Raw genomic sequence first — 47,728 nt, 5'->3', positions numbered from 1 at the left:
ATTTAAAAAAGCTGCCGCCTGCAAAATACAGACAGCAGCTTCAACAAGTTGCCTAGGCTCTTTTTCAAAATGTCCTTTACAAAGGGTACACTTTATTATTACTAGTGGCTTTTAGATTTATTTAATTAATGCTTTTTTTACGTCTTCTATTTGACCAACATGACGCTGCTCATGATAGCCTACTAATGAAATCCATTGATTTAAGGTTAAGACACCAAAGCGACGATGGGCAAATGTTTTTTGATTTAAATCTTCCTCACTTGTTTCCTGTGAAATTTTTTCTAACGAAGCCCTTGAAGTAGCCAATTTCTGCTTTAACTCATCTAAGGTTTGAAAGTTATTAGCTGGCATTAAAAACTCTGGAGCATTAATCTTCTTAGTACGATCTGCAACTACATGAAGAGGGAATGTGCCAGGCGCCTCGAATTCATCCAATGTAAGCGAATGGCTGATTAAACGTACTGCATTTTCTTCCATTAAATATAAATGCTCTAAAACTTGTGCGATACTCCAAGACCCTTCTTCTATCACTTGATTTAATTGGTCATCTGTTAAATCACTAACACTTTCTAGAATCTCTGCTCGAACTTTATGTAGATTTTCCATTACCATTCCCCCAAAAAAGTCATTAGTATTTCATATTCCCTCTCACATCAACTTAGAACTTCCCCCAAAAATTAAAAAAGTGAGATACAAACCGGTATCTCACTTTAAATTAGGGGTATATTCACGAGCTATAGGGATGTGGATGGGTATGCTAATTTATTAGTAGCATTGGAAGAACCAGATACTATTCCGGTTGATGACATCATAAACCCAACCTCTAGTTCCTCTCCAACGGAAACCGATAATTTGATTTCCAAAGGCAAGCATTGGGAAGAACCAGAAACTATTACCATTTCTCAGCCATATAAATGTGTTTCTGAAAAAGCATCTTCTAATATTACCTATTCCGCCACTGCGAGTGAATTCTTGTTGTTGAATTGACGTCATTTGTGGTGTAAAGCTTGGCGGCGGTGTCGTTGGTGCTTGAAGTTGGCCTGGGCCACCTCCTGGAAAGCCTGGAGCTCCGGGGAATCCTCCTGGAGCACCGCCAGGGAATCCTGGAAGTCCTGGGATTCCTGGAAGCCCTGGAAGTCCTCCTGGAAAGCCGAATCTTTGTCCATCACCTCCTGGCCCTCTACCACGTGAATTATCAAAATCAAAAGGGTTCAATATACTACTCCTCCTTTCTATCTAATCTAATATCAATTTATGTAGAAAAAAAGAGCCCGTATAGGTTGTCCATCCCTACTATAAAAGTTTCTATGAAAAAAAGATTAAAAAGTATTTCTGCTAAGTCTCCTCCTAGATACTTGAAAAACCATAATAATTTTATTAATTCTTCACCATAAATTTTAAGAATCTATAAGAAAAACCAATAATGATGAATAATATTTAATTTTGAGAATATGTTTTAACGAATCGCTTTTTCTTATACAGCCAGAAAACTGGCCTAACAACCTAGAAGGAGCTGAATGCTATTCTTCAATTTGTTATTCCAAAGGAAAAATACAGTTTATGTCTTGTGAACCCGGGCAAAAAAGACGTTCAAGATGTTTATATGAAGTATTCTGGTTATGCGGTTGAGGGGTCAACGTATTACGAATTTGAACCAATTCACCTGCAAACAGAAGTACTTTATGGGGAAAGCTATGCCATTTTAGAGGAAGACAACACCTGGGAAGTAGATACCACATTCCAATATGAAGTTCTTTATGTTTCAGACGAAGGCATTATTTTAAAAAAGTTTCATCGAAAAAAGCTAGACAATGTGCAAACGCTAGAATCCCATCCTTTATTTCAATCAGCGATTTGGATGATCGAGGAAACCGCAAGCGAATACATTAATGAGGAAGATATAATTCAAATTGTTACAAATGATGTTTATGCTTCGACAGTGCCAACTAATAGTAGTACTTACCGATATCTAAAAGAACGAAGTGAGTTATTTGAACAATTTTTTGAGGATTTATATAGTGAAATGGATAATTATTATAACGGTGCGAAGCAAAACTCACCCGAGAAGTGGGATTTCGCCAACTATCTTCAAACAGATTACGGTGTTGAATTTGAACAATCTGAAGGAGCCGACATCGTATTATCCAACTGCTTAGGCTTAATGCGTAAATTAAACTTGACCTATCAAGAGATGGCAGAATATTTTTGTAAATATATATTGTAAGAAAAGATTGGCCTAATCCTTATCTGGGCCAATTTTATTTTTGTTTTTGTGGGTTTCTATGATCATCATCTACATTTCTTGCTCCCCCACAATTTCAATTATCCTTTATCCCCATAATATTTTAAATAATAGTTCGGTTAAACTATTTCGGGTTTAAAATTATTTAATTCGAAAGATGGATGAAACATACTAAATTTCACTGTTATAAACATTTTTTTCTTTAAAAATCAATAATATTGTTACATTTCTCCTCATACCTTTTAACATAGTGAATCTGCTGTCGTAGATGAAGGAGGTCATGGTCCATTTTATACATTTTTCTGATACTAACCGCAATCTGTCTAGTCGTCGCATTAAGAAAAAAACGCTTTGGAATTCTTGTAGTGCCTTTCGTAGCAATTGTGCTATTCATCATCGTGGAAATCATACTTGTACCAGTTCCATTTATCGATACTATTAAATTTATCTTTAGTCTACAGTAATTACGACACTACCTATTCTTCTTATGAACAATTCTACATTTCCCTAACGACTAAAACCTAGCTCTTAATTATCAATATCAATTTTCATTTTTTCTTTGTCTATCGAGAATAGCAGACAAAGTAAAAATAGAATTCTAACAAAAAGGAAGTGGGAAACTTAAGTTTGGTGTTTCATAAAACATCCTTACAAAAACGTTTTAGGAAATTGAAAAACAGGGGTGATCTAGTGAGAAAAATTGAGAAAAGCAAGGCTGACGCGTACTTCCGTGAGAAAAATACCTATATGGTTATCTACTTTATAATTTGGGCTATTGTTTCTTATGGTGTCGTGCTTATCGCTGAACCTTTAAGTGATGTTTATTTTAATGGGTTCCCATTACATTATTTTATGGGAGCACAAGGAGCTTTAGCGGTCTTTATTATATTACTATTTGTTAATGCAATTGTAGGGGATAAAATCGACAAAAAATATGGGATTGACCATAACAAAAATGAATTGATTGGTCGAGGAACGACTTCCAATCATTAAAAACTAACAGCACAATAAAGGGGGATGGTTTTTGGATACACAATTTATTGTTTCATTGGCGATGATTTTAGCGACTTTCGCTTTATATATTGGAATTGCCGTTTTAAACAGGGCAAAAGGAACATCTGAGTTTTATGTAGCCGGTCGAGGCGTACCACCATTATTTAATGGGATGGCAATTGGTGCGGACTGGATGAGTGCAGCTTCGTTCATCGGTATGGCCGGAACAATCATGATGCTAGGCTATGACGGGTTAGCTTATATTATGGGCTGGACTGGTGGTTATCTACTGTTAACGTTCTTGCTTGCACCACAGCTTAGAAAATCTGGTAGCTATACTGTTCCTGAATTTATCGGCGACCGTTATAAGAGTAAAGCTGCACTCATTATTGCAGCGATTTGTACGATGATTATTAGTTTCACTTATTCCATTGGTCAGTTGTCAGGTTCTGGAGTGGTAATTGGTCGTCTTTTTGAAATTGATGCGAGACTAGGAACAATGATTGGTGTCGTTATTATTGCAATTTATGCGGCATTCGGCGGAATGAAAGGGATTACATGGACACAGGTTGCACAATATCTTGTATTAATTATCGCTTATCTTGTTCCTGTAATTTTCATGTCACTGCAAATTACAGGTAACCCTCTTCCTTGGTTATCTTATGGAGAGGTTGTTAGTAAGTTAGGAGAACTTGATCGGGAGCTTGGACTATCTGAATACTTTGCTCCGTTTGAAAAAGGAAGTAAATGGCAATTCCTTGCACTTATGTTTACTTTAATGGCTGGTACTGCCGGTCTTCCTCACGTAATTGCTCGTTTTTATACCGTTTCTACAATGAAAGCTGCTCGTTGGTCAGGTGCTTGGGCATTATTATTCATCGGGTTATTATACTTCTCTGCTCCAGCTTATGCAGCATTCTCTCGTTTCATCTTAATGACTCAGGTAGCTGGAAGTAAAATTGCAGAACTCCCTGCCTGGACGAAAACTTGGGTAGATACTGGGCTATTAAAGGTAGCTGATTCAAGTGCTGATGGGATTCTGCAATGGAATGAATTAATCATTGCGAACGATATTGTTGTAATGGCAACTCCTGAAATTGCGAATTTAGGTATTTTTGTTATCGGTTTAGTCGCTGCCGGTGCTATGGCTGCAGCCCTTTCAACTGCAGGTGGATTATTAATCGCGATTTCTTCTGCCTTTGCTCACGACATTTACTATCGCATCATTAAGCCAACTGCTACAGACAAACAACGATTAAATGTTGGGCGTATCACAATTGTAGTGGCTACACTTTTAGCTGGTTTAGTAGCATTAAATCCTCCTGGAGCTATTACGCAAATTGTAGCGTGGGCCTTTGCAATTGCAACGGGTACATTCTTCCCTGCCCTAGTCCTCGGTGTTTGGTGGAAGCGTTCCAACTCAAAAGGCTTAATCTCTGGGTTGCTTGTTGGTTTAGGTGTAACCTTGGCTTATATCTTTGCTGCAAAATATGGTGGCTTTACAATCTTGGGCATTATCGATACAGGTGCTGGTGTGTTCGGTGCGATTGCTGCATTTGCCACAAACATCATTGTATCCCTTTCAACTAAACCACCTTCACAAGAAATCCAAGATGCCGTTATCAACCTTCGCTACCCAGAACAAATGACTTACAAAGACGGCGAAGTCTATATGGAAGATTAAAAAAAACGTACCAGGTACCCAAACAATTCTGAATTGTTTGGGTACCTGGTACTTTAATGATTTTTTTTATGAACTAAGAAATAGTATAAAACAAGAGCAATTAGGATTACTGGAACCATTGCTAAAAAAAGTATGCGGTAGGTTGTGTGAGGTTCAATCAGTCCTAATACAAATGGACCTACCCCTAATCCGATATCGAGTAATATAAAGTAGGTTGAAGTGGCAAGACCATATCGATGAGGTTCAGTTGACTTAACGGCCAAGGCTTGGGCAATGGAGTTCATATTGCCATACCCAATTCCGATTAACCCTGCTGCGACTAAAAAGAGAAACGAATTTGTGGCTTGACTAAATAACAGCATGCCGACTGCAAAAATACCTAACGCCGGATAGACTACTATATTTGCTCCTTTTCGATCCATTAAAGGGCCAGTGATTGGTCGAGTACATAGAATAGTAATCGCGTAGACAAGGAAAAAGTAGCTACCCGCTTTTACTAAATCAATACTCTCTGAGTAGAATGATAGAAACGACATCACACCAGAGTAAGCAAAGCCAATAAATAACACAATTATTGATATAGGCAATGCTTTTGGCTCAATATAGTTGCTAAGCTTAAACCCTTTTTCACTTGTTGCTTCCTTCTGTATAATTGGTGCTTTAATATTATTCAAATTCACAGTGAAATACATTAATACACAAACAACTACTAAAATAGCATTAAAAATAAATATAGAAGTAAAACTTTCTGTATTTTGTGTAAGGAGTATACCAATAAACGGACCAATTGCTGTTGCCAGCACTGCACTCATACTAAAATAACCAATACCCTCGCCACGTCTTGATGGCGGAATAATTTGTGCGATCAGTGTCCCTGTTGTCGTTCCAATAATCCCTACAGCTACACCGTGCAATAAACGAATTAATATTAATACTGGCAAATTCACAGCGATAAAATAAGCAAATGTTGTAATAAGGAATGCAATTAGCCCGATTTGAAAGGTTCTTTTACTTCCGATAGAGGTAATAACTCTGCCTGTTATTAATCGACCTACTAATGAACCAACAATAAAGATACTCGAAACTAGTCCAGCAGTACTTGTTGATGCATCAAATTCATCAACCGCATATCCTGCAATAACTACAATTAGTAAATAAAATATTAAAGTGACCAGAAAATTAGTCAATGAAATCATGATGAAATTTCTGGTCCATAATCGTTCTTTTTCAATCACGGTCTTTTCAATCACGTTCTTTACTCCCCTATCCTATCTCAATAGATTTTCTAATATTTGATTTAAGACATCGCGAGTAGTTTTCAAATCTTCCTCGTTAATGCCTTCGGTAAGCCCATTTAAAAATGTAGCTAACTCCTGTTGAATCGATATATAAACTTCTTTTCCTTTTTGCGAAAGGCGTACGTACTTTTCTCTTTTGTCCTCACCTTGAGTTACTTCGACAAACCCGAGTTCAATTAGCTTTTTTATCGTTGGTGTAATACTCGGTTTTTCAACTCGCATCTCTTTTGCGATTTCTGCCGAAGTACATGAATTCAAATCATTGACTAACCTTAAAACACTCCACTGAGTCGTATATAAATTATATTTTGCTAATCGAAGGTTTACTGCATTTACATATGGACGATAAAGCTCTCGATAGCTGTCAAAAAGTGTTGGCTCTAAACCACTCATTTTCATCCCTCCGAATTTAGATAGTTAGCCTAACTAACTATTATACTTTACACCTCACAAGAAGGCCTGTCCATATATTTAATACATAAACTTCTAGCAAAAAGTCATCTTAAGGAGATGAAACTTAATTCACTTTTTTTCGTATAATAATTATCACCAAAAATAAAACAAGATCATTTAAATAAATGAACTTTAAGAAAGGAAAGATTGTATGTTAGATAAGATTTTAAAGGGAATATTAGGTGGAGGACATGGGAAGCGCCGTCACTCCTCAAGTAGCAGAAAACATTATTCTAGAAAACACAATTACTACGGTCACAAGCATTATAAAAAAGGCTACAAACGTAGCTCCGGCTTTTTCGGTTCAAGAAGTTCACGCAGCTTTTTCAGTAGCTAATGATGCTTCGATATTTTTCCGAAAAAAAATACAATCACCTCGTAAAAGATTATGTAACAGCTAAAACCATTTATAACTTTATCGAAGAAATTGGTGTTGGGGCTTATGGGGTTGCCTATTTACTTGAGGATATGAATACTCATAAAAAATATGTGTTAAAACGCTTGAAAACAAAGCATCGTCATAAGAAAAAAATACGCCAAAAATTCGATCAAGAAATTTCAATTCTTAACGAAATAGAACTTCCAAATGTACCAAAGCTGGTTTCAAAAGGGGAAATTAGTGGAATCCCATTTTATATAATGGATTATATTGAGGGAAAGACCTTTGAACAGTCTATTTTTCAGGATGGGCAAATTTTCTCGCTCAAGCAATCCATGCAAATTACTAAGGAATTGCTTCAAATTTTGATAGAGTTTCATAAAAAAGGCATTGTTCATCGAGATTTACGCATTCCAAATATTTTACTAAAGGATAATACTCTTCATATTATCGATTTTGGATTAGCTGCATATATGAAACCTGAACTTCAATTAGATAAGATAAATAATCCGAAGCGAGCAGAAAATCATATTAGTGATCTATATTACATTGGGCATTTCCTGCTTTTTTTACTCTATTCCACCTACACACCTACCAAGAAGAAAGAACGAAGTTGGCAGGAGGAATTACTGTTACCACAAGAGGTTATTGAATATATAGAGCGACTTCTAATAATTCGACCTGCATTTTCTAGTGCTGCAGATGCATTACAAAGTCTACCTTTAAGAGAACATATTGAAAACACCAATATATACTAGTTTATGTTGTTTATTTACAAGATAAGGTATCAGTAACATAATTCTTGTCCATGCTTATAACAAATCTAGATGGAGGAATAAGACACCAATGTTACAATTTGAATCCGAACTTGATGGGAAACAAGCACAATTTGGTTATTTGCGTAATAAGTTAAAGAATTACGGTTTTTGCCTGGGCGGTTACTGGGATTACGATCGAGGCTTTTTCGATGCTATCTTGTCTAAACAGGATGGAGAAACAATCTATTTAAGGTTACCTTTTGTTGTTATTAGTGGTGTCCTTGATTCTGATAACGCTTATATTCAATTTAAAACCCCCTTTGTCATTAAACATATTGTAAATTACGGATTAGATTATGATGAAAGCTCTCTCTTAGATGCTACAGGGTTTAGTCAGTTCCAAACTCCCGTAGATAAAGATGGCAAAATTGAAAATAAACACAAATGGGTTCATGCTGGTGAGCAGGTCGTAGGAAAGGTGCTCCAATATATTAACTAAATAGAACGAGAAGCAATGTAGAACCTTTGGAATTTGGTTCTACATTGCTTCTTTTACGATTTATTGAAAAATTGAGCAACTTGGTCATAAATAAATTCTGTATTTGGAATCGGTTGGTTCGTAATTCTTAATGTAGTCATTCGATTTATGAGCCTAGATAGGTTATCCTCTAAGCTTCGATTTAAGTTGAATATTACCCCATAGGAGTACACGTCCTGAAGCTCATCTTCAATCCACCTTAATTTCCCAAAAACCTCAATCACCTCGTTAAGCACTTTAAACTCAAATTTAAATTTCATATTAGAGTTCACGGGTAGCTTTAAATTCGATAGAACCTTAATGCCACCCAAGCTTAAATTTTCAATTAATACCGGTGTTGAGCCTACCTGAACCACCTGATCATTTACTTCAGCAATGGTCATTTTACCATGGATATATAAAGGCAATTCAAATCGATAAAATTTACGATTTTCTCGCAAGCTGCTTTTCTTTTTCGTTCTTTGTACTGCCTTTAAATATCCTACCTGAATAATTTTTTCGAACTTTTCTTGGGGTACAGGCTCTGAAAACAGGAAGCCCTGTATCATATCGCACTCGTTGTGCTTTAAAAAATCCAGCTGTTCCTTATCTTCAACCCCTTCTGCAACCACTTTCATCTCGAGTCTTTTACCTAAAAATAAAATTGAAGCAATTACCCCTTTATCGACTTCACTTTCGCTCTTAATATTATTTATAAAGGTTTTGTCGATTTTAATGGTATCGGGCTTTATCTTCCTTAAATAGTCCAGAGAGGAATAACCGGTTCCAAAATCATCAACCGCTACTTTTACTCCTAATGCCTTTAATTCCTTTAGGATGGTTAAAACTGTTTGATCGGTTTTTAAAAGAGAGCTTTCGGTAATCTCTAATTCTAAGTATTGTGGCTTTACATCATACTTTTCTAATTGTGCCTTTACAAATTCGACTAATCCCTTTTTCATAAATCGAATTGGTGATACATTGATGGAAATCGGATAGAGACGGTAGCCCTTCCTCTTCCATTCATGAAGGATGGCACACACCTTTTCAATTTCCCAATCGATGATTTGATTTACCATATGATTTTCTTCCGCTAATGGGATGAATTCTCCTGGGGATATATCTCCCCACTCAGGGTGCTGCCAACGAATAAGCACCTCTGCCCCTACAACAAACCCTTTACTCGGCTCAACCTGAGGCTGAAAATATAAAGTAAACTCATCATTCAATAAAGCTAGTCGCATATCTCGGTCAAGAACATACTTTTTATAGGACGGGATATCTCTCGAGTGAGAAAACAAATGATAGGTATTTTTCCCCTGCCGTTTTGCTTGATATAAAGCAGTGTGTGCGTTTTCTAGTAAGGTTAACCTCCTCTCGCCCTCCTCAGGGAAGAAGGTAATACCGATACTCGTTGTAATATGCAAAACATAATCCTGGATTGTAATGGATTTTTCAAAAGTACCCAGAATTTTTTCTGCTAATTGATAAATTTCTTTTTCATCCCGATATTTCTTAACAATCATTATAAAATCATTGCTGTTTAAACGTGCAAGATAGCCTTCTTCCGGCGTTAGGTCAGATAAACGGAGCGCAATCTTTTTTAATGCCTCATCGCCAATTTGATAGCCTAACGAATTGTTAATAACATGGAATCGGTCGATATCAAAATAAAGTAACGCAAAATCTGCCCCTTCCCTACAGTCTTGGTCAAGCTTTTCAAATAAACTTTTTTGATTTGGCAGCTTTGTCAATGAGTCATAGTTTGCTAGAAAATTAAGTTTTTCTTCGATATCTACTTCATGTGTCACATCTGTAATCATGCCAAAAACCTGACTGACAATACCGTTTTCATTTACTCTAGGGACAATTTGTTCTAGAAGCCACTTTTTCTGCTCTTTTCCATCTGTAATCGGATACAGCATTTGCACCGTTTTCCCTTTGGCAACGAGCTCAAAATTAGTAGCCACTTCTTTTTTATGCATTGGGTGGACCATTCGATATCTTAAGGAGGGCGTTTCGTAAATTGTTTTTAAAGGCAGATTTAGAATCTCCTCAAACCCTTTTGAAGCATAGAGTAAATCACCATGAGGCTCCTCACGCATCCATATTCCTGTTGTTAAATGGTCGAATATATATTGGAAACTATTAATCTCACTTTCTATACCCTTTTCATCTAGTTGTATAGAGTCGAAATTAATCGTATTAGCTATTTTGTTTAGTTCGGCTATTTCAGTATTTTCTTCATTATTAAAAAGGCGTTTTAAAATATTCAATTTCGGTTCCTTATACCTTAAAATTCCCACTTCCTCCTACATTTATCAATAAATTGGAAATGTTTAGCTATTACCATTTTAGTATAAAAGTCACCGTTAAAGTATAGGTAATTTCTACCTATGTTATTGTTTGAAAATATAGCTCACCCCTCTCTAAGAGCTTGTACATAAAAAAAACAACCAAACTTTATGTTGGTTGCTTTTGTTTACTTTCACTTATTTATTTCAGTCAAAAAGCGGAAGGCTCTACTCATTGTAGTAGGAACGACCGATGCATGATTTTCCTCGGGTGCTATATACAATTGCTTTGTTTCACAGGTTGGGAGCTTATCATAAAACCGTATTGCATCTGTTACCATAAAGCCTTCCTGCTCCCCAGCAATGATAAATACTGAACAATTCTCCTTAACATCTTCATTTTCAAGATATTGGAATAATTCTTCGTCATTCCACCAAAGAGATGGACTTACTGCCAGGTAAGCTTGAAAGCACTTATTCTTAGTTAAGTAGCTCCAAAGCACAAAATATCCCGACAAGGAATGACCATATAAGGTTTGCTTATTTTTATTGATAGGATAGCGGGCTTCAATTACAGGCTTCAGCTCTTCCTCGATGAAGCGGCTGAAATTTTCTGCCCCGCCCAATTCATTTATCTCGACCCATTTACCTTTTGTATGCTCTGGGAAATGGTAGTCACTTGCTGGTGCTGTAAAGTCAAGAAACCTTCTAAGACTTTCTCCATTTTCCTGATGACCAATTCCTACAACAATGGCTCCCTCTATTTTTGTTTTTGGAGAGTTTCTAACTTGTAAATTAATCGTTTGTTTAGCAAAATCAAAGTAGCTTCGCCCATCAAGCACATAAATGATTGGGAACCCTTCTTTTGGTGTTTCCATATTTGGAACATATACCGAAATATCATATTGATAGTTTGTGTTTTTCGAATCTATTGTAAAATTACTCATTTAAACCTCCTGCAATTTTGGTGCCTTTTGCTTTTGCACATCGTAGCTAAAGCAGATCGGAGCATTTGTCTCCTCATCATGTAAAATCTTTGCGTTGATTTGAAATACCTCTTGTAATACTTCTGCATTAATAATTTGCTGTGGAGTTCCACACTTAATGATTTGCCCTTCTCTCATAGCAATCAAACCATCGGAAAAACGGGCTGCATGGTTGATATCATGCAATACCATGACAACCGTACAGCCATGTCTCTCATTCAGCTCCTTAACAATCATTAAAACCTCGAGCTGATGGGCCATGTCTAAGTAAGTTGTAGGCTCATCTAATAGTAGAATTCTAGTTTCCTGAGCTAAAGCCATTGCAAGCCAGACGCGTTGTCTTTGTCCGCCGGAAAGCTGAGCTAATTCCTTATTCCGATAGTCTAACGTGTTAGTTACCTCCATAGCCCATTCAATCACTTCAACATCCTTATTTGTAAGCCGATTTACATTTTTTCGGTGAGGGTATCTTCCATAAGAAATTAGCTCCTCAACCTTTAACTGGGCAGGTGCTGTTGGAGATTGAGATAATATGGCCAATTGTTTTGCAATTTCCTTGGTTGATAGACCCTCCATATTCTTCTCCTGCAAATAGACCTCACCATAATCCTTTTTCAAAATACGTCCAAGTGTTTTTAGCAGTGTAGATTTCCCACAGCCATTTGGACCTATAATTGTTGTAATCTGCCCTTCAGGTATGACTATATTTAGGCCATTTAATATTAAATTGTCTTGATATCCCGAGGACAGGTTTTCAATTCGAAATGCTGGATTCATGCTTTTCCTCCTACTCCTTTGCCTTTACTAGCAAATATAAAAAGTACGGGATGCCGATAATGGAAACGATAATACCAACAGCCAGCTCAGTCGGTGCAAAAACCGTTTTCCCTATAAAATCAGCAATTATTAAAAGTGAGGCACCTATAAGAGCGCTAACAGGTAGCACATATTGATGTCGAATACCAACTAGTTGTTTTGCGATATGTGGTGCCATTAAGCCAATAAAACCAATACTTCCTGAAACCGATACACAGGCACTTACTAAGGCTACACTTGCAAGTAGCAATTTGATTTTCTCTTTTTCAACAGCGATTCCCAGGCTAGTAATACTACTTTCTTCTAACTGGAAATAATCCAGTAAATAAGCTTTTTTATATAAATAAAATCCTAAAAGAATTATCCAGGGCAGCATCGAAAGAATAAAAATCCAGTTGGCATTATAAATCGAGCCAGCCAGCCAAACAGCAGCAGATTCATAATCCTTTTCATTCATTTTCAAGGATAAGTACATAGAAAGTGCACCAAAGCCACTATTAATAGCTATCCCGGTAAGAATTAATCGCTGCATATCTAGAAAACTATTTTTTATGGCAAACATGAAAATGAGTGCAGCAGCAATCGTCCCTCCTATGAATCCAAAAATCGGCATCATTAGGATGGAAAGCCAGCTACTAATATCTGCACTAACTATCTGTACCTGAAAGTAGTACATAAAAATAACGATTGCTGCACCAGCTCCTGCATTAATACCGAGTATGCCAGGATCAGCCAGCCCATTTCTTGTAATTCCTTGCAGGATAACCCCTGCCATCCCTAATCCAATACCAACTAATCCAGCAATAATAATACGTGGTAAACGAAATTCAAAGATTACTAGGTCGAAATCTCGATTGGGGTCTATTCTGAATAGCGTTTTCAAAACCTCTAGGATAGACATATTAAAAACACCATTTGTTATATGTAAATAGCTCGCACCTATTATTAGAAAAAGCAAAGTAATCATTATAAAAGGAAAGTTTTGGGTTGGTTTTTTAACCACGATTTTCACCCCCAAACCTTCTAATTAAATATAAGAAGAATGGTACCCCTATCAATGCTGTAACGACGCCGATGGGAGTTTCATATGGAAAGTTAATATATCGGCTCACCACATCACAAAGAGCCAAGAAAAATGCACCTAGTACTGCTGAACAGGGAATGATGTATCGATAATCCTCCCCCACTATAAATCTAGTAATATGAGGAATCACTAGACCGACAAAAGCAATTTTCCCTACAAGAGCAACTGCCGTTCCTGTTAAGCAGACGACTGCAAGCATACTAATTAAGCGCATCGCCTTTGTTTTTTGTCCTAGCCCAACAGCAATATCCTCACCCAATGATGAAATTGTAATCGCTCGAGCAGAAGCAATCGCAATAATAATTCCCAGGAAACCAAATGGGATAGCGAGTAATAGCATTTCTAGATCCACCATCTGCACTTTCGTGTTATACCAGCTACTTACGGTTTGTGATACCTCAAAGTACATTGCCACAGCCGTAGCGACGCTGCTAAGGAATGTACCAATAACCGTCCCGATAATAGCTAATCTCACTGGAGACAGCCCATTCCTGATTATTGAACCGAATCCAAAAACCAGTGCTGCACCAATACACGACCCTAGCATTGACAGTAAAATCATTTGGTAGTTTGTCAGTCCCGGGATGAATACTATAGCCAATGTAATAACAAAAGCAGAGCCATCATTTACGCCCATTAAGGAGGGAGAGGCTAAATAATTACGTGTAATCCCCTGCATGACCGCCCCAGCTACAGCAAGAAATGCACCTACTAAAATAACGGCTAGAGCCCGAGGTATTCGGCTAGTCCGAATAATTTGATGATCTATATTATTAACATCAAAATGAAAAATTGAATTCCACACAGTAAACGTACTAATATCTTTTGTTCCATATAAGATTGAGATTAAAGCGATAGCACAAATAAAGAACGGTGAACTTATTAAAATAGCGAATGGTCGATGAAAACTACTTTTCAAAATACCCACCTTTTCTGATTTTAAAACTGGTAGCTAGGTAGTTTATTTTTTCTAGCTACCAATGATTTAAATTTATTGGAATAAGTTTTCGTAAGCTGCATCTAAGAATTTTACTTTTGACCAGGCTGTACCACCCTGAGCTAAAGGATCAATCGAATTAACATATACTTGACTTGCTTTTGTAGCGGCTAGATTAGCGAAAATTGGATTGCTTTGTAATTCTTCCAAGCTTTTTGGAGCCTCTGCATTCTCACTTGTTTCAAATTGAAGGAAGATAGCATCCGGGTTTACCTCAGCTAAGGTTTCTAGCGTAATTTCAGCCTGTGCTTCTGTTTTCGCAATAATTTCAGGTACAGGAGCACCTAAATCTTCATATAACACAGGATTTAAATACACATCTTGTGGATAGATATACATTAAGCCACCACGAATACGGATGATTAAAATCTCTTTATCTGCTAATTGCTTTGTTGCTAAGCTTTGTGCATCTGCAACCTTTGTTTCGTAATCAGCAATTATTTTTTCTGCTTCCGCTTCTTTTCCGCCAAGCTGTGCAAGAACCGTTAAGTTTTCTTTCCAGTTTGTTGAAATATGAGAATACGGAATCATCGTTTGAATTTTATTCATTTTCTCAACTACATCTTCGCCCCACTTCGATGTACCAACAATCACGTCTGGCTGCAAAGCTAATATGCTCTCAGGATTTGGCTCTCTCTTATCACCAATCAGCTCAGCCCCAGCTAAATCATCTGCTATGTAAGTAGGAATTTCCCCACCAATTTGTAATACCCCAGCAGGTTTAATGCCCAATATAGCGGCGTCCTCCATAGCTTCTAAACTAGCGGCTACAATACTGTTTACTTGTGTAGGAACTTTGTAATCTTTGCCTAAGTATGAAATTGTTTGTGTTGCTGATTTCGTCGTTTCCCCTGCTGAAACAGTTGTTGTTTCCTGTTGAGACACCTCTGTATCTTCATTGGTAGCTTGTTCGTTACCCGCGGTACATCCTGCTAATGCTAATGTTAAAATTGCTACTGCACCAAATCCCCATCCTCTTTTCATTTCAAAACACTCCTATAGTTAATATTTGTAAAAGTCGACTTTTATAATGATAATGATAATCGTTTTCAATTAGATGTCAAGAGAAGATTTGAATTATATGAAAATTAGGGGGATTGGGGGCGGTTTGAAGAGGCATTCTTATATGAGGAATTAGTACGGTTGAATGATAATAATCTTCTTGCTTTTGTTCTACGCTACTGGCTTATGTGACTGTCATTTTTCTTGGGGATTGCTCTGGATTTTGCCTTCATTTGGTGCATGAAGGATGCTTTTCGTGGGGATCGCTTCGGCTTTGGCGTTCATCGAGTTCGTGAAGGTCATTTTCCTTATCCATTACTATCGTTTTGTCTTTCATCAACCTCATGAAGGTTACTTTTCTTATCCATCGCTATCGTTTTGTCTTTCATCAACCTCATGAAGGTCGCTTTCCTTATCCATCGCTATCGTTTTGTCTTTCATCAACCTCATGAAGGTCATTTGCCTTATCCATCACTATCGTTTTGTCTTTCATCAACCTCATGAAGGTCATTTGCCTTATCCATCACTATCGTTTTGTCTTTCATCAACCTCATGAAGGTCGCTTTCCTTATCCATCACTATCGTTTTGGCTTTCATCAACCTCATGAAGGTCGCTTTCCTTATTCATCACTATCGTTTCGACCTTCATCTACCGCATGAAGATCACTTTCCTCATGCATCACTCCACTTTCGACCTTCATATATTCAAAAATCATCAAAACACAAGAAGATACAAAAAAGCCCTAAAAGCTTCACATTCAAGCTTTTAGGGCATTCTAAATTATCAACTATATTGATGCTGATGTAATCTTGCAAAGATACCGTTATCTGCAACTAAATCATTATACGAGCCATCTTCTTCTATACCATTTGGCGTTACGACCATGACACGATCCGCATCCTTAATGGTAGCTAAACGATGGGCGATAACAAGGGTTGTACGGTTTTCTGCTAATTCTGCTAAAGATTCTTGGATAATCTTTTCTGTTTCTGTATCGAGTGCAGAAGTAGCTTCGTCTAAAATTAGAATTGGCGGGTTTTTTAAGAACATACGAGCAATCGCAAGTCTTTGCTTTTGTCCGCCCGATAGCTTTAAGCCACGCTCCCCAATTTCTGTTTCTAAACCATGCGTTAAATTATTAACAAATTCCTCTAAATGGGCTTTTCTTAAGGCTTCAACAATCTCTTCCTCTGTAGCCCCAAGCTTACCATAAGCGATGTTTTCACGAATTGTTCCTGTAAATAAGAACACATCCTGCTGCACAATACCGATTTGGTCACGTAACGAACGCTTTGACATATCGCGGATATCCATTCCGTCGATTGAGATCGACCCACTTGTGACATCATAAAAACGTGGTATCAATGAACAAATCGTTGTTTTCCCTGCACCGGAAGGACCAACAAAGGCTGTCATTTCCCCAGCTCTTAAATCAAATGAAATATCATTTAAAATAACCTTGTCTCCTTCATAGCTAAAGGTTACGTTCTCAAATTTAATGTCCCCATGTAAATACTCAACATCGGTTGCACCCGGTTTGTCTTGCACTTCTGGTTGTTCATTTAGCATCTCTTGGAATCGTTTAAATCCGGCCATTCCTTTTGGATACAGCTCAAGTAATGCACTTATTTTATCGATCGGCTTGATTAACACATTTGTGTAAAGTACAAAGCTTACTAACTCTCCGTGGGTTAGCTTTCCATTCAGACTTAACCATGCCCCAACAACTAGTACGACTAGAGTTAGTAATCTTGTCATCATGTAAATTCCTGAATGCGTCCCAGCCATAACTTTATAACCTAATAATTTCGCCGTTTTAAATAAACCATTTTGCTCGCGGAAACGGTCCATTTCAAATTTTTCATTTGTAAATGATTGCACAACACGTATTCCAGAAACACTGTCTTCAATACGGCCATTTACATCCGCTATTTTGCCATACATCTCTTTCCAGGCTTCGTTCATTTTTTTATTACTGTATGTAACAATCCAAATTAAGAACGGTACAGCGACAAGAGCAACGAAAGCTAATGTTGGATTGACGTTGAACATAATCAAAAATGCCCCGATGAACGTCATAATCGCGATGAAAAAGTCTTCCGGTCCGTGATGGGCAAATTCTCCAATATCAAACAAGTCATTTGTTATTCGACTCATTAAATGCCCTGTTTTGTTATTATCGAAGAAACGGAAGGATTGCTTTTGGAAATGGTTGAATAAATCCTGGCGCATATCGGTTTCAATATTGATTCCCAGTTTATGTCCTAGATAGTTGACGATAAAATTCAAAATCGTACTAAGCACATATACCAATAGCAATAAAATACTTACATTTACGATTATTCCCCACTCATTCGTTGGAAGCAATGTATCGATAAACCATTGAACTGCCATTGGAAATGCTAATTCTAAAATGGCTACTATAATTGCACTTGAAAAATCGACTATAAATAATCGTTTATGCGGCTTATAATAGGCAAAAAACTTTGAAAGCATGGAAGTCTCCCCTCATTTCGGTTTACGAAGTATAATTTCTAATTTTAACCTATCTATAGGTAAAATGTTAGAAAAAAATTATGTTAATCTAAGAATTTTTACAAGCTGTTCATTTAAATAGTCTGCCTCCTGCTCAAAGTCATTATTATACCACTCAATAATTAATCCTAAAATAGCATTTGCCGCATATGTTGCCTGGAAATTTGAGTCAATACTGTCCTCTAATTTATAATCCTTATCTAAATTTCCTCTTAAAAGTCTCTTAACCTCTTCAAGTAATAAATAATAATACGTTAGAGGTACATTTTTAGATAATATAATACGATAATATTCTTTATACTTCTCAACATGATGAAATATTCGAATTGTCGTTGGATTTAATTCTTTAGGATTTAACTTTATGACATGTCGATAAGGCTCCTGATAGGAGTTTGCTAAATCCTCCACAATCTCTTTAAAATATTCTTCGAATAGATCACCAATCTGTGTGTAATGCAGATAAAAAGTGCCCCTATTTACTTTTGCAATCCGACAAATTTCAGAAATTGAAATGGCTTCTAACGGTTTATTTTTTAATAAAGTTAGTAATGCTATATGCAGTGCTTCCTTCGTTTTTACAATTCTCAAGTCGAGTTGAGTCATTTTTTTCACCCCTTATTGAACAAAAGAGACATGTTGTGTTCATTACTAAACATTATACTCTTTTTTGCTGATTGAAAGCGTTTACTTGATTCGTTTATAATTTTATTGTACAACTGTTCAATAATTTAACGGGAGGTTTTTTATTATGAGATTACAGGACAAAGTGGCAATCGTTACAGGCGCAGCTTCTGGTATGGGGAAAGCTATCGCTGAGCTTTATGCAAAAGAAGGCGCAAAAGTAGTTGTTTCTGACTACAATTTCGAAGGAGCACAAGCAGTAGCAGAAGGTATTAAGGCTGCTGGTGGAGAAGCTATCGCTAACCGTACAAATGTCGCTGAATTAGGTGATTTAGAAAACCTATTCGCTGAAACAAAAGCAGCATTCGGTAAATTAGACATTTTAGTAAACAATGCTGGAATCATGGACGGCATGGAGCCTGTCGGTGAGATTTCAGATGAAAAATGGGATCGTGTATTTGCAGTAAACACTACTGGTGTTATGCGTGCAATGCGTATCGCAACAAATATCTTTTTAGAACAAGGTCACGGTGTAATCGTAAATAACATCTCTGCAGGTGGTTTGCGTGGGGCTCGTGCAGGTGCAGCCTACACTGCTTCAAAACATGCCGTAACTGGCTTAACAAAAAATACTGCCTATATGTATGCAAACTCAGGCATCCGTTGCAATGGGATTGCACCTGGTGGAGTAGAAACAAATATAGGTGCTTCAATGACAGGCATTTCTCAGTTCGGTATGGGACGTCAACAAACTGGTAGTGGTACAATGCCACGTGTTGGTAAGCCTGAGGAAATCGCACAGCTTGCCTTATTCCTTGGCTCTGATGAATCAAGCTTTGTAAACGGTCAAGTAATTGCTGCTGATGCTGGTTGGACTGCATACTAATATATTGAATTAGATTTTTTGAGGGGACCATTGAATAATGGTCCTTTTCATATCACTTGAAGGTTGAAATACATTTCGGGCATGAAGCAGTTTATTCGAGTGTTGAGCTGCAGGTGATGCAAGGTTTCCTTTCAAAGATACAGTTCCCGTACCGGCTCTTTAGCCTAAAAGCTCTGGGTTTCCTAGCACTTGAATTGCTAATTCAGTGAAATAGTTTGCTGCTACGTCTAATGCATCTTCGTTCAATTTAAAGGCTGGATGGTGCCAAGCTTTTGGACCGTCAACACCCACCCACACAAAATAACCTGGGATTTGGGTTTGATAGAAAGCAAAATCCTCGCCGGCAGGAATTTGTTCAGCCTCAACTGCTTTGTAGCCAATATTTTCTGCTGCCTCAGCTGCAATTTTCGTAAATCGTTCGTCGTTATTTACAACTGGGAGATAAGAAAACCATCTAAATTCAGCACTTGCTCCGTAACTTTCTGCAATTCCTTCCGCAAGAGCTTGCATACGTTTACCGATCACTTCTCGGGTTTCTTCCTGGAATGTTCGAACTGTCCCTTCTAGTTCTGCTTTCTCCGGAATGACATTCCATGTGTTGCCTGATTGAAGCTTTGTCACCGAAACAACAGCATTATGGAATGGACTTAAATTTCTGCTAACAACACTTTGGAACGCACTAACAATTTGACTAGCAATGACAATTGGATCAATCGTGTCATTAGGAATACCTGCATGTCCACCAACCCCAATAATATCTAATTCAAAACGATCAACACTCGCCATTAAAGAACCGGAACGTATACCTATCGTTCCTACTGGAAGCTCGGGTTTATTGTGCATCCCGAAAATCGCTGATACCCCTTCTAAAACACCTTGTTTAGCAACATATACCGCGCCTTCGGCAACTTCTTCTGCCGGTTGGAAGATTATACGAACTGTCCCTTTTAGCTCCGAACGGCGATACTGTAATAATATTGTTGCTCCAATCATCGACGAAGTATGGAAGTCATGACCACATGCATGCATAACCCCATCTGTTTTAGAAGAAAACTCAACTCCAGATTGCTCCACGATAGGAAGTGCATCTATATCAGCACGTAATGCTATCGTTGGTCCATCTTGTTCACCCTTTACTTCACATACTAGGCCAGTTTCCAAAGAGTAATCTAAAACCGTAATACCTGCTTCCTCTAACCAATGACGAATACGCTTTGTTGTTTCATATTCTTCAAAGGCTAGCTCGGGGTTTTCGTGAAGTTCCCTACGATATGCAACAAGCCTTGATTGTAAATTTTCAACTAAGTTTGTTCCCATACTAAGTACCTTCTTTCTAGATGTATTTATTCAACAGATTCCAAATAACGATAAAGTGTTGACTTACTGATACCGGTTTCATTTTTAATATCAAGTAATGTGTAATTTCCTGAATCGTACATCGCGATAGCTTTTTTTATATTTTCATTTGACTTTTTAGGTCGTCCGATAGATTTCCCTTGTTCTTTTGCATTTACAAGACCAAGAGTTGTTGATTGTTTAACAATATCGGTTTGGAAAGCAAGCAAATGGTCTAGCATTTCAGTTAACGTAAAATCCAAGGCTCCCTTACTTTCTATCTCTTCATTAATAAACTGAATGGTCACACCATCTTTATCACATAATTTTAGTAGCTCTATGAGGTGTCTTGTTGTATCAGCAATAGCAACCATTCGTTCAACAAGTATGATATCGCCTTTTTGTAGAGCCATTAACATTTTTTCAAGCTCTACTCTTTTTTTGGGAGAGCCGTGTAATTCCTTATATATCTTTTCACAGTTGGAAAGCTTTTTTAGCTGTTCGTTGCAATCTTCATCATTATATAAAGGACGTATATACCCGTAAATCATTTATTTCACTCCTTTTCAATTCCCAAAAAGGTTCCTTTTTAGGAATAAAAGTGTTATGATAGCCAAAGAAATTTTAAAGTAAAGGAGATTTCCATGCAAAGTTTAAAACAACAATGGTTCGGTAATATCCGTGGTGATATATTATCTGGACTTGTAGTAGCACTTGCACTTATTCCAGAAGCAATTGCCTTTTCTATTATCGCTGGCGTTGACCCTATGGTTGGTCTATATGCATCCTTCACGATGGCTGTCATTATCGCCTTTGCTGGTGGACGCCCCGGGATGATTTCCGCCGCCACTGGAGCAATGGCTTTAGTAATGGTTCCATTAATAAGAGATTATGGAGTAGAGTACTTATTTGCAGCAACCCTTTTAACAGGGGTTATTCAAATAATTTTTGGTGTACTAAAAGTAGCTAAATTAATGAAATTCATTCCAAACGCCGTCATGATTGGCTTTGTCAATTCATTAGCAATCTTAATCTTCATGGCGCAGGTACCACATTTTATCGGTATCTCAACAATGACCTATGTCTTTGTTGGCGTAACTTTATTACTTGTCTATACATTACCACGTTTCATCAAGGTGATTCCAGCACCGCTTATTGCGATTGTTGCATTAACAGTAGTGGCAATTTTTAGTGGTATTAATTTAAGAACGATTGGAGATCTTGGAACAATCACTCAATCACTACCAACATTTATTATTCCTGATGTTCCCTTCAATCTTGAAACATTTAAAATCATATTTCCATTCTCCATTTCACTTGCCATAGTCGGCTTAGTGGAATCGTTATTAACAGCTCAAATTGTTGATGATATGACAGGAACTGAAAGTAATAAAAATCAGGAAGCACGTGGACAAGGAATCGCCAACATTGTTACTGGATTTTTTGGAGGAATGGCTGGTTGTGCAATGATCGGTCAATCTGTTATTAATGTGAAATCTGGTGGGCGTGGTCGATTGTCTACTTTAATCGCCGGCTTATTCCTAATGTTTTTAATACTAGTGCTTGGTGATTTAGTCGTTAAAATCCCAATGCCTGTTTTGGTTGGTATCATGATTATGGTTTGTATTGGCACTTTTGATTGGAGCTCATTTAAATACCTTGTCAAGGCGCCTCGAACAGATGCCCTTGTCATGCTTACGACAGTTGTAATAGTCGTTTGGACACACGACCTTTCGAAGGGTGTTATTGCCGGGGTCATTCTAAGTGCCGTATTTTTTGTAGTTAAAATATCTTCAGTCAAAATCATGCAGGAAGATAATCGTTATTTTGTAAATGGACAGCTATTCTTTGCTTCTACTGACTCCTTTGTTGACTACTTTAAATATAATGAAATTAAAAGTAATAACATTCAAATTGATTTCTCAAATAGTCGCATTTGGGATGACTCTGGTGTTGGTGCACTTGTTAAGGTGGAAGAACTTTTAAAGGAAAAAGGGATTCAGGTTGAAGTGGTCGAATTAGATGCTTCCAGTAAGAAAATTATTTCGCAATTAGAAAGCCTATCTTCATCTCATTAGGGGGGGATTATAATGTACAAACATATTTTACTTGCTGCTGACGGTTCAGAAAATGCTGTTCGCGCTGCTAAAGAAGCCATCAAGATTGCTTCTTGTAAAGAGGATTCATTTATTGAAGTAGTTTATGTAATAGACTTCGACAAATCAAAATCAGGAGTATTACATTCAAGCTCAAGTGAAGCTTTAAATTTAGAAAGGCGTCAAAAGATTTCTAAAGTAGAACAGACACTTAAAGAATCCAATGTATCTTATAAAGTAACTTTTTTACACGGGGAACCGGGTCCTGAAATCGTCAAATACGCCAATGAACAGCAGGTCGAATTAGTTGTCATTGGTAGCCGCGGCTTAAACGGTTTACAGGAAATGGTTTTAGGCAGCGTTAGCCATAAAGTCATGAAACGTGTTAACTGCCCTGCATTAGTTGTAAAATAAACATTAAAAGTCTCTTCAAGAACATTAAAATACCCCGTAAAAGCTAGAAACCAATCTATCCTTTACGGGGTTATTTATGTTTATTTAAAAAGCTGCTTCACCATTGTTCCGTTGTTATTATAAACCCTTACCTCTGCATATGCTCCGTTTATAAACGTAAGCTGGGGTGGCATATGTCCACAATCTATATCATATGCAATGGGCACATTTAGTTCTTCAGCAAGCTCCATATAGACATCCAATATATGATAGTCATTTACGGTTTCATTTGCCGCGCTTCTTCCAAATAAAATCCCACTACAATTTTCAAACCAACCAGCTAGCTTCATCTGAACAAGCGATCTTCGCAAGTCGGGCACACTCAATTCACAGTTTTCAAAGTACCAGATAATCGGATCATTATTTATGTACTTTTGTTGGAATTGCCCGACATCCCCAAATGGAGTGCCAATTAAATGACGGATAACATCAATACACCCTCCAAGTAAGCGCCCTTTTATGAGAATCGGGGTATTTTTAATGGTCTTCCATTTTGTTGGCTCAGTTAAGTGATACACCCAATCGGTTACATAATCATGCTGCCATCTTAGCTGATACATTTCAGAGGGATACTGGGTAATTTCCTCGCCCTTTTTTGTAAACAACACCTTTTCCCACATGGCTGTTGTAGGATCCGATGCTTGTCCACGCATATCGATTAAATTTGGCCCGTGTGCTGTAGCGATTCCTGTTTTTAAAGTGATAGCCAGCAAAAGCGAACTTATATCGGAATAGCCGAGTATCCATTTAGGCTTAATATTATCAAAGTCGATATGCTCTAAAATTTCGATTAACAGCTCTCCGCCCCAAGGTGGATATATCAATTGGACAGTGTCATCTCGCAACATTTGATTCAGTTCCTCTGCTCTTACTGTTGCTTGCGCCGACTTCATTTTATATTGAGTCCAGCATGTTTGTCCTATTAAAAATTCGTAGCCTTTTCCTTTCATACGATAAACTGCCTCTTCTAATAAGGAATGCTGCTCCAAATGTAATCCAGATGAAGGTGCCGTAACACCAATTTTTACTGGCTCATTTAATAATGGATAACGAATCATCAAAATAGCCCCATTTCGTCTATAAATACTTATGTTTTTAATAACATATTATACACTCGAGTTATTTAGGATTAATTTTCAAAAAAATAAAGCCGATTTCTGAATAGAAATCGGCATTGTTCATTTAATTATTCTTCATTTTCATCGAGGTCAGTACCTGTACCAGTTCCACCAGTACCTGTTCCGCCTGTTGTTCCAGTACCACCAGTTCCACCTGTTGTACCAGCACCGTCAGTTGTAGTACCACCTGTTCCACCCGTTGTACCATTTGTTGTACCACCAGTAGAATTATTAGTACCACCAGTACCATCAGTTGTACCATTGTTGGTACCCATTCCATCTTCTGTATCTAATATCTCATCGTCACCGACAGTATTATTGTTAGTACCTGTACCGTTTGTGTCATCATTTAAATTAGTATCCACGTCATTTACATCTTCATTAATAACGTCATCATTTTGAGCCTCATCAGTCAAACCACATCCAACTAAAGCTCCTGCAAAAAGAAACATAAACGGAATTGCTAATAATTTTTTCAACACATTTTCCCTCCTTAAAGTGATGGTCTTAGAATGTGTTGTTTTAAGGAGGATATACTTATTTTTTTTATAAATCTTCCCCATAAATCCCTACAGTTTGGCGCACAATAATAAACTCTCTTCCATCCCAATGTAGCAAGTTTTCAACAAAGCCTAATCCATCTGCATGGTAGCGTCCAGCAATTTGTTGCATAGTAAGCAAATCATATTTGCCATTTCGCGCTAAATCAACAGGATAAATCGCACTGATTGGATCTACCCAGCCTTCTATTGGCTCTTTTAGCGTGCCATCTGCATTGTAAATTTCATTTAAATAATCTGAGCCCTTATATTGCAGATCTAAAGTATATTTTTTCTTTGGATCTCCACTATATACGCCGACTTTATAGTTATTTTCATATTGCACCTTAAATGTGTGCCGGTCATTAAATTGAACAGAGTCAAAAATTTTCATCAATCTTCCTTGGATAAAGGAATAGACGTAGGCAAAAATAACGCCTCCACTACCACCCGAATCCATGGCAACAAGGATATCCTTCACTCCATTCCCAGTCAAATCGCCTAACCAAATCGTTGGCTCATAACCTGCATTTTCTGATAGTGGAAAGGCTTGGAATTGATTAGTTCGACCATCTTTAAGCACCATCTGGATATTCGTGATATACGGACTATCCGATTGCTTTGTACCAGTTAAGTAAATCCAATCAGGATGCCCATCTCCTGTTACATCCCCCATTGCGCTAGCAACGACTGTCTGACCAGTAGCTGACACTCTAGGAACCCTTCTCCAATAAAATTGATTATTCATCATCATTCTCCTTGCTATAGATTCTTCTATTTATTAAATGAGCTAAGGCAAGGAAAAGTGTAGCTTTATCGATAAAAATAAAAACCACACAAATACCTACTGAAAAACAGTATTTGTGCGGGTATAGGTTATCGTTTGTTAATCCATGAAAAAATAATGGCAATTATAATTGCAAAGCCAAGATAGCCCATTAGTGAATATACCTGGCCGACTAGTGTAGTAAAGCCTACAAAGCTACACATAAAGCCAATTGCACCTACCATAATGACAATCGGTTTGTAGTTTGGATCCTTTCGCGGGACAAAACGAACTACAAACGAATAAAAAAGACCAACTGCTGTGTTATAAATCATACCTAATAATGCAACCGCCATTAATAATCCGAGCGCTGGGTGCATATTAGCTGCAATTTCTAGAATCGGCATGTCCTTCCCAGCTACCACATCCATTTTAGCTAACATGGCCACATTAATAAGAATGATTAAAATCCCCAGCATTACCCCGCCAATTATTCCCCCAAATCCGGCTACTCTGCGACTAGTTGCCGTACTGCCAACAACTGTCATCATAGCAACACTTGTAGCAAGATTATAGGATACGTAAAGTAGTGCGCCCATTAGCCAATTGGGAGCAGCTACTCGTTGATGCTGTGCTAATATATTTTGCTCTGCTAAAGTTAAGTCCATAGTAAAAATCGAGTAGATCGCTATAATCAGCATTATTCCCAACAAATAAGGTGTAGCTACAGCGATTACATTAATGATATTTTTTACATTTAGCATTAATGTTAAAACCGTAATGATTACCATAAACAGACTACCGATAATCGGATCAATACCAAGTATTTGATACAAAGTAGCTCCTGCTCCTGCAAACATTGCTACTGTTACGGCAAATAAAAAGAAGGTAATTAATATATCTAGAATTGATCCAAATGATCGACCTGCTATGTGATAAACAACTGCTTTATGTGATGTAGTATGTAGTTCATAGCCTAATTGCGCTATATTCATTCCTAAAAATGCAAAGCCTATCATAGCAACGATAGCACCAACAATCCCATAAATTCCAAAGCCAGTGAAAAATTGCATGATTTCCTGTCCAGATGCAAAGCCACCACCAACAACTAATCCAACAAATGCGCCACCAATTTGAAAACTCTTTTTCACCAATTCCCTCTTTTCTAAAATTGGACAATCATATATCTAAGCTTTTTTGATATGATTTCTCTCTCTTTATACATACGTCTAAGGGAGCAATTAAATGATTTTCAAATTTCGACGAAAAAATCGCATGGAAGAGTAATTTGCCATACCCATCCCTGCGATTTTTGTTTTTTACTTATAGGTTTTACTAGCTACAGTATATTTTGTAATAGCTTCTAAATTCGGTTTAAAACCAATTCCTACCTCCTGTGGGACGGTAATATAACCATCCTCTACAACAACTTCTGGTGTGATAATATCCTGTTCAAAGTAATGGCTTGAACCTGCTGTGTCACCTGGCATAACAAAGTTTGAAAGTGATGTTAACGCTATATTGTGGGCACGACCAATCCCTGACTCGAGCATACCGCCGCACCAAACTGGAATCCCTTTTTCTTCACAGTAATCATGGATTTTTTTCGCCTCTGAAATCCCACCAACACGACCAATTTTAATATTGATAACACCACAGCTTCCAAGTTCAACGGCTTTTCGAGCATCTTCAAATGAATGAATACTTTCATCCAAACAAATCGGTGTTTTGATTTGCTTCTGTAGCACAGCATGGTCAATAATATCATCCGATGCAAGGGGCTGTTCAATCATCATTAGGTTAAATTCGTCCAGCTGTTTAAAGACGTCCACGTCCTCTAAAGTGTAAGCTGAATTGGCATCTGCCATCATCGGCATATCCGGGAATCTTTCACGAAGAGCACGCATTACTTCAATATCCCAGCCCGGCTTAATTTTTAGCTTAATGCGTTTATAGCCATCCTTAACTGCCTTATCTACAACTTCTATTTGTTTCTCTATCGTCTCTTGAATCCCTAAACTAATCCCCACTTCGATTTTTTCCTTTTTACCACCTAGTGCCTGTGCTAAGGATTGATTCGTTTGCTGTATATAAATATCCCAAATAGCCCCTTCAATTGCAGACTTCGCCATATAATTTTTTCGAATTCCCTTGAATAGCTGCTCAAGCTCATCAGGATGCTCGATTTTATTATTTAAAATTAATGGAATTAAAAAGTCCTCTAAGATATGCCAATTGGTTTTTAACGTTTCCTCGTTATACCAAGGGGCATCAAAAGCAACCGATTCTCCAAAGCCGATTGTTCCCTGCTCATCAGTGACCTCTAATAATAAAAATTCTTTATCGAGAAAGGTACCAAAGCTTGTAGAGAAGGGGGTTTTGAGCTCCATTTTCAAATGACGGATTGTTATTTCTTTTATCTTCATAGTTTTCCTCTTTTCTTCTATGTGAGTTCGATAAGCTCTCTTTTTATAAATTGATAGTAATGAACATCTTTTCCTTTTTCCAAGCGAACAGCTGCATAGCCATTTGAAAATAACATTTGAATCAGACTGCGCGTCTTCAAACGCCAATCTAAAGCAAGCTTTGGATCTGTTGCTTTTAATTGCTGAAAACTTTGTGGTACTGGTAATAAATATACATCTTCTTCAAGAAGAAGTTGAGAATTCACCTCTGCAAGTACAGGGAAGTTTAAGTCATTCATTTTATATGGAGCAACTATACTCGCTTTTGTTAAGTCGATTGCATGCTTTTTTTCCACATACTTTGATGTTAAATGCCAATTCACCTCAAATCGATCTGATGGAAGTCCCTTATTTAACCCATCCTGCATTTCACCATAGCAGTTTTCTATATATGTATCGCAGATAGTGTGTAATTTTGTTAGGTTTAAATAGCCGTTTCGTGTTTCTAGTGGATCATATGTCCACAACATCATGTCATAGCCGCGCTCAATAGCAATTTTTCTCTGTTCCCACTTTAGTGCTTCTCCAATTCCCTTTTCACGTACGTTTTTTGAAATTCCTAGGATATGTGAGGTTAGATGAACCTTTCCTTTTTTATATCCCGGAAAACTATAACTTACACCTACTAGCTTTTCTCCCTCAAATGCCCCAACAACAATTCCACCATTTTTAATAGCTGTTAAGGTTTGATGAATTGGAATTGGTGGATGTCCCCAAACCTCCACTTCAAGTTGCTGCATTTTTTCGAGCTCTTCAATTGATCTTATCTCTCTTATCTCCAACTCTAGTCCTTCTTTCTAGATGAAGTTATTTATACATAATTATATATATTCAAAAGGGGTTCCTTCTTTTATTTTTTAAATTAAATTATCCCAATGATCCATTTTCTAAAAGTGTTGATTCCCGAATATAGAATGTTACAATTATAGGAAAGTTTTTGAAATTTTTCATAAATTGATTTTAAGGGGATGTACTATTTGCAGAGACAACACATAGGGGTGCTAATTGGGGGCGTGCTGCTTTTAGTTGTTGCAATGGGAATCAGTCGTTTTGCATTTACACCGATTTTACCATTTATGCGAATTGATGAAGGACTTTCATTTGAGAAAAGTGGCTATTTAGCTTCAAGTAATTATATCGGTTACTTTGTTGGAGCTCTAGGTGCTGGATTTATCTATCGCAATAAAAAGAATTTTTTGCTTCTAACCGTTCTTCTGAATGTATTATCGATTTTGATAATGGGGCTAACACATTCCTTTTTACTGTGGGTGCTCTTACGCTTTGTTGCAGGCGCTACTAGTGGCTTTATTTTTGTACTTACATCTAGCATTATTATGGATTACTTAGCCTCACATTTTCAGACACGTTTTTCAGGCTTTTTATTTTCTGGAATTGGAATAGGAATTGCGATTTCTGGCTTACTCGTCCCTTTTATAGAAGGTATTTATGATTGGGAAGGCACTTGGTTAGGGCTAGGAGTTCTAAGTGCATTATTTGCAATCTCCACTCTCGTTCTTTGGAAAAATATATCTATTAAAGATGGAGTGAAAGTTGAAAAAACAAATGATACAAAAATCCTTCAGGGGTTTATGCCCTGGCTAATTATCGCTTATGGCTTAGAGGGTCTTGGCTATATTATTACAGGGACATTTTTAGTAGATATTATATACAATATTGAGAGTTTAAGATCCTTTGCGAGCTTTAGTTGGGTAATCGCAGGAATTGCTGCTGCACCAGCTGCTCCTATTTGGATGATGTTAATCTCTAAATACTCTACTGTCAAAGTTTTATCAATTGCTTACATATTACAAGTGATTGGGATTCTATTACCTGTATTCACTCAAACAGCTTGGAGTGTACTTCTATCAGCCTTTTTGTTCGGCTTTACTTTTGTAGGGATTGTATCTCTTTCAACTGCATATGCACGCGAACTATTTCCAAAGCAAAGCGGTGTTGTCGTTTCAGCTCTAACAACAGCTTATGCACTCGGTCAAATTATTGGGCCTATATTAGCAAGCTCGGTTGAATCCTACTTTAATAGCTTTAAGGCGCCGCTTTCCTTCGCAGGCTCGATTGTAACCGTCGCTCTAGCAGTTCTACTAGTAGGAAAATGGTATAGCGATAGAAAAGAGCTTTCTAAAGCTATAGAGGCTTCCCATCATGCACGTTAAATCTATTATTTAGTAGCTTCTCTTTAGATAAGAGAAGCTTTTTTACTTCTCTCCATTCCTAACCTCAATTAATCCTCCAGCATTTCTCTAGTCACTCTCCCAACTTCTATATGAAAGTAGATTCATTCCTCCTGTTTTCATATTAGCCTTTCGTAAGTTTTTAACTTTCATGGCTATATGTCCATGAACTAAATCTATTAAGCGAATATTATGGTACAGAAAGGAGGTGAAGAAATGGTTTGTAATTGTTCTTACCCATTCACTTGCCCTGTTCACACTCCTCCAAAAAGGCAAAGGGATGACCTAGAACTTCAAAGAATGGATACAAACCACCTTATTAATCTATTATTAATCTCTGTTTTTATGAAATGGCAACATGACCAAGACGGAGTGGAGCGCCCAATAAGAAATGATTACCACGTTGGAAAACAAACTCATCTGGTAGATTTAACTGAACAGCGACTGCTAATTCATTTTCTTTCCCCTCTCAAGCGGATTCTCCATGAGGAATTGGAAGTGTGCATCCAACATTTCTTAGAAACAATGCAAATGCAGCATGAAGTATATAGAGGAAACTGCCAATGTGATCATGTAAGCAAATGCTATAATGCAGAGAATTCTGAAAAGGGTTCAGAGGAACACCATAATAATTGTTTAGTAATATCGGATATTCTAAAAGCCTATAAAATAACCAATCATCCATCAGATTCTAGCAAATGCGAGCATTGTGAAGATTGCACGTTTACTCAAACCGAGGCAGTGGAATCCGAATTCCAACAGCCGCCTCTTGAAAAGCAACAACAGCATGTTGATATTCCTGAGAAGATTTGGCTTCCAGATGTACTTTCTCTTTTGCACAAAGAAGGATTTCTCCATTTAGATGCCTTATTTTCTAAACCGGAATCTGAGTTCAAAGAAGATTCCAAAAGTATAAAGCCCTAAACCGAATCTAGCATCAATCACAACCAATAATGATGAAAACCTCCTCCTTTCTGTCATTATTCACGAATGTGATTGGAAGCTAATAATTTAAACACTTTTACTTGAACGTATGAATTTTAAGATTTATTGTAAATTTGGCTACCTTTTTATTAAGGGCAAAATTTTCTTCCACTAACCCATTTTATACAACCTATTTAATGCCTATTAGTTCGAAGCTAATAGGCATCTTTTTTGTGTGAGGGGGGCATCTGGCTAGTCTGACGCGTCTCACACTCGATTTCCTTTTGAGACGCGTTTCATCAGCACAGTTACCCCTCCTCTTTTCCCAAAACAAAAAGACGAGGAAAATTAAAATTTCCCTCGCCCTCGTCGCATCCTGCCCAAGCCTAAACGCTATTCTTTTTTTCTAGATACTAGATTTTTTAGTTTCTCTGTTAGCCCCATTACTGCTGGCATGAATACCGGTAGCATCAGGAAGCTTAGTAATACTAGGCCGATTAATACAAGAATGGCTACTTGCATTAATGTGATGATGCCTGATGGAATTAGAGCTGCAAACGTACCGCCTAAAATTAGTGCAGCTGATAAGACAACGCCGCCGATATGTTTTGATGCATCAATAATTCCTACACTGCCTTGATCCTTCACCTCATGGTAGCGCATCATTAAGAAGATACTGTAATCTACTCCTAATGTCACAATCATGATGAAGCTGAAGAATGGTACATTCCAGCTCAGGATACTTTGACCTAGCACTGCTTCACTTAATAATTCTGCAAGTCCAAGTGATGTGTAGTACGCTAAAATTAGTGAGCCAATAATGATAATTGGCTGCCAAATCGAACGTGTGATAAACACTAGTACAAGCGCAATACCGATCATCATGATGACAATTGTGCGTGTAAAGTCATCACTTGAGATTTGCTGTAAGTCTACATTGGCTGTAGATTTTCCACCTAATGCGATTTCTGCATCAGAGAGGCTCGCATTTTTAGCTGTTGCTTTGATTTGCTCGTCAATGTCCTTGATGATTGCCATCGCTTCTTTTGAATATGGATTTACATCTAAGATAATCGTCATTTTAGTCATTGTACGATCATTCGACATATACATATTTAAGCTTTCTTCAAATTCCTCGCCGTCTAGAACCTCTTGCGGGATATAAAATACGCTATTTGAATCTGAGCTAGATACTTCACCAAGATAATCCTGTGCGTCTAATAAGCCATCACTAATTTCAGTTAAGCCATCTGTACTCTTTGCTAAGCCGTCTTGTAATTGCTGCATTTTATCTTGTAGAGTAGCTAAGCCATCTTGCAATTGTTTTTGACCGTCATTCACAGTAGATAAGCCTGTTTTCAGCTCACCCGTTTTTGAGCTAATTTCATTGACCCCTGCTTCACCAGATTGAAGACCTGTCGCTAAAGTATTTGCTCCAGTTTGTAATTGCCCTACTCCTGCTTCAACCTGCTGTAAGCCATTTGTAATTTGAGAAAAGGCCGTATTTGCTTCATGTAAAGAAGCAACAGCACCATTATATTGTGGCGTAAGCTCTATTAATTTTGCCTCTAACTGTGCAAGCTGTGCTTGAGCACCTTTGGCTGTTCCAATTACTGTTTGAACATTTACATCAGAGGCTAACTCTGGATTTGATTGAACTAATGCATTCATGGATTGTTCAATTGCTACATAACCTTGAGCGCTACTTGCTATCGCATTTTCCACTGTAGTGAAAAGCTCACTAAATGCACTAAATCCATTTTCAAGCTCTCCATAGCCTTGCTGTAATCGTGTTGCACCGTCACTTAACTCCTCGATGCTTTGCTTCAGGGTATTTAAGCCAGTCGCTAACTCTGTTGCACCGTTTGCACCATTTTCAAAGCCTTGTGCTACTTGGTTTAAAGCGTCACCTAGTTGCCCAACGCCCTGCTCCATCGAAGACGTACCATCGATTAGCTGCTGGACGCTGTCAAAGCTGTTTTGATCGACTGCTCCAAGCTTATCTTCAGCTTCAGAAAGTCCTTCATTAATCGTTCCTAAGCCTTCTTGTGCAGAGCCAAGACCTTCATTTAACGTATTTGTTTGATCTTGAATATATAAATCCTCTATTTTCTCACCAGCTGGACGTGTTACCGATAAAACCTTTGAGACACCATCTATATTTGAGATGACTTCTGCCAATTGATCGATGTCCTGTAAGCCTTTTTGAGTTGCTAGAGAGTCCTCAGACTTAATGACCAAAGTTGTTGGTGATGAGAATCCAGATGGGAAATGATTTTCAATCACATTGATTGCTTGTTTTGATTCGTAATCATCACTGATTTCAACTAAGTCGTTATAATTCAGCTCGCCAGAATATTTAATAATAAATGGTACCGAAATCGCTGCTACTAATACCAAAGCGACAATTGGTCTAAAGAAGGAATGCTTTGATAAAAATAACCAGATTTTATTTTCACTATGGCCATTAATAGTTTTAATCGGCCAGAACATTTTAATGCCAAATACCGCCATAAAGAACGGATTTAATGTAAGTAGAACAAGTAATAACACCGCTACCCCAATGGCAACTGCTGATGTTGCTTGGTAAAGCTTGAATTCAGCTAGATACAAAACGATAAACCCGATAAAAACAGCAATTCCACTATAGATAACTGTTTTACCCGCAGTACGATATGTCTCCGTAATCGCCTTTAGTATATGTCCACCCTTACCAAGCTCTTCTTTAAAGCGTGTGTAAAGAAGGATATTATAATCTGTCCCAATTCCAAATAAAATAACGATTAGAAATACCTGGGTAAAGTTCGAAAATGGGAAGTCAAACTTATCAACAAGCTGTGTAACAATCCCAAGAGAAACGATGTACGAAACGCCCACTGTAATTAAAGAAATTAAAGGTACTACTGGTGAACGGAAAACTAAAACTAAAACAACCAAGATGAAAACAATGGCAATAACCTCTGTTTTCTTAATGCCCTCTTGAGAAGACTTAACGAAATCATCCATTACAATATCTGTTCCTGTATAATAAGAATCAACAGATTGTAATTTGGTTTTGTCTCGTAAGCTTTGAGCAGCTTCTTCCACCGTTCCTTGACTTTTGTCAACGGAAATTTGAGTCAAGATTGTTGTGCCATCATCGGAAACGAGTTGCTTTTCTGCTTCCTCACTATCAGAAGGTGCAAGCATATCTGTAATGCCTAATTCACCACTTTTGTCTTTTAGTGATTGGATAGCTTGGTCGACCTCTTCAAGCTGCGTATCACTTAATGCTTCATCACTTCCACTAGTAAACACTGCTATAAACTCATAGGCATCTGTACTATCGTCTGCCATTTCTGTTAGCAGCTTAGATGCTATTTGACTTTGTGTATAGGACGGAATTTCTGTTTGACCTTTTTCACGCACTAGCATATCTAAGTTTGGCATTGTGACAATCATCACGATGGAGATAATGACCCATATTAAAAACGATGCTGTACGTACATTCAGCCAATTTTTCAAAACTAATCACCTTTCTTCTATATATTTCATTTTGTCCATAAACTTTTGATTCATGAAAAACTCTATAAATACCCTAACATGATAAAAAAGTTTACAATATAGACAATCAGGGTCGATTTGTTTAAAAAATAATTGGAATAAATAGGTGAAAAAATGAAGCATAGTGATGAAACGAAAAGAATTCTTTCTGTGTCCTTAAAGGAAATTATGAGAAATAAGCCGCTTGAAAAAATTTCAATTCGGGAGCTGACCGAAAAAGCCAATGTGAATCGCCAAACCTTTTACTATCATTTTGAGGATATATACGATTTGCTTAAATGGACCTTCCAGCAGGAAACGGTTCAGTTACTAGATGTGGATGAAAACTCACTTTTTTGGAAGCAAGGATTACTGCAGCTTTTCAAATATTTAGAGGTAAACAAAGAGTTCTGTTTAAATGCTTTACAATCCTTAGGTAGAGGTCATTTAAAACGGTTTTTTTACTCGGATATTTCTACAATGCTCGGGAAAGTCATTAAGTCACTTTGCAAAAATTTAAATGCAAGCGAGGAGCATGTAGCATTTCTAACACATTTCTATACACTTTCCTTAGCAGGTCTTGTAGAAAGCTGGCTATTGGGGGAAATGGATCAAACACCGGAGGAAATTATCGAGATAATTGATACCTTCATCCAAGACCAAATACGAGGAGCAGAGCATAGGATTAACGGGATTGGTTAGAACTCTAACAAAACTGGGGGGTAGTTTAAAATGGAATTCGCTAATTTCACAGTGATTTTTTTAGAACTCCTTGCGCTTTTTTTATTTTTGTCTGTATTATTTGAATTTGTATTTAAAAATAAAAAAGTGCTGATTTCAGTATTAAGAAATTTCATTTTACTGGTGTTTATTAATTTTTTTGTAATTTCACAGCATGAATATATGTTTGAGAATTTTCGAAAGCACGCTTATGGGATGTGGGCATTGCTATTCCTTATGTATTTCATATTTATAAGAGATTTATATTCATATATAAAGTCTATAAAATCGGAAAGAGCCAGTATTAAAGAGTAGTGTTGACGTTTTTTACTTTCTTTCTAAAAAAACAGCACTCATCTTCAAAAAAAGATGATGTGCTATTTTTTTCGTCTCCGTTTTGTCGATTGCGAGATTCCGAGCTCTTCTCTATATTTAGCGACTGTTCTTCTAGCTATAGGAATACCTTCAGCTAGCAGGATGTTAGCAATTTTCTGATCGGAAAGCGGTCTTAAAGTATCCTCATTTTCGATAATAGCCCTTATTTTTTCTTTTATGAATAAAGGAGACTCTACCTCGCCACCTTGTATCCTTACCCCCCGCACGAAAAACGTTTTTAAAGGCAATGTCCCTTGTGGTGTTTGGATAAATTTTTGGCTAATCGTTCGACTAACGGTTGATTCATGAAGCCCTAAGCTTTCTGCAACGTCCTTTAACCGAAATGGAACCAATTCCTTTTTCCCGTTGTTCAGAAATGCCCTTTGTTTCTCCACAATACTTTCCGTGACTCTAAAAAGCGTTTCATGTCGTTGCTCAATACCGCGCATTAAAAGAAAAGCCTCTGAAAGCTTAGTATTTAAATACTCTTTTATTTCCCCTGAAGCGTTTGCTCGAAGCAATTCCACGTAATAAGTATTAATCGAGACTTCAGGTAAATATCTATCATTCAAATGAATAACATACTCGCCATTCATTTCTTCAACAATAATATCTGGAATAATATATTCTTGCTTTGAAGACAGAAATTCCCTTAACGGTCTTGGATTCAACTGCTTAATATAAGAAAATAAATTTTCTACTTCTTCATTTGTCATTCCATATAATTTAGCAATCCTTTGAAAATCCCCTTCTGCTAAAACTTCCAAATGATTTTGAATAATCAGCACTGTATTTTGAGGAGCATCCTGTTTACGAACCACTTGCAAATACAAGCACTCTGCTAAATTACGAGCTCCGATTCCAGCAGGCTCAAGGCTTTGCAGCACAGCAATAAGCTCTTCACACCTTTCTATCGAGAGTTGAAAACGTTCTGCTATTTCCTCAATATCACAATCTAAATACCCTAAATCGTTTAAATTGCGAATTAAATAAAGTACTATTTCTCGATCCTTCTTAGACAAATGTTTTAATAGCACTAGCTGTTCCATTAAAAAAGCTTCCATCGATTCTTCTCGATTAGGAACCTGTAATAACGGGTCAAAGCTTTCATCCTTCATAGAACTAATCGCTTCGGGAGCCTGAATTCTTGCCATCTCAAGTATATGCTTCGAATCAATTTCCTTTAATTCAATAAGTGGGTTTGCCTCTGCTTCTTCTTTTATGAAATTTTCAAGCTCCACCAAAGAATATTTTAAAATCTCTAGTGATTGCCTCGCTTGAGGTGTTAAGGACAGCTTTGTTTCTAGCTTTTGCTGCATATTTAAAGAAGCTTCCATTTAACCCCCCCTTTCTTAAATCTTTTGTACCCGTATATCTAACCGTTTCATTCGATATTGCAGACTTTGACGGCTAATTCCCAAAGCTATTGCTGTATTGGTAATATGAGAATGATGCTTATGTAAATAATGCTCGATTGTTTGCTTTTCAAATAAGGCTAATTGATCCGTTAACCCCATAGTCTCCTCCATTGACTCCGTAAATTCTGGCGATGAAGCAGCCATTTTCACTTCACTCTTCCTATATTGATAAGGTAAATGGTCAAACTCGATTACTTGTTCATAATTCACCAGGTTCATGGATGCTTCTATGACATGCTCAAGCTCCCTGACATTACCTGGCCAGCTTTGCGCTTCAAAAAATTGAAGCACTACATTTGAAACTGATTTTACATTCAGCTTGAATAACTCATTATATTTTTGAATAAATTCCTTAATCAGCACTGGAATATCCTCGTATCGTTCTCTTAAAGGAGGAATAAACAACGTCACAACGGCCAATCGGTAATACAAATCCTTTCGTAAACGATTATTCGAAATCGCATCAATCGGATCCTCATTTACCGTAGCAATCACTCGCACATCAATCGGGATTTCCTTAGAACCACCTATTCTTCGTACCTTTCTTTCCTGCAAAACTCGTAATAGCTTTGCTTGTAGAGAAATATTCAAGGAATTCAATTCATCAAGCAAGATTGTGCCACCCTGTGCCTGCTCAAATAATCCTGGACTATCGATAGCACCTGTAAATGCACCTTTTGTCGTACCAAAAAGAATCCCTTCGATTAGTGTATCCGGTAATGCAGCACAGTTTTGAGTGATGAAGGGAGAGTCCGAACGATCACTTTCCGCATGAATACTTTGAGCAAATAATTCTTTTCCTGTTCCAGTCTCACCAATTATTAAAACATTTGAATTGGTACGGGTCGCTCGCTTTGCCAAAGCAATCACTTCTTTTATTTCACTGCTTTTCCCTATAATATGATTGAATGTAAAGTCTGTCTTTGTTTGTCTAAGATTTTGGCGCATTAAGCGTTCCATTCTTGTCACATCTGTTGCGATTTCAACAGCCGCTGAAATTTCCCCATCCATTGTTAAAGGAAATGTATTGTTGACTGTCGTGATTTCTACACCACGATTATTAAAATAGGTTTGCTTCACATTGACGATTTCCTCGCCATTTTGTAGCGATTTCAATAATGTGCTACTTTGATTTTCTTGAAATCGAAAGACATCTCGCACATCCTTATGTAAAACATCTTCTTTATCCATCGCTTCCATTTCACGCATTTTTTTATTATAAATAATTGTTTTTCCTTCTTGGTTAACAGCATGTATTCCTACACCAACACGCTCGATAATTTCTTCATATAATTTTTTCATCATATACTCATTGTGATTCAATTGTATATCACCTCATATTCATCATACCGTAAAAATATTTTGCTAAATAGATGTAATTCTAAGAAATTTTGCGCAAATTTTTTTGGCGATTAACGAATTATGTTATCAATACTGACCGTAAAGTTGGCATGGAAATTGCTTATTAAATTAGTGTAACAAGTAGCATAATTTTAATAGCAATAATTCACTTTCCATTGGGGAACAAATAAGTAATGAAATCTGTTTTACCGTTTCAGGGTAAAGTGTAGTTGCAGGACTTTTTAAGGAGGAATATTAATGACGACAAAATCAGCTAGTGTAATCAATCAAACAGAAAAATTTGGTGCACATAACTATCATCCACTACCAATCGTAATTTCAGAAGCCGAGGGAGTTTGGGTACAGGATCCTGAAGGCAATAAATATATGGATATGCTTTCTGCCTATTCTGCTCTTAACCAAGGGCATCGCCACCCTAAAATTATTAAAGCTCTTATCGATCAAGCAAACCGTGCAACATTAACTTCACGTGCCTTCCATAACGATCAGCTTGGACCTTGGTACGAAATGTTAACAAATATAACTGGCAAAAACATGGTACTACCAATGAATACAGGTGCAGAGGCAGTAGAGTCTGCCATCAAGGTAGCACGTCGATGGGCTTACGAGGTTAAAGGCGTAGAAGATAATAAAGCTGAAATTATTGGCTGTGTTGGAAACTTCCATGGTCGTACAATGGGCGCTGTATCTCTATCATCTGACGAAGAATATCAACGTGGATTCGGTCCACTTTTACCAGGCTTCAAGTTAATTCCTTATGGGGACGCAGAGGCACTTAAAGCGGCAATAACACCAAATACTGCTGCATTTATCGTAGAGCCAATTCAAGGTGAAGCTGGAATTGTAATGCCACCTAAAGGATTCTTAAAGCAAGTGGAACAAATCTGTAAAGAAAACAATGTTTTATTTATTGCCGACGAGATCCAAACTGGTCTTGCTCGTACAGGTAAAATGTTTGCTCACCAATGGGATGAGGTAAATCCAGATGTTATCATCCTAGGTAAGGCTCTTGGTGGTGGGGTATTACCAATTTCTGCTGTTGTAGCAAATAGTGATATCCTAGGTGTTTTAAGCCCTGGCTCTCATGGTTCAACATTTGGCGGAAACCCTCTTGCATGTGCAGTATCAATTGCATCTTTAGAGGTACTAGAGGAAGAAAAGCTAACTGAGCGTTCTTTAGAACTAGGTAACTACTTCCAGGAGCAATTGCGCGCAATTAGCCACCCTTCTATTAAAGAAGTTCGTGGTAGCGGATTATTTATCGGGGTTGAATTATCCGTTGCAGCTCGTTCTTTCTGTGAACAACTAAAAGAATTAGGCCTATTATGTAAAGAAACACATGACTACGTTATTCGATTTGCTCCTCCATTAATCATTACAAAAGAGGAAATCGACTGGGCTTTAGAAAAAATTAGAGCTGTATTTGCATAATTGTTTTTATAAAGAGGCTGTTCGAATTATTTTCGAATAGTCTCTTTTTTACGTTAAAATAAAAAAAAGCGTCATTCAAAAGGAGTTATAGATATGCAAACGATTTTTATATCTGGATACCGTCCTCATGAGCTCGGTATTTTTAATGATAAACATCCTGGAATACCAATTATTAAGAAGGCCATTGAAAATGAATTAAGGATTTTGTTTGACGAAGGGCTTGAATGGGTAGTGATTAGTGGGCAACAAGGGGTAGAAACCTGGGCAGCTGAAGTCATAATTGAGCTGAAAGACGAATATCCTAATTTAAAATACTCTATTATTACACCCTTTTTAGAGCAAGAGAAGAACTGGAACGAGCAAAAGCAACAAAAATATCATTATATTGTTTCCAAGGCTGATTTTGTCACAAGTGTTACGAAAAGACCTTATGAAGCGCCTTGGCAATTTATCGAAAAGGACAAGTTTATTATCCAAAATACAGATGGAATCCTCCTTGTGTATGATGAAGACAATGAAGGCTCTCCGAAATATGTTAAAAAACTTGCACAAAAATATGAGGATCAGCATAACTATAGGATTATAGAAATTAATGCATATGATTTACAATCAATTGCAGAAGATATGCAAAGAGAAGATTGGTAAAAACCACCTGTCTTTGCATACTCTATTATGGTTTCACTTATTGTTCCTCGATTATTGCTTCTTCTTTTCTTCTCTTATCAACCATTTAAAAACATTTCATTTTAATTCAGAAATTATTGATTAAATTTTCTGACATTTAAAGTATTTTTTGCTATAATGGAATGAAATTCAAATAATTTATTATTATAAAGGAGATGATGCTATGCAGCAAATCAGATTTGTAAAAGAGCCAAAGCCTATTAATGTATCTCATGATACGTATAGAAGAGAGTGTATGTACACTAGAGGGGTCCACATTCCGTTTGATGATTTTGTAGGCATTTTAGAGGATATGTCTGAGGATACGAAGCTTTACTTTGAATTCCATAATCCAGGAAAACAAATTACACCAGGTACGTATTTAAATGGGCATGCAGGGCTTGCAAAAAGCATTGTAAATTACTATCAAAATACAAAGGATATGCAGGTTGGTAGCTTAATCGGCCAAGATTTCTATGTTAAAATTATTTAAATTTTGAGGTGACAATAAGGTGAATACCAACTAAAAAACACCGCTTTGTTCGAATGCCAATGGCGCTTCGCTTCAAGCGGTGTTTAACTATAATTATCTCTTTTGAATTGAAATCGTCCAAGCTGCTTCGTCTAATTGCTCAAAGTTCGTTACAGTATGACCAGCTTCTGCTGCCCAAGTTGGAATTGACTCTGTTCCTTGTGTACAGTCAAATTCAACTACAAGTACGTCGCCTGAGTTCATGTCCTCGATTGCATTTTGAGCTTCGATTAAAGGAAATGGGCAAACCATTCCTTTTACTTCTAATGTTTTTTGCATTTCATTTCCTCCTCAAATTTTTTATGCAGGTGTTACTTGCTCTCTTAGTTTTTGAGCCTTTGCTTTTTGGCGTGGGCGTACAAAAACAAAGTATGATGCTGTCCAAGTACCTAAAATCATGAATACTAGACCAATCCACCCCTGCCATGTCATCATTGCCGTCATTACTAAGCCATTCCCGATTGAACAGCCTCCAGCAAGACTTGCACCAACACCCATTAAATTACCGCCAACAAAGCTATTAATCCCTGTTTTTACATCTGGCATTCTAAAACGGAATTCTTTACTTGCCTTAGCCGCAATAAATGATCCTGCAAAAATACCTAGTACTAAGAATACGCCCCAGTTAATGAAGCCCGAATCACCTGTAGTTAAATATTGCAGAATATTAGCTGATGGTGTTGTAATACCTAAACCAAACACACGACCAGTTGCTGCACTTAATGGCCAAGCTATTAAAGCAATAACACCGATTAATGTAGCCGTTACAAAAGGATGCCAACGTTTTTCAAATAAAATATGGGCTAACCCTGTACGTTTTGGTTTTAATGATGGAACTACAACTTTTGGTTTTGTTAATTGTTTAAAAACAATAAATCCTACTATCGCAACAAATGGAATAATGATTACCCAATGGTTAATGCCAAATGTTTCTGCAATAGAGTTTGTTGGCATTACAGCAGTTGCCTGTGCCTGTTGATTAAACGGTGCAAAAACACCAGACTTCATCATCGTGCTCATTAACATATAACCTGCTAATGCAATCCAGCTACCGATTAAGCCTTCCCCAGCACGATACCAAGTACCTGTTGCACAGCCACCTGCTAGAATAATCCCAATTCCGAAAATAAACGATCCAATAATGACCGAAAGAATTGGTAAAGAACCAGCAGAGTATTCGAATACACCTAAATCTATAAGTAAAAATACACCGACACTTTGTACGGCAATCGCAATTAGCAGCGCGTAAAACATGCGGTTATTTTTTGCTATATACATATCACGGAACCCACCTGTTAAACAAAAACGACCTCTTTGCATAACGAAGCCTAATAATGCACCACAAAGTAGCCCGGTAATTATCATATATGTCACAGTCTCACTCCTTATCAAAATTTAATCCTTAGTAAATCAATATGATTATAATACATTATAGATTACTAGTTTACAATAGTTTTTTTGTATACAAAATGGCCGATCGTTCCTTTTGTGCATTTTAAGGGACTATTTTATCTTTTAAAAAAAGTGCGAAATAATTTATCTGAAAAATGTTGACAATTTAATTGATAATGATTATCATTATCATATATTAATACTCTTTCGAGACAAACCCCTCAGACTTCTCGAATAAATATTATGGAAAATGGCAAATCTACTAAAGGTTTGCCATTTACTATTTTGACTTCTAATTTGGGGTATAGAATACATATATATTTTTAAAGGAGTGTTGATAGAATGGAATTTCGAATTGAAAAAGACACACTAGGTGAAGTACGTGTACCAGCAGACAAAATTTGGGGCGCACAAACACAACGTAGCAGAGAGAACTTCCAAATTGGCGAAGAAAAAATGCCCATTGAAATCGTCCATGCCTTTGCAACATTAAAAAAGGCTGCCGCTATTGCCAATAAAAAATTAGGCAAGCTTCCAGAAGTTAAAGCAGAGAAAATCGTTGCTGCAGCCGATGAAATTCTTACTGGCAAATGGGACGACCAATTCCCCCTTGTAGTTTGGCAAACAGGCAGTGGAACGCAGTCAAATATGAATGTAAATGAAGTAATTGCCTTCCGTGCAAACCAAATGCTTGAAGAGCAAGGAAGCTCAGAGCGTATTCATCCAAATGATGATGTAAACAAATCTCAAAGCTCGAATGACACCTTCCCTACTGCCCTGCATATTGCTGCAGTAGAAATTGTTGAAAACTATTTAATGCCTCGCCTTCAATTATTAAAAGCTACTTTAAAAGAAAAGGCAGATGCATTTAACGATATTATTAAAATTGGCCGTACCCACCTACAGGATGCAACGCCACTAACATTAGGTCAGGAAATTAGTGGTTGGCACCATATGCTCGTTAAATCTGAAAAGATGATTATGGTAAATATACAATTTTTAAAGGATCTTGCAATTGGCGGAACTGCTGTTGGTACTGGAATTAATGCACATCCGAAATTTGGCGACATGGTAGCAGAGGAAATCAGTTCATTAACTGGCCAAGACTTCAAATCGTCGGAAAACAAATTCCATGCACTGACAAGCCATGATGAAATCGTATCCGCTCATGGGGCACTAAAGGCTCTTGCTGTAGATTTAATGAAAATTGCCAATGATGTTCGCTGGCTTGCAAGTGGACCTCGAAGCGGAATTGGTGAAATTACGATTCCAGAAAACGAGCCAGGAAGCTCGATTATGCCTGGTAAAGTCAACCCGACTCAAAGTGAAGCGATGACAATGGTTGTCACGCAGGTCGTTGGAAATGATGCAACAATCGCGTTTGCCGCATCACAAGGGAATTTCGAGCTAAATGTATTTAAGCCAGTTATCATCTACAACTTCCTACAATCCGCTCGCCTACTTGCAGATTCGATGAAGTCCTTTAATGATAATTGTGCAATCGGCATCGAGCCAAACAAAGAGGTTCTTGAACGAAATCTTGAAAACTCATTAATGCTAGTAACAGCATTAAACCCTTATATCGGTTACGAAAACGCCGCTAAAATTGCGAAGAAAGCCCACAAGGAAGGCACAACTTTAAAAGAGGCAACCCTTTCACTTGGCTTACTAACGGACGAACAGTTCGATGAATATATCGATCCGAAGAAAATGATTTCCCCGAACGCTGAGTAATAGGGGTGATGGGGTTAACCAGGCAGAAAAACATAATGTTTTTCTCCCTGGTTTTTTGTATTTGGGAATCTAGCGGTTTTAGGAGGTTAAAGTAGTATTCGGGAGAGTGCGTGGTTAGACTTTGAAGTGTTTGATTTGGCGGATGAAATGCAATCTCTGATGGGAATTTGATTCGGTATGTACTTCATCCGGCTTATGAACGGCATCACTGGTGCTTTTTTGACTCGCGATGCACTTCATTCAGCTTATGAACGGCATCTCCAGCACACTTTTGCCTCACGATGCATTTCAACCACCTTATGAACTGCATCTCCAGCACACTTTTCACTCACAATGCACTTCATCCCGCTTATGAACTGCATCACCGGCACACTTTTGGCACCCCATGCACTTCATAATACTTATCTAACATATCTTACATCCGATTTTCTCTAAAACAGCACTTCTTACTTCATTTGCACTCCAATACCTTTATAATGAAACTAAACTCTCGTAACCGGAAAGGAGTTCTTATAATGAATCAGCCAATTTTATGTGTTGGAGAACTTTTAATAGATTTTTTTAGTACTGATCGTAATGCCAATCTAGTAGATAGTGTTTCATTTACGAAACAAGCTGGCGGTGCGCCTGCAAATGTCAGTGCGGCGATTGCGAAGCTTGGAGGAGAAGCTCATTTTTGCGGGAAAGTCGGGAATGATTCCTTTGGCGACTATCTCCAAAAAACATTAGAGCATCTAAACGTAAATACAACACTTTTGTTCAAAGATGACACTCATCCCACAACATTGGCATTCGTTTCTTTACAGGAGGATGGTCAACGTGACTTTATCTTTAATCGAGGCGCGGATGCATTTTTATCGCTCAATGAAGTTCCAAAAAACCTATTCGATACTATGAAACTCGTACATTTCGGTTCTGCTACTGCCCTTCTTCCGGGTGCTTTGCAACAAACTTATACGAAATTACTTGATGCGGCTAAAGACAATGATTGTTATATTTCCTTTGATCCAAATTTCCGATCCGATTTATGGAAAGGGCAAGAGGCTGAATTCGTTAAATTGGCCCGTGATTTGATTGCAAAATGTGATTTTTTAAAGGTAAGTGACGAGGAGCTGACTCTTTTAACCAACAAATCCGATATTACGAAAGCTGTTTCTGAGCTTCATGCCATTGGTGCCAAATGTATTGCTGTTACCCTTGGAAAAGCTGGCACTTACCTTTCCTTTGAAGAAAATTCAGCAACTGTCCCTAGTATCCCGATACAAGCAGTGGATACAACCGGTGCTGGTGATGCATTTGTAGGGGCAACGCTTTTCCAGCTCGGTAAATTGGAGAATCCCCAATCATTAAGCTTCCTAGAATGGCAAAACATCGTTCACTTTAGTAATAAGGTTGCCGCAAAGGTTTGTGAAAAGATTGGTGCTATTACCGCTTTACCTACTATTGAAGACATATAAAAAGGGAAACTCAGTTGTCGTAAATGACCTCCTGAGTTTCCCTATTTTTTATTTTGCCTCTATTGGCTGGGTATGCAAAGCATCTACTTTTTTCGAACCAATAATGTTGAACAATATATTTAACACAATCGCCGTTACAGATCCACATACAATACCGTTTGAAGTTAATACAGAAATCCATTCTGGCAATACTGCGAAAATATTTGGAACGAATACTACTCCTGCACCTAAACCAACCGCAATTGCAGCAATCATTGCGTTTTCAGAAGAACGCATGATTTCAGGAGCAAGCATCGTAATTCCTTGTGTTACGACCATACCGAACATTGCAAGCATTGCTCCACCAAGTACTGCCGTTGGAATAATTGTTGTTAAAGCCGCAACTTTGGGTAAGAAGCCAAGTGCAACTAACAAACCACCTGTAATAAAAATGACTTTACGCTCTTTTACACCTGACATTTTAACTAGCCCTACATTTTGTGAGAACGTTGTGTACGGGAAAGCATTAAAGATACCACCAATAATTGAAGCTAACCCTTCAGAACGATAACCACGAGATAAATCCTTCGATTCGATTGGCTTTTTCGTAATATCACTTAGAGCATGATATACCCCCGTTGACTCTACTAACGAAACCATAGCTACTAGTGTCATTGTAAGTATTGCCCCAAAATCAAATGTTGGTGTGCCAAAATAGAACGGTTGAACCATATGTAACCAGGAAGCCTCTGACACTGGTGAAAAGTCTACTTTTCCAAAGAAAACAGCAATTACTGTACCAATAACTAACCCAAGTAAAATTGAAATAGCACGAGTAAATCCAGTTGTAAAACGATAGATTACTAGAATTAAAGCAAGTGTAATCATAGCTAAGGATACATTAATAGCAGAACCAAAATCCTCTGCACCTTGTCCACCGCCCATGTTGTTCACTGCTACTGGAATAAGTGAAATTCCGATAATTGTTACAACAGAGCCTGTTACGATTGGTGGGAAAAATCTAACCAATTTCCCGAAGAATCCAGAAATTAAAACAACGATAAGTCCAGAAACAATAATGGCACCATAAATTGCACCAATTCCCTTTTCAGAACCAATTGCAATAATTGGAGTAACTGCTGTAAAGGTACATCCTAATACTACAGGTAAACCAATACCAAATGCTTTTCCTCTCATTACCTGTAGAAGTGTTGCAATACCACACATCATAATATCAATGGCTACTAAATACGTCATTTGCGTTGCATCGAACCCTAAAGCACCACCAATAATCAATGGAACTAATATGGCGCCTGCATACATCGCAAGTAAGTGTTGAATACCAAGTGTCGTTGCTTTTACATTATTCATGTGAACAATATCCTCCTAATATGCTGCCTTAGATGTTAGTTAATTAATCGTAAAACTCAACTTGTCCATTTGTTAAAGATTTAATGTTGGCTAAAGATTCAATACGAATTCCTTGTTCACGTAAGTGCATTCCGCCTTCTTGGAATCCCTTTTCAATGACAATTCCTACTCCGATAACGGTTGCACCAGCTTGCTGTGCAATATCAAGCAAGCCTTTTACCGCTTCTCCGTTTGCTAAGAAGTCATCGATGATTAATACGTTATCATCAGCTGTGATGAAGTCCTTTGAAACGGAAATTTCATTTGTTTCGTTCTTTGTAAATGAATGTACATTTGCTGAA

The 47,728-nt window shown here is 37.5% G+C and carries 43 protein-coding genes (1 of these 43 running past the window's edge); 16 read left to right on the top strand and 27 right to left on the bottom strand.

Annotation, left to right across the window (positions count from 1 at the left end; translation table 11 throughout):
- Positions 1-117: 117 nt before the first annotated feature.
- Positions 118-606 carry a DinB family protein gene (locus BJ095_RS09630; RefSeq protein ID WP_181418019.1) on the bottom strand — a complete coding sequence of 163 codons (489 nt, stop codon included), beginning with the start codon at positions 604-606 and terminating at the stop codon, positions 118-120.
- A 159-nt stretch (positions 607-765) separates the two neighbouring features.
- A complete protein-coding gene (locus tag BJ095_RS19025) occupies positions 766-1,215 on the bottom strand; it encodes a hypothetical protein (RefSeq protein WP_181418018.1) in 450 nt (149 codons plus the stop codon).
- A 388-nt stretch (positions 1,216-1,603) separates the two neighbouring features.
- Here BJ095_RS19025 and BJ095_RS09620 point away from each other — a divergent pair, with 388 nt between their 5' ends.
- From BJ095_RS09620 to BJ095_RS09610, 3 genes are all read left to right on the top strand, one after another.
- Positions 1,604-2,224: a hypothetical protein gene (locus BJ095_RS09620; protein ID WP_107935129.1), complete on the top strand. Its 621-nt coding sequence runs from the start codon at positions 1,604-1,606 to the stop codon at positions 2,222-2,224.
- A gap of 708 nt (positions 2,225-2,932) precedes the next feature.
- The gene (locus BJ095_RS09615; RefSeq protein ID WP_107935130.1) at positions 2,933-3,235 is read left to right on the top strand and encodes a DUF4212 domain-containing protein; all 303 of its coding nucleotides are present in this window, start codon (positions 2,933-2,935) and stop codon (positions 3,233-3,235) included.
- Positions 3,236-3,266: 31 nt separating this feature from the next.
- Complete coding sequence (locus BJ095_RS09610) at positions 3,267-4,919, top strand: sodium:solute symporter family protein (protein WP_107935131.1); 1,653 nt, start codon at positions 3,267-3,269, stop codon at positions 4,917-4,919.
- A 53-nt stretch (positions 4,920-4,972) separates the two neighbouring features.
- On the opposite strand, the gene BJ095_RS09605 is transcribed toward BJ095_RS09610, so the two are convergent.
- Positions 4,973-6,115 (bottom strand): MFS transporter, encoded by a 1,143-nt coding sequence (locus BJ095_RS09605; RefSeq protein WP_181418021.1) that lies wholly within the window; start codon positions 6,113-6,115, stop codon positions 4,973-4,975.
- A 72-nt stretch (positions 6,116-6,187) separates the two neighbouring features.
- The gene (locus BJ095_RS09600; protein ID WP_181418017.1) at positions 6,188-6,610 is read right to left on the bottom strand and encodes a MarR family winged helix-turn-helix transcriptional regulator; all 423 of its coding nucleotides are present in this window, start codon (positions 6,608-6,610) and stop codon (positions 6,188-6,190) included.
- A 396-nt stretch (positions 6,611-7,006) separates the two neighbouring features.
- On the opposite strand from BJ095_RS09600, the gene BJ095_RS09590 reads away from it, so the two are divergent.
- On the top strand, positions 7,007-7,807 hold the full coding sequence (locus BJ095_RS09590; RefSeq protein WP_107935134.1) for a serine/threonine protein kinase: 801 nt from the start codon (positions 7,007-7,009) through the stop codon (positions 7,805-7,807).
- A gap of 88 nt (positions 7,808-7,895) precedes the next feature.
- Positions 7,896-8,306 carry a YugN family protein gene (locus BJ095_RS09585; RefSeq protein ID WP_107935135.1) on the top strand — a complete coding sequence of 137 codons (411 nt, stop codon included), beginning with the start codon at positions 7,896-7,898 and terminating at the stop codon, positions 8,304-8,306.
- Positions 8,307-8,359: 53 nt separating this feature from the next.
- Here BJ095_RS09585 and BJ095_RS09580 read toward each other — a convergent pair whose 3' ends face one another.
- The 8 genes from BJ095_RS09580 to BJ095_RS09545 form a co-directional block, all read right to left on the bottom strand.
- The gene (locus BJ095_RS09580; RefSeq protein ID WP_146223210.1) at positions 8,360-10,600 is read right to left on the bottom strand and encodes an EAL domain-containing protein; all 2,241 of its coding nucleotides are present in this window, start codon (positions 10,598-10,600) and stop codon (positions 8,360-8,362) included.
- A 212-nt stretch (positions 10,601-10,812) separates the two neighbouring features.
- A complete protein-coding gene (locus BJ095_RS09575) occupies positions 10,813-11,565 on the bottom strand; it encodes an alpha/beta hydrolase (protein WP_107935137.1) in 753 nt (250 codons plus the stop codon).
- A complete protein-coding gene (locus BJ095_RS09570) occupies positions 11,566-12,381 on the bottom strand; it encodes an ABC transporter ATP-binding protein (protein ID WP_107935138.1) in 816 nt (271 codons plus the stop codon).
- 10 nt (positions 12,382-12,391) lie between these two features.
- On the bottom strand, positions 12,392-13,387 hold the full coding sequence (locus BJ095_RS09565; RefSeq protein WP_107935214.1) for a FecCD family ABC transporter permease: 996 nt from the start codon (positions 13,385-13,387) through the stop codon (positions 12,392-12,394).
- Between the two features lie 28 nt (positions 13,388-13,415).
- Positions 13,416-14,423, bottom strand: coding sequence for a FecCD family ABC transporter permease (locus BJ095_RS09560; protein WP_107935139.1), 1,008 nt, complete (start codon positions 14,421-14,423; stop codon positions 13,416-13,418).
- A gap of 72 nt (positions 14,424-14,495) precedes the next feature.
- On the bottom strand, positions 14,496-15,485 hold the full coding sequence (locus BJ095_RS09555; protein WP_107935140.1) for an ABC transporter substrate-binding protein: 990 nt from the start codon (positions 15,483-15,485) through the stop codon (positions 14,496-14,498).
- 802 nt (positions 15,486-16,287) lie between these two features.
- Positions 16,288-18,000: an ABC transporter ATP-binding protein gene (locus tag BJ095_RS09550; RefSeq protein WP_107935141.1), complete on the bottom strand. Its 1,713-nt coding sequence runs from the start codon at positions 17,998-18,000 to the stop codon at positions 16,288-16,290.
- A 78-nt stretch (positions 18,001-18,078) separates the two neighbouring features.
- Complete coding sequence (locus BJ095_RS09545) at positions 18,079-18,642, bottom strand: TetR/AcrR family transcriptional regulator (protein ID WP_107935142.1); 564 nt, start codon at positions 18,640-18,642, stop codon at positions 18,079-18,081.
- Between the two features lie 145 nt (positions 18,643-18,787).
- On the opposite strand from BJ095_RS09545, the gene BJ095_RS09540 reads away from it, so the two are divergent.
- A complete protein-coding gene (locus tag BJ095_RS09540; RefSeq protein WP_107935143.1) occupies positions 18,788-19,546 on the top strand; it encodes an SDR family oxidoreductase in 759 nt (252 codons plus the stop codon).
- Between the two features lie 159 nt (positions 19,547-19,705).
- On the opposite strand, the gene BJ095_RS09535 is transcribed toward BJ095_RS09540, so the two are convergent.
- A complete protein-coding gene (locus BJ095_RS09535) occupies positions 19,706-20,863 on the bottom strand; it encodes an amidohydrolase (RefSeq protein WP_107935144.1) in 1,158 nt (385 codons plus the stop codon).
- A gap of 26 nt (positions 20,864-20,889) precedes the next feature.
- A complete protein-coding gene (locus tag BJ095_RS09530; protein WP_107935145.1) occupies positions 20,890-21,432 on the bottom strand; it encodes a recombinase family protein in 543 nt (180 codons plus the stop codon).
- A gap of 93 nt (positions 21,433-21,525) precedes the next feature.
- Here BJ095_RS09530 and BJ095_RS09525 point away from each other — a divergent pair, with 93 nt between their 5' ends.
- The gene (locus BJ095_RS09525; RefSeq protein WP_107935146.1) at positions 21,526-22,959 is read left to right on the top strand and encodes a SulP family inorganic anion transporter; all 1,434 of its coding nucleotides are present in this window, start codon (positions 21,526-21,528) and stop codon (positions 22,957-22,959) included.
- Positions 22,960-22,971: 12 nt separating this feature from the next.
- Complete coding sequence (locus tag BJ095_RS09520) at positions 22,972-23,391, top strand: universal stress protein (RefSeq protein WP_107935147.1); 420 nt, start codon at positions 22,972-22,974, stop codon at positions 23,389-23,391.
- An 80-nt stretch (positions 23,392-23,471) separates the two neighbouring features.
- Here the strand turns inward: BJ095_RS09520 and BJ095_RS09515 are convergent, their stop codons facing one another.
- The 6 genes from BJ095_RS09515 to BJ095_RS09490 form a co-directional block, all read right to left on the bottom strand.
- A complete protein-coding gene (locus tag BJ095_RS09515; protein ID WP_107935148.1) occupies positions 23,472-24,488 on the bottom strand; it encodes a S66 family peptidase in 1,017 nt (338 codons plus the stop codon).
- A 128-nt stretch (positions 24,489-24,616) separates the two neighbouring features.
- Entirely contained in the window at positions 24,617-25,027 is a 411-nt protein-coding gene (locus BJ095_RS19020) for a hypothetical protein (protein WP_181418016.1), read from the bottom strand.
- A gap of 67 nt (positions 25,028-25,094) precedes the next feature.
- Complete coding sequence (locus tag BJ095_RS09505; protein ID WP_235867625.1) at positions 25,095-25,835, bottom strand: hypothetical protein; 741 nt, start codon at positions 25,833-25,835, stop codon at positions 25,095-25,097.
- Between the two features lie 128 nt (positions 25,836-25,963).
- Positions 25,964-27,004, bottom strand: coding sequence for a YkvI family membrane protein (locus BJ095_RS09500; protein ID WP_107935150.1), 1,041 nt, complete (start codon positions 27,002-27,004; stop codon positions 25,964-25,966).
- Between the two features lie 168 nt (positions 27,005-27,172).
- Positions 27,173-28,279: an o-succinylbenzoate synthase gene (gene menC, locus BJ095_RS09495; protein ID WP_107935151.1), complete on the bottom strand. Its 1,107-nt coding sequence runs from the start codon at positions 28,277-28,279 to the stop codon at positions 27,173-27,175.
- A gap of 17 nt (positions 28,280-28,296) precedes the next feature.
- A complete protein-coding gene (locus BJ095_RS09490; RefSeq protein ID WP_107935215.1) occupies positions 28,297-29,058 on the bottom strand; it encodes a GNAT family N-acetyltransferase in 762 nt (253 codons plus the stop codon).
- Positions 29,059-29,295: 237 nt separating this feature from the next.
- Here BJ095_RS09490 and BJ095_RS09485 point away from each other — a divergent pair, with 237 nt between their 5' ends.
- Positions 29,296-30,489 (top strand): YbfB/YjiJ family MFS transporter, encoded by a 1,194-nt coding sequence (locus tag BJ095_RS09485; protein WP_107935152.1) that lies wholly within the window; start codon positions 29,296-29,298, stop codon positions 30,487-30,489.
- 318 nt (positions 30,490-30,807) lie between these two features.
- Complete coding sequence (locus BJ095_RS09480; RefSeq protein ID WP_153062700.1) at positions 30,808-31,431, top strand: hypothetical protein; 624 nt, start codon at positions 30,808-30,810, stop codon at positions 31,429-31,431.
- A gap of 393 nt (positions 31,432-31,824) precedes the next feature.
- Here BJ095_RS09480 and BJ095_RS09475 read toward each other — a convergent pair whose 3' ends face one another.
- On the bottom strand, positions 31,825-34,935 hold the full coding sequence (locus BJ095_RS09475) for an MMPL/RND family transporter (protein ID WP_235867624.1): 3,111 nt from the start codon (positions 34,933-34,935) through the stop codon (positions 31,825-31,827).
- A gap of 153 nt (positions 34,936-35,088) precedes the next feature.
- Here BJ095_RS09475 and BJ095_RS09470 point away from each other — a divergent pair, with 153 nt between their 5' ends.
- Complete coding sequence (locus BJ095_RS09470; protein ID WP_107935154.1) at positions 35,089-35,655, top strand: TetR/AcrR family transcriptional regulator; 567 nt, start codon at positions 35,089-35,091, stop codon at positions 35,653-35,655.
- A gap of 395 nt (positions 35,656-36,050) precedes the next feature.
- Here BJ095_RS09470 and rpoN read toward each other — a convergent pair whose 3' ends face one another.
- On the bottom strand, positions 36,051-37,385 hold the full coding sequence (gene rpoN, locus BJ095_RS09460) for an RNA polymerase factor sigma-54 (protein WP_107935156.1): 1,335 nt from the start codon (positions 37,383-37,385) through the stop codon (positions 36,051-36,053).
- Positions 37,386-37,400: 15 nt separating this feature from the next.
- Positions 37,401-38,771 carry a sigma-54 interaction domain-containing protein gene (locus BJ095_RS09455; RefSeq protein WP_107935217.1) on the bottom strand — a complete coding sequence of 457 codons (1,371 nt, stop codon included), beginning with the start codon at positions 38,769-38,771 and terminating at the stop codon, positions 37,401-37,403.
- A 294-nt stretch (positions 38,772-39,065) separates the two neighbouring features.
- Between BJ095_RS09455 and BJ095_RS09450 the strand changes: the two genes are divergently transcribed.
- The 3 genes from BJ095_RS09450 to BJ095_RS09440 all read left to right on the top strand — a co-directional run bounded on the left by BJ095_RS09450 (position 39,066) and on the right by BJ095_RS09440 (position 41,415).
- The gene (locus BJ095_RS09450; RefSeq protein ID WP_107935157.1) at positions 39,066-40,259 is read left to right on the top strand and encodes an ornithine--oxo-acid transaminase; all 1,194 of its coding nucleotides are present in this window, start codon (positions 39,066-39,068) and stop codon (positions 40,257-40,259) included.
- Between the two features lie 93 nt (positions 40,260-40,352).
- Positions 40,353-40,904, top strand: coding sequence for an SLOG family protein (locus BJ095_RS09445; RefSeq protein WP_107935158.1), 552 nt, complete (start codon positions 40,353-40,355; stop codon positions 40,902-40,904).
- A gap of 202 nt (positions 40,905-41,106) precedes the next feature.
- On the top strand, positions 41,107-41,415 hold the full coding sequence (locus BJ095_RS09440) for a hypothetical protein (RefSeq protein WP_107935159.1): 309 nt from the start codon (positions 41,107-41,109) through the stop codon (positions 41,413-41,415).
- A gap of 93 nt (positions 41,416-41,508) precedes the next feature.
- Here the strand turns inward: BJ095_RS09440 and BJ095_RS09435 are convergent, their stop codons facing one another.
- Positions 41,509-41,733 (bottom strand): sulfurtransferase TusA family protein, encoded by a 225-nt coding sequence (locus BJ095_RS09435; protein ID WP_107935160.1) that lies wholly within the window; start codon positions 41,731-41,733, stop codon positions 41,509-41,511.
- Between the two features lie 21 nt (positions 41,734-41,754).
- A complete protein-coding gene (locus BJ095_RS09430) occupies positions 41,755-42,819 on the bottom strand; it encodes a YeeE/YedE family protein (RefSeq protein WP_268968877.1) in 1,065 nt (354 codons plus the stop codon).
- A gap of 369 nt (positions 42,820-43,188) precedes the next feature.
- On the opposite strand from BJ095_RS09430, the gene fumC reads away from it, so the two are divergent.
- The gene (fumC, locus tag BJ095_RS09425; protein WP_107935162.1) at positions 43,189-44,580 is read left to right on the top strand and encodes a class II fumarate hydratase; all 1,392 of its coding nucleotides are present in this window, start codon (positions 43,189-43,191) and stop codon (positions 44,578-44,580) included.
- Positions 44,581-45,092: 512 nt separating this feature from the next.
- The gene (locus BJ095_RS09420) at positions 45,093-46,037 is read left to right on the top strand and encodes a carbohydrate kinase family protein (RefSeq protein ID WP_107935218.1); all 945 of its coding nucleotides are present in this window, start codon (positions 45,093-45,095) and stop codon (positions 46,035-46,037) included.
- A gap of 48 nt (positions 46,038-46,085) precedes the next feature.
- Here BJ095_RS09420 and BJ095_RS09415 read toward each other — a convergent pair whose 3' ends face one another.
- The gene (locus BJ095_RS09415; RefSeq protein ID WP_107935163.1) at positions 46,086-47,387 is read right to left on the bottom strand and encodes a nucleobase:cation symporter-2 family protein; all 1,302 of its coding nucleotides are present in this window, start codon (positions 47,385-47,387) and stop codon (positions 46,086-46,088) included.
- Positions 47,388-47,430: 43 nt separating this feature from the next.
- Positions 47,431-47,728, bottom strand: the 3' portion of a protein-coding gene (locus tag BJ095_RS09410) for a xanthine phosphoribosyltransferase (RefSeq protein WP_107935164.1). It continues 275 nt past the right edge of the window; 298 of the gene's 573 nt are visible here — the last part of the coding sequence; its start codon lies off the right edge, out of view — the gene reads right to left on this strand; its stop codon occupies positions 47,431-47,433.

The sequence above is a fragment of the Ureibacillus chungkukjangi genome (assembly GCF_003217295.1).
Classification (GTDB): Bacteria; Bacillota; Bacilli; order Bacillales_A; family Planococcaceae; genus Ureibacillus; species Ureibacillus chungkukjangi.
Note: the sequence above shows the minus strand (reverse complement) of the source record. Positions and strands in the feature narration are given on the sequence as shown.

Bases quoted from the DNA above. Each gene is read 5' to 3' on its own strand.
- BJ095_RS09630 (WP_181418019.1), bottom strand. From the start codon at position 606: ATGGAAAATCTACATAAAGTTCGAGCAGAGATTCTAGAAAGTGTTAGT.
- BJ095_RS09620 (WP_107935129.1), top strand. From the start codon at position 1,604: ATGAAGTATTCTGGTTATGCGGTTGAGGGGTCAACGTATTACGAATTT.
- BJ095_RS09605 (WP_181418021.1), bottom strand. From the start codon at position 6,115: ATGATTTCATTGACTAATTTTCTGGTCACTTTAATATTTTATTTACTA.
- BJ095_RS09600 (WP_181418017.1), bottom strand. From the start codon at position 6,610: ATGAGTGGTTTAGAGCCAACACTTTTTGACAGCTATCGAGAGCTTTAT.
- BJ095_RS09590 (WP_107935134.1), top strand. From the start codon at position 7,007: ATGATGCTTCGATATTTTTCCGAAAAAAAATACAATCACCTCGTAAAA.
- BJ095_RS09585 (WP_107935135.1), top strand. From the start codon at position 7,896: ATGTTACAATTTGAATCCGAACTTGATGGGAAACAAGCACAATTTGGT.
- BJ095_RS09575 (WP_107935137.1), bottom strand. From the start codon at position 11,565: ATGAGTAATTTTACAATAGATTCGAAAAACACAAACTATCAATATGAT.
- BJ095_RS09570 (WP_107935138.1), bottom strand. From the start codon at position 12,381: ATGAATCCAGCATTTCGAATTGAAAACCTGTCCTCGGGATATCAAGAC.
- BJ095_RS09565 (WP_107935214.1), bottom strand. From the start codon at position 13,387: ATGATTACTTTGCTTTTTCTAATAATAGGTGCGAGCTATTTACATATA.
- BJ095_RS09555 (WP_107935140.1), bottom strand. From the start codon at position 15,485: ATGAAAAGAGGATGGGGATTTGGTGCAGTAGCAATTTTAACATTAGCA.
- BJ095_RS09550 (WP_107935141.1), bottom strand. From the start codon at position 18,000: ATGCTTTCAAAGTTTTTTGCCTATTATAAGCCGCATAAACGATTATTT.
- BJ095_RS09545 (WP_107935142.1), bottom strand. From the start codon at position 18,642: ATGACTCAACTCGACTTGAGAATTGTAAAAACGAAGGAAGCACTGCAT.
- BJ095_RS09540 (WP_107935143.1), top strand. From the start codon at position 18,788: ATGAGATTACAGGACAAAGTGGCAATCGTTACAGGCGCAGCTTCTGGT.
- BJ095_RS09535 (WP_107935144.1), bottom strand. From the start codon at position 20,863: ATGGGAACAAACTTAGTTGAAAATTTACAATCAAGGCTTGTTGCATAT.
- BJ095_RS09530 (WP_107935145.1), bottom strand. From the start codon at position 21,432: ATGATTTACGGGTATATACGTCCTTTATATAATGATGAAGATTGCAAC.
- BJ095_RS09525 (WP_107935146.1), top strand. From the start codon at position 21,526: ATGCAAAGTTTAAAACAACAATGGTTCGGTAATATCCGTGGTGATATA.
- BJ095_RS09520 (WP_107935147.1), top strand. From the start codon at position 22,972: ATGTACAAACATATTTTACTTGCTGCTGACGGTTCAGAAAATGCTGTT.
- BJ095_RS09515 (WP_107935148.1), bottom strand. From the start codon at position 24,488: ATGATTCGTTATCCATTATTAAATGAGCCAGTAAAAATTGGTGTTACG.
- BJ095_RS09505 (WP_235867625.1), bottom strand. From the start codon at position 25,835: ATGAATAATCAATTTTATTGGAGAAGGGTTCCTAGAGTGTCAGCTACT.
- menC (WP_107935151.1), bottom strand. From the start codon at position 28,279: ATGAAGATAAAAGAAATAACAATCCGTCATTTGAAAATGGAGCTCAAA.
- BJ095_RS09490 (WP_107935215.1), bottom strand. From the start codon at position 29,058: ATGCAGCAACTTGAAGTGGAGGTTTGGGGACATCCACCAATTCCAATT.
- BJ095_RS09480 (WP_153062700.1), top strand. From the start codon at position 30,808: ATGGATACAAACCACCTTATTAATCTATTATTAATCTCTGTTTTTATG.
- BJ095_RS09470 (WP_107935154.1), top strand. From the start codon at position 35,089: ATGAAGCATAGTGATGAAACGAAAAGAATTCTTTCTGTGTCCTTAAAG.
- rpoN (WP_107935156.1), bottom strand. From the start codon at position 37,385: ATGGAAGCTTCTTTAAATATGCAGCAAAAGCTAGAAACAAAGCTGTCC.
- BJ095_RS09455 (WP_107935217.1), bottom strand. From the start codon at position 38,771: ATGATGAAAAAATTATATGAAGAAATTATCGAGCGTGTTGGTGTAGGA.
- BJ095_RS09450 (WP_107935157.1), top strand. From the start codon at position 39,066: ATGACGACAAAATCAGCTAGTGTAATCAATCAAACAGAAAAATTTGGT.
- BJ095_RS09445 (WP_107935158.1), top strand. From the start codon at position 40,353: ATGCAAACGATTTTTATATCTGGATACCGTCCTCATGAGCTCGGTATT.
- BJ095_RS09440 (WP_107935159.1), top strand. From the start codon at position 41,107: ATGCAGCAAATCAGATTTGTAAAAGAGCCAAAGCCTATTAATGTATCT.
- BJ095_RS09435 (WP_107935160.1), bottom strand. From the start codon at position 41,733: ATGCAAAAAACATTAGAAGTAAAAGGAATGGTTTGCCCATTTCCTTTA.
- BJ095_RS09430 (WP_268968877.1), bottom strand. From the start codon at position 42,819: ATGATAATTACCGGGCTACTTTGTGGTGCATTATTAGGCTTCGTTATG.
- fumC (WP_107935162.1), top strand. From the start codon at position 43,189: ATGGAATTTCGAATTGAAAAAGACACACTAGGTGAAGTACGTGTACCA.
- BJ095_RS09415 (WP_107935163.1), bottom strand. From the start codon at position 47,387: ATGAATAATGTAAAAGCAACGACACTTGGTATTCAACACTTACTTGCG.